The 57671-nt window shown below is 37.2% G+C and carries 44 protein-coding genes and 1 CRISPR repeat array (1 of these 45 running past the window's edge); of the genes, 42 read left to right on the top strand and 2 right to left on the bottom strand.

The features are described from left to right. The 30 genes from B3209_RS00700 to B3209_RS00555 all read left to right on the top strand — a co-directional run. Positions 1-533, top strand: the 3' portion of a protein-coding gene (locus B3209_RS00700; RefSeq protein WP_296689370.1) for a DUF4194 domain-containing protein. It extends 118 nt beyond the left edge of the window; only the last 533 of its 651 coding nucleotides appear in the window; the start codon falls outside the window, past its left edge; the stop codon is at positions 531-533. Then, the gene (locus B3209_RS00695) at positions 490-3738 is read left to right on the top strand and encodes an ATP-binding protein (RefSeq protein ID WP_296689369.1); all 3249 of its coding nucleotides are present in this window, start codon (positions 490-492) and stop codon (positions 3736-3738) included. Before B3209_RS00700 ends, B3209_RS00695 begins: the two co-directional genes overlap by 44 nt. After that, the gene (locus tag B3209_RS00690; protein WP_296689367.1) at positions 3728-4909 is read left to right on the top strand and encodes a Wadjet anti-phage system protein JetD domain-containing protein; all 1182 of its coding nucleotides are present in this window, start codon (positions 3728-3730) and stop codon (positions 4907-4909) included. The genes B3209_RS00695 and B3209_RS00690 overlap by 11 nt, the downstream gene beginning before the upstream one ends. A 104-nt stretch (positions 4910-5013) precedes the next feature. Further along, complete coding sequence (locus B3209_RS00685; protein WP_296689365.1) at positions 5014-5691, top strand: DUF3990 domain-containing protein; 678 nt, start codon at positions 5014-5016, stop codon at positions 5689-5691. Further along, positions 5672-6304: a helix-turn-helix domain-containing protein gene (locus B3209_RS00680; protein ID WP_296689363.1), complete on the top strand. Its 633-nt coding sequence runs from the start codon at positions 5672-5674 to the stop codon at positions 6302-6304. The genes B3209_RS00685 and B3209_RS00680 overlap by 20 nt, the downstream gene beginning before the upstream one ends. Before the next feature lie 268 nt (positions 6305-6572). Beyond that, positions 6573-8354: a type I restriction-modification system subunit M gene (locus B3209_RS00675; RefSeq protein WP_296689361.1), complete on the top strand. Its 1782-nt coding sequence runs from the start codon at positions 6573-6575 to the stop codon at positions 8352-8354. Next, positions 8355-8792, top strand: a complete 438-nt coding sequence (locus B3209_RS00670; protein ID WP_296689360.1) for a DUF4869 domain-containing protein — start codon at positions 8355-8357, stop codon at positions 8790-8792. It begins immediately after the preceding gene. Further along, complete coding sequence (locus B3209_RS00665; RefSeq protein WP_296689357.1) at positions 8789-9775, top strand: hypothetical protein; 987 nt, start codon at positions 8789-8791, stop codon at positions 9773-9775. Before B3209_RS00670 ends, B3209_RS00665 begins: the two co-directional genes overlap by 4 nt. Before the next feature lie 43 nt (positions 9776-9818). Beyond that, the gene (locus tag B3209_RS00660) at positions 9819-10211 is read left to right on the top strand and encodes a virulence RhuM family protein (protein WP_296689356.1); all 393 of its coding nucleotides are present in this window, start codon (positions 9819-9821) and stop codon (positions 10209-10211) included. A 13-nt stretch (positions 10212-10224) separates the two neighbouring features. Next, a complete protein-coding gene (locus B3209_RS00655) occupies positions 10225-11625 on the top strand; it encodes an RNA-binding domain-containing protein (RefSeq protein ID WP_296689354.1) in 1401 nt (466 codons plus the stop codon). Positions 11626-11671: 46 nt separating this feature from the next. Further along, positions 11672-12961 carry a restriction endonuclease subunit S gene (locus B3209_RS00650; RefSeq protein WP_296689352.1) on the top strand — a complete coding sequence of 430 codons (1290 nt, stop codon included), beginning with the start codon at positions 11672-11674 and terminating at the stop codon, positions 12959-12961. A gap of 112 nt (positions 12962-13073) precedes the next feature. Further along, positions 13074-14321, top strand: coding sequence for an AAA family ATPase (locus B3209_RS00645; protein WP_296664345.1), 1248 nt, complete (start codon positions 13074-13076; stop codon positions 14319-14321). A 55-nt stretch (positions 14322-14376) separates the two neighbouring features. Next, positions 14377-14940, top strand: coding sequence for an RloB family protein (locus B3209_RS00640; protein WP_296664346.1), 564 nt, complete (start codon positions 14377-14379; stop codon positions 14938-14940). Positions 14941-14948: 8 nt separating this feature from the next. Then, complete coding sequence (locus B3209_RS00635; RefSeq protein WP_296664347.1) at positions 14949-18035, top strand: type I restriction endonuclease subunit R; 3087 nt, start codon at positions 14949-14951, stop codon at positions 18033-18035. Between the two features lie 74 nt (positions 18036-18109). Further along, entirely contained in the window at positions 18110-18361 is a 252-nt protein-coding gene (locus B3209_RS00630; protein WP_296664348.1) for a DUF2442 domain-containing protein, read from the top strand. Positions 18362-18491: 130 nt separating this feature from the next. Continuing rightward, positions 18492-19433, top strand: coding sequence for a hypothetical protein (locus B3209_RS00625; protein ID WP_296664349.1), 942 nt, complete (start codon positions 18492-18494; stop codon positions 19431-19433). A 330-nt stretch (positions 19434-19763) separates the two neighbouring features. After that, complete coding sequence (locus tag B3209_RS00620; protein ID WP_296689351.1) at positions 19764-20384, top strand: TM1812 family CRISPR-associated protein; 621 nt, start codon at positions 19764-19766, stop codon at positions 20382-20384. 9 nt (positions 20385-20393) lie between these two features. Then, positions 20394-21290 carry a hypothetical protein gene (locus tag B3209_RS00615; RefSeq protein WP_296689349.1) on the top strand — a complete coding sequence of 299 codons (897 nt, stop codon included), beginning with the start codon at positions 20394-20396 and terminating at the stop codon, positions 21288-21290. A gap of 70 nt (positions 21291-21360) precedes the next feature. Next, positions 21361-23472, top strand: coding sequence for an AAA family ATPase (locus B3209_RS00610; RefSeq protein ID WP_296689347.1), 2112 nt, complete (start codon positions 21361-21363; stop codon positions 23470-23472). A gap of 10 nt (positions 23473-23482) precedes the next feature. Continuing rightward, positions 23483-23776, top strand: coding sequence for a hypothetical protein (locus tag B3209_RS00605; RefSeq protein WP_296689346.1), 294 nt, complete (start codon positions 23483-23485; stop codon positions 23774-23776). Positions 23777-23778: 2 nt separating this feature from the next. Continuing rightward, the gene (locus tag B3209_RS00600; RefSeq protein ID WP_296689343.1) at positions 23779-25857 is read left to right on the top strand and encodes a VWA domain-containing protein; all 2079 of its coding nucleotides are present in this window, start codon (positions 23779-23781) and stop codon (positions 25855-25857) included. Between the two features lie 113 nt (positions 25858-25970). After that, the gene (locus B3209_RS00595) at positions 25971-26903 is read left to right on the top strand and encodes a hypothetical protein (protein ID WP_296689340.1); all 933 of its coding nucleotides are present in this window, start codon (positions 25971-25973) and stop codon (positions 26901-26903) included. 286 nt (positions 26904-27189) lie between these two features. Beyond that, the gene (locus B3209_RS00590; protein WP_296689336.1) at positions 27190-28191 is read left to right on the top strand and encodes a helix-turn-helix transcriptional regulator; all 1002 of its coding nucleotides are present in this window, start codon (positions 27190-27192) and stop codon (positions 28189-28191) included. A gap of 144 nt (positions 28192-28335) precedes the next feature. Beyond that, on the top strand, positions 28336-29394 hold the full coding sequence (locus B3209_RS00585; RefSeq protein ID WP_296689332.1) for a DNA methyltransferase: 1059 nt from the start codon (positions 28336-28338) through the stop codon (positions 29392-29394). A gap of 27 nt (positions 29395-29421) precedes the next feature. Beyond that, positions 29422-32175 (top strand): N-6 DNA methylase, encoded by a 2754-nt coding sequence (locus tag B3209_RS00580; RefSeq protein WP_296689327.1) that lies wholly within the window; start codon positions 29422-29424, stop codon positions 32173-32175. A gap of 201 nt (positions 32176-32376) precedes the next feature. Continuing rightward, on the top strand, positions 32377-34647 hold the full coding sequence (locus B3209_RS00575; protein WP_296689325.1) for an AAA family ATPase: 2271 nt from the start codon (positions 32377-32379) through the stop codon (positions 34645-34647). Between the two features lie 82 nt (positions 34648-34729). Further along, positions 34730-35737: a virulence RhuM family protein gene (locus B3209_RS00570; protein ID WP_296689323.1), complete on the top strand. Its 1008-nt coding sequence runs from the start codon at positions 34730-34732 to the stop codon at positions 35735-35737. A gap of 127 nt (positions 35738-35864) precedes the next feature. Next, a complete protein-coding gene (locus B3209_RS00565) occupies positions 35865-36944 on the top strand; it encodes a metallophosphoesterase family protein (RefSeq protein ID WP_296689320.1) in 1080 nt (359 codons plus the stop codon). A gap of 2 nt (positions 36945-36946) precedes the next feature. Beyond that, positions 36947-39559 carry an ATP-binding protein gene (locus tag B3209_RS00560; protein ID WP_296689317.1) on the top strand — a complete coding sequence of 871 codons (2613 nt, stop codon included), beginning with the start codon at positions 36947-36949 and terminating at the stop codon, positions 39557-39559. A gap of 5 nt (positions 39560-39564) precedes the next feature. Continuing rightward, on the top strand, positions 39565-40440 hold the full coding sequence (locus B3209_RS00555; protein WP_296689315.1) for an SPL family radical SAM protein: 876 nt from the start codon (positions 39565-39567) through the stop codon (positions 40438-40440). Here the strand turns inward: B3209_RS00555 and B3209_RS00550 are convergent. Further along, a complete protein-coding gene (locus tag B3209_RS00550; RefSeq protein ID WP_296689313.1) occupies positions 40437-41753 on the bottom strand; it encodes an MATE family Na+-driven efflux transporter in 1317 nt (438 codons plus the stop codon). The two genes, B3209_RS00555 and B3209_RS00550, sit on opposite strands and share 4 nt — an antisense overlap. Before the next feature lie 233 nt (positions 41754-41986). Next, complete coding sequence (locus B3209_RS00545; protein WP_296689310.1) at positions 41987-42439, bottom strand: phosphotransferase; 453 nt, start codon at positions 42437-42439, stop codon at positions 41987-41989. A 400-nt stretch (positions 42440-42839) separates the two neighbouring features. On the opposite strand from B3209_RS00545, the gene B3209_RS00540 reads away from it, so the two are divergent. From B3209_RS00540 to cas2, 12 genes are all read left to right on the top strand, one after another. After that, positions 42840-43334 (top strand): HD domain-containing protein, encoded by a 495-nt coding sequence (locus tag B3209_RS00540; protein ID WP_296689307.1) that lies wholly within the window; start codon positions 42840-42842, stop codon positions 43332-43334. A 124-nt stretch (positions 43335-43458) separates the two neighbouring features. Beyond that, complete coding sequence (locus tag B3209_RS00535; protein WP_296662201.1) at positions 43459-44157, top strand: hypothetical protein; 699 nt, start codon at positions 43459-43461, stop codon at positions 44155-44157. A 275-nt stretch (positions 44158-44432) separates the two neighbouring features. Continuing rightward, entirely contained in the window at positions 44433-45512 is a 1080-nt protein-coding gene (locus tag B3209_RS00530; protein ID WP_296689305.1) for a BMP family lipoprotein, read from the top strand. Between the two features lie 265 nt (positions 45513-45777). Next, the gene (locus B3209_RS00525; RefSeq protein ID WP_296689303.1) at positions 45778-47298 is read left to right on the top strand and encodes an ABC transporter ATP-binding protein; all 1521 of its coding nucleotides are present in this window, start codon (positions 45778-45780) and stop codon (positions 47296-47298) included. After that, the gene (locus B3209_RS00520; RefSeq protein ID WP_296689301.1) at positions 47295-48434 is read left to right on the top strand and encodes an ABC transporter permease; all 1140 of its coding nucleotides are present in this window, start codon (positions 47295-47297) and stop codon (positions 48432-48434) included. The genes B3209_RS00525 and B3209_RS00520 overlap by 4 nt, the downstream gene beginning before the upstream one ends. Further along, entirely contained in the window at positions 48431-49363 is a 933-nt protein-coding gene (locus B3209_RS00515) for an ABC transporter permease (RefSeq protein WP_296662074.1), read from the top strand. Before B3209_RS00520 ends, B3209_RS00515 begins: the two co-directional genes overlap by 4 nt. A 20-nt stretch (positions 49364-49383) precedes the next feature. Beyond that, positions 49384-50274: an aldose 1-epimerase family protein gene (locus B3209_RS00510; RefSeq protein ID WP_296662075.1), complete on the top strand. Its 891-nt coding sequence runs from the start codon at positions 49384-49386 to the stop codon at positions 50272-50274. Between the two features lie 107 nt (positions 50275-50381). Continuing rightward, positions 50382-54305, top strand: coding sequence for a type V CRISPR-associated protein Cas12a/Cpf1 (cas12a, locus tag B3209_RS00505; RefSeq protein WP_296662076.1), 3924 nt, complete (start codon positions 50382-50384; stop codon positions 54303-54305). Between the two features lie 14 nt (positions 54306-54319). Further along, the gene (locus B3209_RS00500; RefSeq protein ID WP_296662077.1) at positions 54320-55351 is read left to right on the top strand and encodes a virulence RhuM family protein; all 1032 of its coding nucleotides are present in this window, start codon (positions 54320-54322) and stop codon (positions 55349-55351) included. 6 nt (positions 55352-55357) lie between these two features. Beyond that, positions 55358-55939 carry a type V CRISPR-associated protein Cas4 gene (cas4, locus tag B3209_RS00495; RefSeq protein ID WP_296662078.1) on the top strand — a complete coding sequence of 194 codons (582 nt, stop codon included), beginning with the start codon at positions 55358-55360 and terminating at the stop codon, positions 55937-55939. A gap of 12 nt (positions 55940-55951) precedes the next feature. Continuing rightward, the gene (gene cas1 / locus B3209_RS00490; RefSeq protein ID WP_296662079.1) at positions 55952-56926 is read left to right on the top strand and encodes a type V CRISPR-associated endonuclease Cas1; all 975 of its coding nucleotides are present in this window, start codon (positions 55952-55954) and stop codon (positions 56924-56926) included. Positions 56927-56944: 18 nt separating this feature from the next. Then, complete coding sequence (gene cas2, locus B3209_RS00485) at positions 56945-57220, top strand: CRISPR-associated endonuclease Cas2 (protein WP_296662080.1); 276 nt, start codon at positions 56945-56947, stop codon at positions 57218-57220. 117 nt (positions 57221-57337) lie between these two features. After that, a CRISPR array of direct repeats spans positions 57338-57623; the repeat unit is 36 nt; unit sequence GTTTAAGACAAATACAAAATTTCTACTGTTGTAGAT. Between the last annotated feature and the right edge of the window lie 48 nt (positions 57624-57671).

The following is a 57671-nucleotide window of genomic DNA, read 5'->3' as shown; positions in this document are numbered from 1 at the left end:
AGGATTACATTTATATAAAAGACAATAAAGAGCAGTTCAGGATTGTTTTTGATTTGTTTGGCTACGACCTTCGGATTGATGAAGATATTGGGCTTATTTCAATTTCAAACCGGAATGGAACTGGGCGGCTTCAGTTTACAAAATTTGAAAGTATTATGTTTTTGATTCTAAAACTTTTATATCTGGAAAAAAGAAATGACCTTTCAACAAACGGAGACAATGTAACTGTAACAATTCAAGAAATCCGCGACAAATACAATCTGCTGAAAGTTAAAAATAAACAGAAACTTGACAAAGGCTCAGAAAGACAGATTATTGCTCTTTTTAAACGCTACAACATCATCAGAAATCTGACTTCTGATATAAGTCAAGGTGAAACTCGGATAGAAATTTATCCTTCGATTATGATTGCTATTCCAAACGAGGGAATTACGCATTTGTATGAAAGTGTAAAAGAACGGCTGGCGGAATATGAAGTAGGAGATGAAAATGCAGATGATGCAGAAGACTTTGCAGACGAAGAAGCTGAATAGAGTTCGGCTTTTAAACTGGATGTATTTTGGCTATGAAACATTTCCTATAAATCAGGGCTCGGTCTTAATCAGCGGAGAAAATGCCGCCGGAAAATCTACTGTTCTTGATGCGATTCAGATGGTGCTTACAGGAAATTCTTCAAAGTTCAATAAAGCTGCCAATGAAAATTCAGACCGTGACTTAAAAAGTTATGTCCGCTGCAAAATCAATACAACAGAAAAAACTTTTCTGCGCGAAGGAAATGTGATAAGCAATATTGCTTTGGAATTTTACGAGGAAAAAGAAAACCGCTGGTTTATAATTGGAGTTCACATAACTTCTGGAAATGAAAATGAATCGCCTAGCAAAAGGTGGTACATAGAAAACGGAAAACTGGATGATTTTTCTTTTTTAACAGAAGAAAACAAACCTGCGATGGCTGAAGAATTCCGCAAAAATGGAGAAAAAGTCCGTTATATAAAAACTGTTTCTGAATATAAAGAAAATCTCAGGCACAGGCTTGGAAATCTTGAGGATAAGTTTTTTGAGGTTCTGCTAAAGGCATTGGCATTCCGTCCTGTTGATAACGTAAAGGATTTTATCAACAAATATGTTCTTTCAGAAAAAAATATTGATGTCCAGTCGCTCCGTGAAAGCATTGATACTTTGAATGAATTTGAGCAGACATTAAAAAAGGCTAAGAGGGAACGTGATTCTCTTGAAGAAATTTTTGCCCGGTACACGGAGATAGAAGAAAATGAGCACAATAAAAAAGTAAACGATATGCTCCTGAAAATTATTGACAGGGATTTTCTTGAAAAGAAAAAAGAAGATGGCTTAAGCCAGATTCGCATTGATACGCAAAAACTAAAAAACAAGGCTTCAGAAAAAGAAAATATTGAAAAGCAACTTAAAGAAATAAATGCTAAGCTGGTTCAACTGCGACAGACTTTTGAAGATACTGATTATCATAAACTAACAGAAAAATTGCAGAATTCAATTAATAAACTGTCAGAAGAAAAATTAGATGAAGAAAATCGGAAACAGCAGCTTACAGACTATTTAAGATTTTTAAACAATTATCTGAATATGTTCATAAAAATAAAAGATATTCCTGTAAGCGCGGATGAAGTGAAAAATATCGGGCTTGCCGGCGATGAAAATCAAAAAGCAGAAACTGTTGAAGAACTGGAAGTTTTTGTCAAAAAAGAAATTGAAGGCATCCGTGAAAATAAATATCTTGCAAAAACTGAACGTGAAACAATTTCCCAGAAAATCGCTGTGCTTGAAAAAGAAATAGAAGCTTTGGAGTCTAAAACAATTCAATTTTCGGAAGAAACAGAACGCTTAAGAGCTTGCATACAAAAAGAATTTGAAGAGAAAGGAATTGACTCGCCTGTTTACATTTTTGCAGAACTCTTGTCTATTACAGATAAGCAGTGGACTAATGCTATTGAAGGTTACTTGAATACGCAGCGTTTCTATCTGATTGTAGAGCCTGAATATTACAATCTTGCGCTGGAAATTTATAACGCAAATAAGAAAAGCTACAATCAGGGAATAATAAACTTTAGAAAACTGCCGGAAGTTGAGCCAGATTCAAATTCTTTGGCTATGCTTGTGCAAACTGAAAACCGTTTTGCAAGATGCTATGCAGATTATATTTTAGGAAATGTCATCTGTTGTGAAAGACTTGAAGAACTTGAAAATTATCCTTCGGCAATCACAAAAGACTGCATGGTTTATAAAAATTATGTTTCACGCAAAATAGATCCTAAGATTTATTCAAAGCCATATATTGGAAAAGACGCAATTGAAGTTCAGTTAAGAAATGCAAAATCGCAGAGAAAAGAGTTGCTTGAAAAACTTCCTGCTTTGCGAGAAAAGCTTAATGTTTTTAATCAGATTGAAAATTCTTATGACCATGTAAATTTTGATATGCTTAAAAATTACATGGATGCGCCAAATAAACTGGAATCTGTAACTATCCGGCTGAAAAAAGAAAAGGAAGAATTTGATAAAATCTCAAAAAATCCGGATATTATTGAACTTCAAAATCAGATTACAGAATATGAAAAAATTGAAACAAATTTATCAGCTGAAAAAGACAAATTAACTGGCGATGAAAGAAGTTTGCAGGATAAAATCAGCACTGCGGAAAATACTTTGCATGAAATAGACGCGCAGCTTGAAAACAAAAAGAAAGAGCTTTCGGGTTTGCAGGATTATCAGGCGGCGACATATAGCGAGGCTTTTGAAAAGTATCAGGGGCTAACAAAAAAGGATGATTTGCCGGCAATAAAAGAAAATTACACAAGGCAGAAATCAGTTTATGATAACCGTGCCAGCCGGCTTCTTAATGGCGAAAAGAATTTTATCGGTCTTTATCAGATGCAGAGCAAATACAATTCGGATTTCAGCAAGGATTTTATTTCTGGGCTTGAAGGCTTTGAGCAGTTCAAAAATCAGTTTGATAAATTAAATGGCTATCAGATTGTCTATTATGAGGAGTCAATCCGTTCTGCCCGCGATAAATGCGAAGATATTTTTAGAAATGAATTCCTTTCAAAAATGAAGGAATCAATTGAAAGCGCAAAATATGAATTTGATAATCTTAAAAAGGCACTTAAAGATATTAAGTACGGCGAAGATACATACAGATTTATTCTTACGCCGAATTCTCAAAAAAGAAATCTTTATAACATGATTATGTCTGATGATAATTTTGGAAGCGAAAATCTTTTTACCGGAAATTTTGAGAGCCAATATAGGGAAGAGATTGAAGAACTTTTTACAAAAATCAAGGCGGGCGATTCCAGCGACCAAGCTGTCCGTGAATATACCGATTACAGAACTTATCTTGATTATGATATTGAAATCACCAAGAAAAATGGAACTGTTCAAAAACTTTCTGCAAAGGCAAAAAGCAACAGCGGCGGAGAATCCCAGGTTCCTTTTTACGTAATTATGGCGGCTTCTCTTAATAATATTTACAAGAATAATAATTGCGTCCGTCTGCTTTTACTGGATGAAGCATTCAACAATATGGATGAGCAGCGGATTTCAAGTGTGATGAAATTTTTCAATCAGCTTCAGTTCCAGACAATTCTAGTTGCGCCTTCGCCAAAGATTCAAGACATTGAAGAAAATGTAGATTCAGTTCTGACCGTTATGCGCGAAGATACCATAAGTTTTGTAGAGGATTTCAGATATTATGGCGACTAAAATTGAATCAAAAATTCTGAACGCCTTGCTTGATTCTTATGAAAAAAGCAAGACTTTTATCGGAAAAAACAAAAATCAGCAGACATTTAAAATTTCTGTTGCTAGGCTTTTTCCAAAATACGACGATGATTCCGACTTCGCCTTTTATAAAGAAATCAACACAAATCTTGAGTCGCTAAAAAGAAAAGAGCTTATATCATATAAAGCAGAAAGAAGCGGAAAAATAAAAACTGTTTTTTTGGAGCAGAATTCAATTCTGGAAAGTTACAAGTACATAAACAGAATTCCAAAAGCTGATACAAATAGTTTGCTGCTTAAGCTTTGGGCAGAATATGAAAAAAATGATGAAATCTATGTTCCGCTTCTAAAATATATTCACGAGCAAAAAAGTCATCTTAAGGAAAATAAGAACATTCAGTTTTTTGATGGAGAACTCTCTGAATATAAAGATATTCTTTTGGCTGCAAAGGCAATTCTTGAGAACCAGAATGAAATATTTATCCGTGAATTTTCTGTAAAACTTTTTAATAATTCCAAAAGGCTTGAATCAATTGAATCATCTGTGCGTTCTCTTCTATATAATTATGGAGAATATGATGACAAAGAAACCGTTTTGGAAGAACACAATATTATAAAAACCCCGACTTACGTAATGTTAAAAGGAAAAGGAATTTTAAATCTTGGACAGAAAATTGATTTGGAAAAAATCAGCGGAGACATAGGACTTTCAACCCAAAGTCTGCGGGCTCTGCTTTCCGTGGAGCTGAGAGGCGCTTCTGTAATCACAATTGAAAATCTAACGAGTTTTCACAAATATCAGCCGAATAATGAACTCGTGATTTATCTTGGCGGATTTCATAATTCTGTAAAAAGAGATTTTATAAAGCTAGTTTATAAATGCAATCCTAAAGCAAAATTTAAACATTTTGGCGACATAGATGCCGGCGGATTTTATATTCTTGAGCATCTTAAAAATAAAACAGAAATTGATTTTGAGCCTTTTAATATGAACATTGAAACCCTTGAAAAAAACAAAGCTCATTGGATAACACTTACAGCGAATGACAAAAAACGGCTTTGCAATTTGGCAGAAAAATTTCCAGATTACAAAAAAACTGCTGACTATATGCTTGAAAACAACTGCAAACTCGAACAGGAAGGGGAAGCGTAAGTATAAGATTTGTGAGTTTGTTTTTTGAAAGTTGCTGAAAAAAAACAATTCATAGACTATAAACTTTTCTTGAAAAACTACTCCTATAAGAGTATCATATAACAATGAAAAAGAAGATTTATCATGGTTCAAATAAAATTATAGAAAAACCCATTTTTGGCTTTGGAAAGGCAATAAACGACTACGGATTAGGATTTTATTGCACGGAAGAGCTTGATATGGCTAAGGAATGGGGCGTTTCAAAAAATTCAAACGGATATGCAAATATTTATGAGCTTGAAACCGGCGGATTGACTGTCTTGGACTTGAATTCTGAAAAATATACAATTCTTCATTGGCTTGCAATTCTTCTTGAAAACAGAATTTTTGATATTGGCTCGGCTCTTGCACAGGAGGCAAAAAATTATCTCCTGAAAAATTTTTCTGTTCCTTACAAGGATTACGATATTGTTACTGGCTACAGGGCAGATGACAGCTATTTTTCATTTGCGCAGGATTTTATAAACGGAGCAATCTCTGTCCGCCAGCTTGGAAACGCCATGAAACTGGGAAAGCTAGGCATTCAAGTTGTCCTGAAAAGCAAAAAATCCTTTGACACAATAAGATTTATTGGAGCTGAAACTGCCGATTATTCAGAATGGTTCGCAAAAAAAGAATTGCGGGATACAAGCGCGCGACGTGAATATTTTGATGTTGAGCGGAACAAAAGGCAGCGCGGAGACTTGTATATTGTCCAGATTCTTGACGAGGAGATAAAAGCCGATGATTCACGCCTACGATAAAACCTATCTTTCAAAGGCTCAGGGCAATCTTGGCTCAATGCTCGATTTTGCTGTCTACGACTTGAAAGAGAAGTTAAGCGGATTTTATAAAAAGTTTCTTTTGTCTGAAATTTCAGCCAGATTTGAAAGAGGCGAGTCATCTGTGATTGCAGGAAAATCCGGTGTTGAGCTTGCTCTTGAAATTGCCGGTGATTTTTCGCTTGCAAAAAAATACCGTCCGGCCGCGAACAAAAGTTCTGAATACTGGGCTGGCTGGGCGTTGGCATATTTTCAATGGCAGACAAATTTGACATTCAAGAAAATAGATTCTCTGATACCGATAGAAGAGATTCTTGGAATGTACAGCCCGTATCATGAGATGGATATTTCTCATTTCTGCGGAAAAATGGCAGAGCTTTATAATTCAAGGAAGCAGAGCACGAATCTAAAATTGCAGAGGCAAACGGCGGAATTTTCGCAGAAAGAACTTTCAGAAATTTCTGGTGTGCCGCTGCGCACAATTCAGCAGTACGAGCAGGGCCAGAAGAATATAAATTCAGCAAAGGCAGAAACCGTGCTGAAGCTTGCAAAAGCCCTTGAATGTTCCGCAGAAGATTTGATGGAAATAGACTGATAAATCAAGCTGGTTTTTCCGCTTAAAATCCCATTAAAAATAAAGTAACTAAGTTGCCCGAATAAAGTAACTATATTTCAAAATATAGTTACTTTATTTTAAAATATAGTGACTATATTTGCCTAACATAGTGGGAATATTTTTACAGATTTCCCCCTGCCTATGGCCGCATTAAAATTGTTCAGCTGGCTTTGTTTTACAGGCTAAAATCGTGCTATAATAAAAATCTAAACACATTAAAAGAAAACAGAGATTCTGGAGTAATAAATTGACAAGCGATCAGATGATAAATAAAGTCGGCGGCAATATTCAGGAAAAAGCTGCCTTGATTTGGAACGTTGCGAACACACTGGTCGGACTTTACAAGCCTCATGAGTACGGACTGGTTATTCTGCCCATGTGCATCATAAAAAGATTCCATGACTGCCTTTTGCCGACCCATAAGAAAGTTCTTGAGACTTATGAAAAAATAAAGGCCCTTGAAGTAAAGGACGGATTCCTTTCAAAGGCTTCAGGCTACCAGTTTTATAACACAAGCAAGTTTACTTTTGAAACTCTTGTAGCTGACCCGCTCAACATTGCAGACAACTTTGAGGATTATATCAACGGATTTTCGGACAATGTAAAGGATATTCTGCACAGGATGAAATTTGAAGACCAGATAAAGACGATGAAGGAAGGCAAGGTTCTTTATCAGGTTATAAGCGATTTTAATTCAGCGAAAGCCGATATGTCTCCTGAAAAAATCAGCGCGATTGACATGGGCTATATTTTTGAAAATCTTGTCCAGAGGTTTTCAGAAAGCTATGACGAGGAAGCCGGAGCGCATTTTACCAGCCGCGACATCATTTACACCATGTGCGACCTTCTTGTTAGCGGAGACAAGAACGCCTTTGGCTCTGACGGAATAAGCAAGACCGTCTACGACATGACCATGGGAACAAGCCAGATGCTTACCTGCATGGAAGAGCGTCTAAGGCAGTTCGACAAGGATGCTGTGGTAACAAGCTTCGGGCAGGAATTCAATCCGTTTACATTCGGAATTGCAAAGGCAGACATGCTCATACGCGGAGGAGACCCGGACAATATGCAGTTCGGAGACACCTTGAACGACGATAAATTTTCCGGCTACACATTCGACTACATTATAAGCAATCCGCCTTTTGGAATCGACTGGAAAAAAGAAGCTTCTGACATTGAAAAGGAAAGCAAGCTTGGAGAAAAAGGCAGGTTTGGCGCGGGGCTTCCTCCAAAAAGCGACGGCCAGCTTCTGTTCATGCTGAACGGTGTTGCAAAGCTAAAGGAAACCGGGCGCATGGCAATCATTCAGAACGGCTCAAGCCTTTTCAGCGGAGATGCGGGAAGCGGGCAAAGCGAAATCCGCCGCTACTTAATAGAAAACGACTGGCTTGATGCGATTATTCAGCTTCCGAACGACTCGTTTTATAACACAGGAATCGCGACATACATATGGATTGTTACAAAAAACAAGGATGAAAAGCGGCTCGGAAAAGTCCAGCTGATAGACGCTTCAAGCTGCTACGAAAGCCGCCGCAAGAATATCGGCAACAAGCGCGTTGACTTGACGGCAGCCTGCCGCAACATGATTTTAAGGGCCTACGATGAATATTCTGACAAAGGCTATGAGGAAAAAACAGAAAACGGAAATTCAATCATCTGCAAGTCAAAAGTCTTGGACAGCGTTGACTTGGGCTATAACAAAATCACCGTGGAAAGCCCACTTTTAGATGAGAACGGGGAACTCGTAAAGGACAAAAAAGGCAAGGCCCAGGCGGACAGCAACAAGCGCGACTACGAAAATGTTCCGCTTGACGAGGACATAGACAAATATTTTGAGCGCGAAGTTCTTCCATATAACAAAGCCGCCTGGATAGACAAATCAAAGACAAAAGTCGGCTACGAGATTCCATTTACAAGAACATTCTATGTCTACAAGCAGCTTGAAAAAGCGGACGAAATTGCAAGCCGCATAGAGCGGCACGAAAAGTCGTTGATGGAAAAGCTTCGCAAACTGTTCGGGGAGGAGTAAATGCTGAACATAATATTCGGGAAAATCGACAATGTGATTTTTAACACTAGTGTTTTCTTTAAGAATTCTTATGAAGAAAGCTGGCTTTTGGAAAAAGAAACTCAGCAGATGATTCTTGATATTGACAAGTCAAAGGTTCTTGGAAACGGAGCGATTGAAAGTCCTGTGCTGGGAATCATTCCGCCGACTTCGCTTTCTGGCGGACTAAAAACTCTGATTTTGATTTCTCATATTTCAGATAAAATTTTCAATGCTTCAAACTGCGGCAACAACTGCGCCTCATGGCTTTTGAAAATCGGAAATGAAAAAGATGTTACTGTAAATCTTCGGCATTTGATGGATTTTGGCGACGGCAGTTTTGAGCTCAATGTTGTTAACAAAAATAAAGTTGTCCATTCAATGGATGAGCTTTTGGAAATTGCAGGAGATTTGTTATGAAAGGCAAATATTTTATTTCAATTTCCAACAGCAAAGTAAAGTATGAGTTTTCAATAAAACGAAACATCACGGTCATTCAAGGAGACAGCGCGACAGGAAAGACAACTCTTGTGGATATGATCCGCGAGTTCGAGCAGAACGGAGCAGACTCTGGTATTAATCTTTCATCTAAAAAAAAGTGCCGCGTTCTTGAAGGAAACAGCTGGGAAGAAAATCTTTCATTGATGAATGACAGCATTATTTTTATTGATGAGGGGAACCGATTTGTTGAAAGCGCGGATTTTGCCAAGGCCGTAAAAAACAGCGGCAATTATTATGTAATTGTTACAAGAGAAGGTCTTGATAATCTTCCTTATAGTATTGAAGAAATTTATGGAATCCATATATCCGGAAAATATGCGGATTTAAAACAGGTTTATCACGAGTTTTATAGAATCTATGGAAATAATAATTTTAATGATTGCAGAATTGAAAAAATCATAACAGAAGATTCAAATTCTGGCTTTGACTTTTTTAATGCGGTCTGCGGCGGAAAAATTATTTGCGAATCTGCAAACGGAAAATCCAACATATTCAAAAAACTTTTGCAGGCAAAGAATGAAGCAGTTTTAGCAATAGCGGACGGAGCCGCATTTGGCTCGCAGATGAATCTTGTAGGCGAACTTTTGAATAAACGAGAAAACCTTTTTCTTTTTGCTCCGGAAAGTTTTGAGTGGCTTATTCTCCAGTCTGATATTTTAAATGACAATGAAGTAAAAAAGATTTTGGAAAATCCAGAAAACTATATTGAAAGCAAGGATTATTTCAGCTGGGAGCAGTATTTTACAAAACTTCTTATGGAAAAGACAAGCAACACCTTTTTGAATTATTCAAAGAAAAAGATAAATCCGAATTACCTGACGGAAAATGTAAAAAGAAAGATTTTAACGTCTGATGCTTTGAAAATTATTTGGGAATCAATGACTGGAAAAAATAGGAATTAAGAAATATAGATGACTATTTAAGGGATAAAAAAACTAGGTATTTATGGAAAAAGAGATTGCGATTTTTAAGACAGACAAAGAAACGATAAATGTGGAAGTTATTTTTGAGGATGAAACTGTCTGGCTTACTCAGGAGCAGATGGCCGGTATGTTTGAAAAGGCGAAGTCCACAATAAACGAGCATATAAAGCACATTTTTGAGGAAGGCGAGCTTGATAGAGCAGTGGCTGTTCGGAATTTCCGAATGACCACAAGACACGGAGCGATTGAGGGAAAAACACAAACTCATGATGTTCTTTATTACAACCTAGATGTGATAATTTCCGTTGGCTACCGTGTAAAATCCCTGCGGGGCACGCAGTTTAGGCAATGGGCTACAAAAAGGCTGAACGAGTATATATTTGACAAGCAAATAGAGAACGCTGGAAAAAAGTAAGAGGGGAATAAAAGTGAAAAATGCCTTGCACGAATTACTTGATGAGCTTCGTTCTTTTGATACAGAACGTGAATGGTTTGAATTTAAAGAAAACTGGTTTGACCAAACGCAGTTGGGACAATATATTTCTGCTCTCTCGAATAGTGCCGCTATAGAAGGGCGAAAAAACGCTTATTTTGTCTGGGGAATTCACAATGATACACATTCTGTTACTGGAACAACATTTAACAGTAATATGGATATAAAAAATGAGCCGTTGAAGCACTTTTTAGCCCGTCAGATTACTCCCGATTTAAATTTCACTTTTAACGAAACTGTTTATGAAGGAAAGAAAGTCGTTGTGCTTACTATTCCAGCGGCAAAAACTGTTCCTACAAGCTTTGATAATGAAAGATACATAAGAATTGGTTCTAGCAAGGAAAGCCTTAGAAAATATCCGGAAAAAGAATCCTATTTATTCGAAGTGCTCCGGCATGGATTTCCGACAATAGAAAATACACCGTCAAAATATCAGGACTTAACTTTTGAAAAACTCTTCATTTATTATGGAGCAAAAGGAATAAAACTTAATGCCGAGACTTTTAAAAAAAATCTGAATCTTCTGACAGAAGATGGAAAATACAATATTCTAGCACAATTACTTTCCGATAACTCGCAGATTCCTTTTAGGGTCGCAATTTTTTCGGGAAAAACAAAGGCAGATAAAATGTATTCCATTAGGGAATTTGGGTATCAGTGCATTCTGTATACTTTGGAAGAAGTGCTTCGCTATGGAGATGTTCTTAATATTATTCAGGCTGATGAAAAAGAGCGGATTGTAGAAAGAAAAGAAGTTCCGCTTTTTGAAAATGATGCGTTCAGGGAAGCTGTTATAAATGCTTTTGTTCATAATAAATGGGTAACAGAAAATGAGCCGATGATTACAGTTTTTTCTGACAGAATTGAAATTCTTTCAAGAGGTGTTCTGCCTCCGGAGCAGACAATTGAAGGCTTTTTCAGAGGAGAATCAATTCCTGTAAACAGAAAATTGTCAGAAATCTTTTTGCAGCTGCATATCAGTGAAAAAACAGGCCGTGGCGTTCCAAAAATTATCAGCATATACGGCAAAGATGTTTATGAATTTCATGAAAATTCAATTCTTGTAAAAATTCCTTTTAACTGGATTAATGATATGGGTGATAAAGTGGGTGATAAAGTGGGTGATAAAGTGGGTGATAAACTGAATAACACACAGCTGAAGGTCTTGTCAGAAATCAGGAATAATCCAAGTGTTACAAAGCCTGAGCTTGAAAAAATAGTAGGAGTTGGAAAAACCACTATAGACAATGCAATTTCTGCCTTAAAAAAGAAAGGCATGATAAGCAGGGCGGGCTCAAACAAGAACGGATATTGGAACGTAATGGCAGAAGACTGATTTTCAAAAAGAATGATTTGGATTCAGTAAAAAACAGGATAAAGCAATGAAAGACAGCGGAATAGATTGGATTGGAAAAATCCCGGATGAGTGGACGACAAGGCAAATTAGATATTTGTTTGAAATTCGAGATGAGCGAAATTATAAACCTCTTTCTGAAGTAAATCTAATTTCAGTTTATACAGATAAAGGCGTTTTGCAGCATAACGATATTGAACAGACCACAGGAAATAAAGCACAAAATGCCGATGGATATAAGCATGTTTATAAAAACGATTTAGTTGTAAATATAATTCTATGCTGGATGGGTGCTTTGGGAATATCTGATTTTGATGGAGTAACAAGCCCTGCTTATGATGTTTATTCTCCTAAAAACTTAGATTTAATCTTTCCGAAATATTATCATTATTTATTCAGAACTCCACAATTTAATGGAAAATGTTATACAGAAGGTCGTGGAATTATGCAGATGCGGTGGAGAACTTATTCTTCAGAATTTAAGTCTATAAAAGTACCTTTTCCTCCGCTTTCCGAGCAGACAAAAATCGCAGGCTTTCTTGACAAAAAATGCTCGGAAATTGACTCGATAATCGAGGAGTCAAAAAAGTCGATAGAAGAGTACAAGGCATGGAAGCAGTCCGTTATTTTTGAGGCGGTTACCGGGAAAAACTTAAGCTGCAAAAAGAAAAACAGCGGAATTGAATGGCTCGGCGAGATTCCGGAAAATTTTACTATTACAAGAATAAAACATATTGCAACTTTAGCAGGAAGAATTGGTTGGCAAGGTTTGACTTCACAAGAGTACTCCGATGAGGGCTGTTATTTAATCACAGGTATAAATTTTAGCAATGGAGAAATCAATTGGGAATCATGTGTGCGTGTCCCATATTCCAGATGGGAAGAAGCCGCTCAAATTCAAGTTAATAATGGAGATTTGCTAATTACAAAAGATGGAACAGTCGGAAAAGTTGCAATTGTAAACAATATGCCTGATAAAACTTCTTTAAATAGTGGAGTTTTATTAATTCGACAGAATAAAAAAGTATGTTCAACTCGTTTTTTATTTTGGATTTTGCAGTCTAATATTTTTTGGAAATGGTTTAATTATATAAATGCTGGAAATAGTACAATTATTCATTTGTATCAACATGATTTTTCAAATTTTAGTTTTCCAAATCCAAGTATAAAAATTCAAAATGAAATTTCTAATTATTTAGATAAAAAATGCGCCCAAATCGATTCCCTTATTTCAGAAAAACAGTCGCTCATAAAAGACCTTGCCGAATACAAGAAATCCCTGATATTTGAAGCCGTAACCGGAAAAAGGAGAGTGTAAAATAGAATTACTATCACTGTTTATTGTTAAAAGTAATTGAATTTTTGCGTAAATTTTGCAAAAATGGTGTTAATTTTTGCTTTTTCTGGCGATAATACAGAAGAGGTTTGTTATGATTATTGATTTTTCCATTGCAAATACATATTCAATCAGTGAGAAGCAAACGGTTAGTTTTCAGCCTTCCGGTTATGACGAGGCGGATTCTCTTCACTATATTGAAGTTGGGGGAACAAAGTTATTGAAAATGGCCTGTGTTTACGGGGCGAATGCCGCAGGCAAGTCAAATATTGCGCTTGCGCTAAGATTTTATCTTAACTTTATGATTTATTCTTTCTACAGCAGCAGGCCGAATTCAGAGATTCCTTTAATTCCTTTCCTTTTTACAGATGAGCAGATGGACTCTATTTGCGGAGAATTTGATTTGAATTTCTTTGTGTTGAGCAGCGAGGAAAGCCGGTATGTGAAATACAGCTACCGCTTGAAAATGAACCGTAAAAAAATTGTAGAGGAGTCATTAAGCTATTATCCTAAGAAACTTCCTAGGCTTATATTTAACCGCACAGAGAATAATATCGAATGGGGAAGCTCCGTAAAGGGCGCTAAAAAGTCTGTTGAAGATATTGTTATGCCGAACTGCACTGTCATTTCTGCCAGCTCTAAAACAAATCTTACAGTAATCAAGGATGTGTTCACTTATATTGCAGCTAGGTTTAAAGATTATATCGGAATTTTCCCGGACGGAATTTCTCAAGATATTTTAAAAAGACTTGATGAAGACGATTCGTTCAACAAAAAGGCTGTCGGTTTTTTGTCGTATTCAGATTTCGGCTCAATTTCCAATATTAAGGTTGAAACTGCAAAAAAAGAAAGTGTTAATCCAAATGATGATACTGCGGAAAAAAATGTAACTCGCCGCGCGACAGTTTTTCATCAATATAATGGCAGAAATTATCCTTTGCCTTTGGGCTTTGAGTCTTCCGGCACAATCAGACTGCTTGAACTTATAAAACCGCTCGTAGACTCTTGTGCAACTAGCATGGCAATAATCGACGAATTGGAATCTTCATTGCATCAGGATTTAGTTGAAGCCTTCTTGCGGTTATTTCTTGAATTGTCAAAAGACTCACAGCTGTTGTTCACAACCCACAATCAGGAACTGCTTGACTCTGGCTTGTTGCTGGATGATGAAGTCTGGTTTTGCGGCAAGACTGAAAAAGGAAACAGTGTTTATGATTCCATATCTGATTATTCAGGATTAAGGAAAGAAACTTCCAGAAAAAAACTGTATCAGGCTGGAAAATTTGGGGCCTTGCCTAATATTGATATTCAAAAGTTAAAGGATTTGTTCAATGGGCAGTAATATCAAATACAGAGCCAGAAAAAATAAGCCTGCTCAGAAGACAATGCTGCTGGTAGTGGAAGGCACAACAGAAAAGATATATTTTGAGCGTTTAAAAGGTTTTGAAAGATATTCTTCCTTGAAAATTCGGCCCGATCTTCCAAAGCATAGCAATTTAAGAACTTTATTGGATTATGCCAAAGAAGAGCAGAAATCAGGAGCTTATGATTATGTCTGGCTTGTTTTTGACAGGGATGTTCTGCTAACGCAAAAACTTCCGAAAGCGACATTGGACTTGATTAACAATCCTGACAAATTAAAGGGGCAGGGAATTGAAGTTGCAGATTCCATGCCTTGTTTTGAAGCATGGTTTTTATTGCATTATGTCCTGCCAAAACAGAATTATAAGAATCAAGATGTTTTAATAAAAGAGCTATGCAAATATATTTCTGGATATTGCAAGAAACAAGAATGGCTTGAAAAAAATGATATATATAAGCTCTTGAAGAATAATTTAAATGTTGCGTTAGAGAATGCAAAGCTATTGCGGGTTAGAAATCAAGATTCATATTCTGGTGATTATACTATGTGCAATGTGGATTTGCTTATTGATGAAATACAGAATTTGGGTAAAAAATAGGTTTAATTATGCCGGACACAGAAAAACAGTTTGAAGCAGACATTGAAAAATACTTAATCTCACAGGAAGGCGGCTGGACAAAATGCATTGATGCCGGCTACAGGGCCGGAAATGCCGACGGCTACGCGCTTGATATTGCGACCTTGATTGGATTCGTTAAGGATACTCAGCCAAAAGCCTGGGCGCGCTTTGAAAAAATGAATCCTGACAGCACGGAGCATAAGTTTTACCAGAGCTTTGAGGACGCGGTCAATAATGACGGAATGGTTTCTGTTCTGCGGCACGGATTCAAGCATTTGGGAATTGAATTCAAGGTGTGCTATTTTAAGCCGGAAAATGCGCTGAACCAGACTGCGCTTGAGCATTATAAGCAGAATGTGTGCCATTGTGTGCGCCAGTGGCATTATTCCACAGAAAACAATAACTCTGTTGACCTTATGCTTGCCGTGAACGGAATTCCGCTTGTTGCGGCCGAGCTTAAGAATCAGCTTACGGGGCAGAGCACGGACAATGCGAAAATCCAATGGATTAACGACCGCGACGCAAAAGAAAGCTGCTTCAAGTTCAATCACCGCGTTCTGGTTTTCTTCTGCGTTGATTTGTACAATGCCTTTATGGCGACAAAAAAGCCTGCAAAGGAAGACGATTTTCTGCCGTTCAATCAAGGCTCAAACGGAGCAGGAACTGACGGCGGCGCGGGAAATCCGCAGACTTTAGACGGCGACTATGTAACTTCATATATATGGAAAGAAGTTTTTCAGAAAGACAAGCTGCTGGAGCTTTTCCAGAAGTTCATTCATTTTGACAGGCACGAGGAAACTTTTATAAACGGCAATGGCAAAGAGGAAACTAAGCTTGTAAAAAGAATTATATTTCCGCGCTATCATCAGCTGGACGTTGTGCGTAAGATTATCGCCGATGCAAAGGAAAACGGCAGCGGAAAAAACTATCTGATTGAGCACAGCGCAGGCTCTGGAAAGAGCAACAGCATTGCCTGGATAGCTTACCGTCTTGCCTCTCTTTTTGATGACAATGACAGGCCGATGTTCAATTCTGTAATAATCATCACAGACCGCAAGGTTTTGGACCAGCAGCTTCAGGAAACTGTTTCCGGCTTTGACCACACGCTTGGAAGCGTAATCGCTATTGATGACAAGACCGAGGTGGACGGCGAGCGGAAATCGAAAGCCCTTAGAAATGCAATCAACGACGGAAAGCGCATAATAATCACAACCTTGCAGAAGTTTCCTGTTATCTACGAGCAGGTGGAAGGAACGGAAGGCAAAAAGTTCGCTGTTATTGTTGACGAGGCTCATTCAAGCCAGACTGGCGACAGCGCAAAGAAGCTTAAAATCGCGCTTGCAGACAAAACCGATGCTCTTAAGGAGTGGGAGGCAATAGAAGCGGAGGCTGAGGAAAAGTCAGATGACAGAGAGGACGAGCTTATAAGGGAAATGGCTTCCCATGGAAACCACAAGAATTTAAGTTTCTTTGCCTTTACCGCCACTCCAAAAAACAAGACGCTTGAAATGTTCGGCCAGAAGCAGACAGACGGAAGCTACAGGCCGTTCCATATCTATTCAATGAGGCAGGCCATAGAAGAAGGCTTTATCATGAATGTCCTTGAAAACTATACGACATATAAAAACTGCTACAAGATTATTCAGGAATCTCCGGATGATCCGCAGGTCTTTGCGTCAAAGAGCGCAAAACTTATCAGGCGTTATGAAGAGCTGCATCCGCATAACCTGCAGCAGAAAGCGCAGATTATTGTTGAAACCTATATGGACAGGACTCGAAACGCGATCAACGGACGCGGAAAAATGATGGTTGTTACCGCAAGCCGCCTTGCTGCCGTCCGCTATTTTCATGAGATAAAACGCTACATAGAAAATGAGGCAAAAAAAGACGAGGCGTATAAGAACCTTGAAATTTTCATAGCGTTTTCAGGAAGCCTGAAAGACCCGGAAGACCCTGCCGAAACGGAATACAAAGAAAGCTCGATGAACAAAGACCATAACGGAAATTCTGTTTCAGAAGCGCAGACAAAGCAGGTTTTCCATAACGAAGGAAACATTCTTATTGTAGCGGAAAAATATCAGACAGGATTCAGCGAAAGCTATCTTCATACGATGATTGTTGACAAGAAGCTCCGCGATGTAAAGGCTGTGCAGACTCTTAGCCGCCTGAACCGGACTTGCGACGGAAAGGAAGACACTTTTGTTCTGGACTTTGTTAATACAAAAGAGCAGATTCTTGAGGCGTTCCAGCCGTATTATCAGACAACAGAATTAAAGGAGGAGCTGAATAAAAACCTGATTTACAAGACGCAGAAAATGCTGCGCAGCTACAAGATTTACAATGATGAAGATATTAAAAACGTTACAGACATCTATTTAAAAGAAAAAAAGAATCCTTCACGGCAGGCAATGATTACAAACGCCTTGAAGCCTGTTGTTGACGGCTACAACGGCCTTAACCAGGAGCAGCGTTACCAGTTCAGAAAACTGCTTCGCTCGTTTGTAAAATGGTACAACTTTATTGCCCAGATAATCCGTATGTTCTCCAAAGACCTGCACCGCGAGTATCTGTTCTGCAAGTATCTTGAAAAACTTGTTCCGCAGGACAAGGAGACAATGATTGATATTACGAGCAAGATTAAGCTTGAATATTATAAGCTTGAAAAGACATTTGAAGGCGCTGTTGAGCTGAAGAAAGAGAACGGCGTTATTGAGCCGCAGCGGATAAAAAACAGTGTGGGCGAAAAGGAAAAGAAAACTCCGCTTTCAGAAGTCATAAAAAAGATAAACGAGGAATTTGGAGCAAAATTTACAGAGCGCGACCGCGTTATTTTTGAGGATGTCTACAACACAATGAGGCAGGACAAGAAACTGATGCAGTCGGCGCGCTCAAACGGCCGTCAGATGTTTGAGAACAATATAATGCCCAAGTCGTTTGATGACACTCTCCAAAATTCATACATGGAAAATATGGAAGCGTATCAGTCCTGGTTCGAGGACAAGCAGAAATACGAGTTTATGAAAAAGATGATGGCTGAGGCCTTGTACAAGGCGTTTATAAAAACAGCAAATTAGTTGCTTTCCCCCTGGGAACTTGCAAAGAACAAGGAAAACTTGGTGAAAATTCTTCCTCTGCAATAGGATCTTTTATGAATTCTGTTTGGACTGTAAAAAATGTAAAACCTCTAAATGGATATAGATTGCTTCTCACGTTTGAGCAAGGCGTAAAAAAGATTTTCGACATGAAGCCTTATTTGGAATACCCGATGTACAAACCTCTTGCGGATGTTTCGTTGTTTAATTCTGTTTGTACTAATGGTCAGACTGCTGTCTGGAATGATGACATAGATATTGCGCCAGAAACACTGTACGAAAATGGAGTTCTATATATAGAAAACTGAATTTCCCCTGCAAATCCGCTAAAAATATGTTATAATTTTCTTTGAGAATGAAATTCTTAAATTGAAAGTATGCAAAGCAATGTCTGGAGAAATTATTGAACCTGATGATTAATAGCGTAGGAGAAAAATAATGAGATTTGCTGTTTACGGTTTCTTTTTTGAACAGGCATTTTCTTTCAATGGTTTTAATTTTGAACCTAAAAAATATCATTTGCCATTTTGGGACGAAGTGAAAGTTTCAAAAGATAAGTATCATTATAATCTTACAGGCTATATTGAAACAAATGAAACTGATGCAAATGAATTCATTTTTTATATGCAGCCTGTATTAACGTTTGTGCAGCAGCAAGATGTAATTATTAAGCTGATAAAAGATGAAAACTGTATAAGTGATTCGTATGAAGCTGATTTTGAACGACGAGGTGCAAGTGCCCCTTTTTCAATGTATTTTGATATTCAGAAAGAAATTGTAGAGAAACTTTATTTAAAGCTTATAGATAAAAATGACTTGTGTAATATGAAAAAAGGTTCTGTTTTTGACACTGAACATAATTCAGAATTTAGAAGTTTGGTTTACAAAGTTACAGAACCATTTCATATGCGCAGACCGTGTATAGAAATAACATATTTTTTATGTTTTTCTGGACTAGAAGCTTTTTGCAAGCAGTTTTTGAAATCATATTATCCTAATATAAAGATTGAAAAAGAAGCAGGCAGAAATATTGCGCAAATGCTTGAAAAACTAAATATAAACTATATCCAATTATATACTGCTGATATGAATTATAATTTGAAGAAAAAAGAATTTTCAAAAGAAGATTTTTTAAGATTATCGTTGTCAACATATTCAAATTTGAGAAATAAATTGTTCCATGAGAATTTGTTTGTTGCGGAAACTGAATCATCAAATATCAAGGATAATAATAAATATCCGAAATCTGAAGTCCGAATTACAGATTATGAATATTATCTGCGAAGGCTGTGCAATGCGGTTATTCTAAAATATATAGGCCTTCAAAATACAAAATTAGACTGTTCAAAGTGGCATACAAGATTTCCATTGATAAAGTAAAGAAATCCGCTGAAAATCAGAAAAGAGATTGAGTCAACGGCTTTTTCAAAAGTCAATGTTGTTACAGAAAGTTCTTTGGAATCTTCCTCTGAAGAAACTGACGAAAATGAAGTTTCCGCATAGAACATCATTCTAGTTTTTGCCGTCGGCGGAAGTTGCTGTTTGCAAGCTGCTTCTGCTGGCGGTGATTTTTTTTACTAAGGACATGCTATAATTTATCAGATAGGCGATAATGGCAGAAAATAAAATATTCAAAAAAATAACCCAAAAATATCAACTGTTCATCTTTTCGCACCTTATTATTAATAATGCTTATAGGAGCAAAGCGATATGAAAAAGATTATTTTTTGTGATATTCCGATGAAAAAACAGTTGGATTCTATGGTTTATGCCGGTTCTGGCAATGCAAACATTTCGTATTCAAAACCTGTCATTTTTCCAATCAATGCAGTTCTTGCAGAAAATCTTAAAAAAAATGATGAGGTGAAGGTTGTTCTTCTTCGTACTTTAGATAAGGCTGGAAACAGCGGAAAAAACAGCAGCCTGTTTATGAAGGAATTTGATTCCATCAATTCAAAAATAGGCGCAGAAATCACTTACGAAACGCTTGATTCAGAATTCAAAGAAACTAAAGATAACCACGAGGCAAGATTGAAAGCAATTTTAGATAAAGTTGAAGAAAATTCTCAACTTTATGCTGATATAACTTTCGGACCAAAGCCTTTGCCGATGATTCTTATGTGCGTTCTTTCATTTGCGGAAAAATTCCTTGATTGTGATGTTAAAAGCGTGGTTTATGGAAAAGTGAACTTCGATGAAAACAATAAGGCAAGTTTTCCAGAACTGTATGATGTAACTTCATTGTATTACTTAAATAATCTTACAAATTCAATGGTTGCGGCCGATGGACAAGAGGCAAGAAAAAATCTGGACGAATTCTTTTCTCTGTAAGGATGTGCAATGATTGATTTGCAGACCAAGAAAAAGAAAGAAGAATTGATTTTGTCCTTATTTGAAGAAATTGTTCAAGTTAAAGATAAGTCGTCTTTGGAATATAAAAAACTGTTTCAGAAAATCTATACGCCGATTTGGGAATGGACTCTCATTTGTTTTAATAAAGAGGATGTGCAGAATTCAGGCGTTGAAATCTTTCATTGCATAAAGAGAACACTTTTAAAATACGAAAACAATTCCAATACTTCATACATCGGATATTTGTATTCTTGTATCGAGAATGAGCTCCGGCATAGCAGGAAAAGTGACGAATTTGATAAATTTCGAATGTGCTCAAAAGATGAATATAACAGAGCAGTCCGGCTCATAGATGCGGCTAAAAAAATCGGGAAAAATCCCGGAAATAAAAGTGTTCAGATTTGGCTTTCCAAGCAATCAGGATTAACTTTAAATGAAGTAAAAGATTTGGTTTTCAAATATTATCAATCACAAATTATAGACGATCAGATAAAAGATAATGAAAGTGCTGAAGAAATGTCGATTTTTGAAACAGTTTATGTCCGCAATAATTATTTGACACCCGAAGAAAGTCTTTTTAAGACGGAATACTTGCTTGAAGATTTGAAAAAAATTGAAGAAGCGTTTGAAAAGTGTCAGAAACGCCAAAAACTATATTTATCGTCATTTATTACGCTGAAAGTTTTGCAGGTTCTGGAACGGAACTTTTTAATAAGCCAAATTGGTGAGTTGTTAAAAGAAAGGAATTTTACTGATTTGGAACTGCTGAAAACTTTTTCTTCCCTGTCAAAAATGCCTACACAAGGAGAACTTGCCGCTAAATTTGGAAAAGATGAAGGCTATATAAGCAATAGAATTTCAGAATTTTTCAAAAAGATTGAATAAAAATATCAACTTGATAAATAATTGTAACTAATATATACAAATAAATAATATATCCAAAACGGAGGATTTTATGGCAGTGGCAAAAACACATGACAGAATTCAGAAACTTATTGAATTGATTGGAAACGGATTATATGAAAAAGATGAAGCTATAAGGCTTGGTCTGTTGACTGCGTTATCTGGCGAAAGTATGTTCATGCTTGGTGCTCCCGGATGCGCAAAGAGCATGGTTACCCGCCGCATAAAAGAAGCTTTTGCCGCAGAAGGTGAAGAAAAAGTCAAATATTTTGAAACCTTGCTCAATCAGTTTACAACTCCAGAAGAAGTATTCGGGAACATTTCGTTAAAGGCATTGAACGGGGAGCTTCCAGAAACTAATGGAAAAGAGGAATACCGAAGGCTGACAGAAGGAATGCTCCCGGAAGCTGGTATTGCATTTCTTGATGAAATCTGGAAAGCAAGTCCTGCTATTTTGAACACATTGCTTACAATTATCAATGAGCGCAAATTCCATAATGGAAGCAAGGTTATGAATGTGCCTCTAAAAGGTCTTTTTGCGGCTTCAAATGAACTTCCTGCAAAAAACAAAGGTCTTGAAGCTTTGTACGACCGCTTTATTTTCAGAATTCTTGTAGATTTTATTCATGATGAAAACGGCTTTTTTGAAATGATTTCTCAACCGGCTGCAGATGACTTCACTGTGTCAGAAGATGATAAAAAAATTCTTGTTACAAGCAAGGAATTAAAAGAATGGGCAAAAGAAATTGACAAAGTAACGTTGTCGGAAGTCTCTAAAAATGTTATTTCTGCAATCCGCAAGGAAATGATTCTTCAAAATGAAAAAATGACAGAAGAAGACAAAAAGAAGGGCGAAGAATTTGAAGTCGGCGACCGCCGCTGGAAGAAAATTGCCCATATTCTAAAAACATCAGCTTTTCTTAATGACAGAGACGAAGTTGATTTAATGGACTGTTCTCTTATTGAAAACTGTATTTGGGGAACAGAAAAGCAGCAGAAACTTGCAAGGGGAATTGTTGAAAAATGCATAAAAGAAAACGGAATTTCTTGCGATTCTGCCATTGAAGATATTGAAGAACAGATTGAAGAGTTTAAGGAAAAAATTAATGATGAGTGGTGTGAATTGTCGCCAAAAGTATATCAAATGTCTGATGGTGAAAAAGCTTATAAAATTATAAATCCTGAAGAAATTTATTTTGCTGACCATAGAGTTAGTCCTGCTTATATATCAGAAAATTTTAAATGGTCAGGATATACTGATAGAAAAGGTATGCTTTACGATTCTAATGGGAATAAACTTGGTCCAAATTCTAATTTCTCATTTAAAATGATAGAAATAAACGAAGATGAAGTTAAATGGATAGATTGGTACAGATCTGACCGTGAGTTCTCTTTTAAAATTGAAATGAGCAAGAGCGATATTTTGAAGAACTTTTCAGAAATCGCTCATTACACTTTGCAAAAGAACTTTACGGATGAAAATTATACTCCGATTTTCGATGCTATTAATGAAGAAATAAATTTGCTAAAAGAACAAAAAGAAAGAGATGAAATTCCATTCAAAGCGAATCTTTTTGCAGACCAAAGTTATAATGAAAGTATCACATCAAAAATTGACGATTCAATAAAAGCTCTTCAAGATGCGCAAATTGAACTTGATAAGCAGAAAAACCGCTATTTTGATTCTGAGCTTGACCCGGAATTGGCTGTTGGCGATGTAGTTCTTGATGACGGAAACATTTATTCAGCCGCGGAAATTGAAGAACTTTCCGAAGAGCAAAAAGAAAAAGTGATTGGTGTGGTTTGTATTGCAGATGAAAAAAATTATGTAATTGGAACAAAACAGTATTCTTGTGAATGGACAAAAATAAGCGATTGCTGCTCAAAATATAGCAAATCCCTGCCTGAAAAATATAAGAAAAACTGGCTTGTTCCAAAAATAGAAATTCTTTCAAAGATTTGGGAAAACAGAGATGCAATTAACAAATCCTTAGAAGCTGTAAATGCTGATTTACTTGAAGAAAGAGAATACTGGTCATATTCAGAAAACGAAGATAAATCCGCTGCCAGGTATTTTCTTTTTACAAAAGATGGGCATGAGGATCACACAACAAAAGATCACGATTATGCAGTTCGCCTAATCCGTGAATGGCGAAACTTTTAGATGATTTTATATGGATAAGCAAACAAAATCACAGGACAGTTTTTCTGTCCTGCAGTTGAAGTTTCCAAATGGTATTCCAAATATTGGAGAACTTACAGAGGAACAAAAAGCCTGGCTCCAGCTGACGTTTCAAAAAATAACAGACATTAAAGGCTTGCAACTGGCTGGGAATCTTCAAAAAATTCATAACCGGTTAGTTCATGCGGAAGAAGATTTATCAGACAAGGAACTTCAGAAAATGGCTTCATTTATTTTTGAAAATATAGAAAAAATAAAAAGGCTTTCGACAAAACAGGATTCGTAAAAATGAAGAAAAAAAACAAGCAGTCAAGAAAATATTCTCATAAAGCTTTAAAACCAATTTTGGAGTTAAAACAAAAATACCCTGATGGAATAAACGACATTAAAAGTTTGTCGGAAGAACAAAGTGCCTGGATTCAGATGAAAGTTCAGCAGTTCAGGGAATGTATTAAGAAAGTTGATTTTCTCTGCAAACCTGTATGGTGGGAATCAATGCGTCTTACCAGAAATAAAATTGCACATCAGGAAGAAAATCTGTCGCCGGAAGAGTTGTTGTCGGTAATTTCAACTGTTTCAAAAAATCTTGAAAAAATAGAGCATGACCTAAATCAAAATATAAAAAGGTATAAGCAGGAGTCAAAGTCAAAACGTAAGTTTGAAAATTTGTCCTCTATTGAGTTTGGCTCAACAGAGGACAAAAAGCAGCTTGTTGATGCAATGGAAGATTATATCAGTCCATCCGTACCTAAAGATGTTAGAATTGATTTCCCAAAGAATAAATATTCTCTTCTTGCAGAGCAAATTCTAAAAGAAGTTTTGAATAAAAAAGACTGCAAATCTTATGTTTCAACGCATGATGGAATTGCAGAAAACATTCAGACGGATATTCTTGAATGGCTTGAAAAAACGCATAAGTTTCTTAAAAAGGAAGATCCATTTAAGGAGGAGGCAATATTCATCGAAAAACAAAAAAGGCTGTCCGCCGAAGATTTGGCTTTGGATTTGTCAAATGAGAAATCAAAGATTGAATATCATTATAAAAGGCTTTCGTCTATAAGCGAATCAAAAAGAGGCAATATAGAAAAAAGTTCTATAGATTTTGATTTTTACAAAAAAGTTTGTTCAGCCGAAAAAAGAATTGAAACAGAAACAAATGAGAAAGGCGTTCAAATTGAAATTGCAAAATGGAATTCAGAAGAAAAATTGGAAACCATAAAGCGCAATTTTATTTCTGACTTGGAAAAGAATTTAATTGAGCGGAAAAATAAATGGGAATTAGAGCAGATTGAAGCTAAAAGAAAAGAATTCTTGGATTCTTTGTATTCCAAAATTGATAATTTCAGGCGGATTGAATCAGTTTTGGTTCCGTTTATTAAAAATCTTGGCAGACTTTGGGATTTAAGCGAAGGCTATTTTGAAGCAAGCGGATTTGAAGTTCTTGGAACATTTGCGGAGCTGCTTGAAAAGGATGAATCTTTGCAGGAACTTGCGGAACTTTTAGGAAAACAAAGCCGGTCTCAATCCATTTTTGAAAAAGAGATGAGAGAAAAAGTTGTTCTTCACTCGAATTGGCAGCCCAAAAGAGCTTACCGTGGAGAAATCAACGGATTAAAATATTCAAATGATATTTCAGCGGCTCTGCCAAGTGAACTGTCATTAATGAAAAATCCTGCGCTGAAAAAATTGTTCCAGTTGAAATTCGCCCAAAAACAGCTGCTTTCCTATGATTATCAGATTCAAGAAGAGTCAAGTATTGAATCAAAAGAAAATGAAGAAGTTGAAATTGAAAAGAAAGAGAAAAAAGGTCCGATAATAATTTGTGTTGACACAAGCGGCTCAATGAACGGAACTCCGGAAAATATTGCAAAAACAATAACATTTGCGCTCTCAAAAATTGCCATTGAGGAAGACCGTAAATGCTATGTGATTTCGTTTTCAACCGCTATTCAAACTTTGGATTTAACCGATTTTTCAGACAACCCGATAAACAAACTTGCCCAGTTTTTGAAGATGTCGTTTAACGGCGGAACTGATGCTGAACCTGCTTTGAATCAAGGTTTGAAAATGTTATCTGAAAATGAATGGAAAAATGCCGATGTTCTTATGATTTCAGATTTTGTTATGCAGTCTCTTAATAAAGATTTGATTGAGCGAATTGAATCAGAAAAGAAGAAAGATACAGTTTTTTATAGCCTGACAATCGGCAGTTCTGGAAATAAAGGGACAATACAGTGTTTTAATCATAACTGGTTTTACGATATGAATAATCCTCAAGCCGGCAGACATTTAGCTGAACAGTTGAATGAAGTTAGGACACATAATGTTTATGATTGTAAAGAAAAGGGTGAATTAGAGAAATTATAAATTTTAAATTGATTTTCCCACTCCGACACTCCATGTCGCTCTTGCGTTTTATAATGAAGAAAAATAAAGCGAAAGGGCGATTTTTTTTTGCGCCGCAAATTCTGGAGGTTGTTATGTCGGAAAAGCAGATTCTTATCAATTGCGGAAAAAACTGGTTTGAGTTTTCAAAGAGTTGGACGGGGCAGCTCGACTACTGCGGAAAAGTTGAAAATCCGTCGCATCTGAATGTTGAAAATTATCAGAAACTTGCATCAAGCGCATATTTTACGCCGAGCTATTATGTGTTTTTGCAGGACGAGCTGAACTGCACGCCAAGAATTTACGTTTCGCCTGAGACTGACATTTCAGACAAGGACAGTTTCGACTTTCTTCTTCATGCCGGCGCCTTGCTCTGCGCGGTTGAGGCGAAGGATTCTCTTCTTGCAGGCGAGCTTTATCTGCGTCGGAAAAAATCGTTTGACAAATTTGCGCGGCTCACCCAGTTCATAATCGAGCCTGTTTCTTCGGAAATTCTTTTCTCGCTTTTGTTCGGGCGGCTGTATGATATGGAAGAAAACGAGATTCCGCTTGTGCTGGATGCGGCAAAAAAGAAACTCTCTTGCAAATGTGAATCGGAAACTTTGGAGCAGACGTTCGTGCGCTATTTTAAAGAAAATGAAGTTTGCCTTACGCTTCCGGTTGTCGGGATGAACTATCACAGTTGGTCGCCGTATTCTGATTGTCTTGACGGTCTTGCGGAAAATCTAATGGCGGAAGATTTGCTTGGCCAGGCGGAAAAAATCAGAAAGGCAAAGCACGATTTTTATTCTTCGCTTGAAATCGCGGTTCAGGCAGAGCCGTACAATCATGCCGATGAAAATGCGGTTGCGGTTATGGCGGAAAGCATTGACTCAAAAATCGCCGGAAACTCAGGGCTTGAAAAAGCGGGGTATATCCGCGCAACCGCCGCAAAAATAATCCGTTCCGCAAAACCTGAAAAAATGTCTTTCAAGGCGGAGCTTATGCGGATTGGCGGCCGGGATGTCGTTTTAAAAATTGAATTGTAACGGAAAGGGGAGAAATCATGGAAAACACGGTTCTTTGTATATCGGTTTTATTCTTGTTTGCGGCGGAATCTCTGATTGTCTTTTTGCTGAAGCGGAAGGTGAAAGAGATTTTGCAGGAGTAGAAATTTTTTGTGTGAGGGATTGGAAGGGTGAGCGGATTTTGAAAAAATGCGCGAAAACAAACGCTTGCGTTTGGTCGGAGGCGGAAGCCGTAGCCCTGAAAAGCCCGGTCCGCAAACTGTTTTGCGGACACACCCAGAGAAAAACTGTGGTATAATTGTTTATTATGGAAACAAACATGGCTTCTGACAAAAAACGCGACGACATCCGCCGCACTGCACGCATTATTCAGATTGACGAGATGCTCCGCGGAGGGGCTTTTGTGGGAATGGACGAGCTGGTTTTTAAGTTCGGCGTGAACAAGCGGACTGTTGAGCGTGATTTTGAGCGGCTCCGGGACGAAATGAACGCTCCTCTTGAATACGACAAGACTAAAAAAATGTATCATTACACCGATCCGACTTTTTCCGTGCCGAATGTCGTGCTTACGGAAGGCGAGCTTTTTACAGTTTCCACGGTGATGCCGCTTTTGGAGCAGTACAAGAACACGCCGCTGGAACGCTCGTTCAAGAACATCATGGCAAAAATCGCGTCTTTTCTGCCGGAAACGGTTACTGTTGATTCCTCTTTTTTGAACACGGACATAAGCTTTATTTCCGACCCGCTTCCAAAAATTGACGCTGAGGTTTTCAATCAGATTTTCAAGGCGATAAAGAGCCACTCGGTTGTTTCGTTCGGATACAAAAGCTCCGGGAGCAAGGTTTTTAAGGAAAAGATTTTTGACTGCTATCACGTTGTCTGCCAGAAAGGAAACTGGTATGTGCTTGGCTTTGACCACGGCGCGGCGGATTTTCGGGTATTTGCGCTATCGCGTATAAAGAACATTGTTTCTGCCGGCAAAACTTTTTCCGTTCCGAAAGATTTTGACATTCACAGGCACATCGACTTGAATTTTGGAATCTGGAACAATCCTGAGCCGCCTGAAGAATATGAATTCCTTTTTTCCGCAAAGATGGCGAACTACGTCCTTGAGCGCGAGTGGCACAAAAACCAGCTGGTCGCTCAGCACGAGGACGGTACAGTTCTTCTTAAATTCAGCTCGAATCAAAAACAGATGGTGTTCTCCTGGGCAATGGGCTTCGGCGATTCCGTCACGGTGATAAAACCTGAAAGACTGAGGGAAGAAATCCGCGCGGAATGCGAGAAGATCGCGGGGAAGTATAAATGAGTGAGGAAAGTGACAGATTAAACTTCCCGCTTCAAGTATTTTGATGACAGCTTACAAAGCGTGTCACCTTGATTTTTTGAAAGAAACGACTATACTTCTTTTAATAAGGTTTGCTAACCTTTGCTAATGTTTAAGAGTGTATTTATGAATAATTTCGGACAATATTTGACTGTACAAGATGCTTCTAAAAGGCTTGGTGTTTCTGTTTCAACTTTAAGAAATTGGGATAAAAGTGGAAAGTTGAAATCGCAGCGAAATCCTTATAATGATTATCGTCTTTATAGTTTGGAGGATATAAATTCTATTCTTCAAACATTGCAAACTGGAAGAGAAAAAATAGAGTATTCTTCGGCAGTAGCTAGAAAAAGTATTTCAGAATTTATAAATAAGGTTATTCAAGGCGATTGTCTTGATGTAATGGCTGCTATGCCAGATAAATCTGTTGACATGATTCTTTGCGATTTGCCTTATGGAACAACACAAAACAAATGGGATTCTGTCATAGACTTGAAAAAATTGTGGTCAGAATATAAAAGAATTATAAAAGACAACGGTGTTATAGCTTTGACATCACAAGGAGTTTTTACTGCCCGGTTGATTTTAAGCAATGAAGAATGGTTCAAGTATAAAATTGTCTGGATAAAATCAAAGTCTACAAATTTTCTTAATGCAAAGAAGCAGCCTCTTCGTAAGCATGAAGATATTTGTATCTTCTATAAAAAGCAACCAACTTATAATCCTCAAATGACACAAGGGGAAAGTTACGACAAGGGAATTCGTAAAAATCAGTTTACTGGAAGTTATGGTGATTTTAAACCTTGTCATGTAAAAAGCGACGGTCAACGTTATCCGAATGATGTTGTTTTTTATGAAGAATATAAGATTGATGACTGTGTATATTTTAAAACTGCTGAAAGCGAAGGAACAGTTTATCATCCTACTCAAAAGCCTGTAGAGTTAGGGCGTTATCTGATAAAGACATTTACAAATCCCGGAGATATTGTGCTTGATAATGCTTGTGGAAGTGGAAGTTTTCTTGTTTCTGCCTTGTTGGAAAATCGCAAATTTATCGGAATAGAAAAAAATGAAGAGATTATGCTGCACAAAGTAGAGCCCACAGACTATATAAAAGTTTGCAATGAGCGTATAAAAAGAACTATTGAAAAAATGCAAAGTGAAATGGAATCTGAATCAAAGTTATAAAAAGTCAGTATTTTCTAGGAGCATATTATGGCAGTAACATTAAAAGCAAATGAACGAAGCTGGGCGATTCAAATTATTCAGGAAATATCTGCATACGTAAAAAACAAGCCTGATTTTAAAATAAAAATGGCTGGAGGGGAAACAACAATTAATACTGGAAAACAGAGAATGTTTCCTGATGTATTGCTCTTTGGTGATGAAAACCAGTCTCTTATTTTACAGGGCTGGGAATTGAAAATGCCTGATGTTCCAATTGATGATATTGATTTTGTAACTGATTCATGGAGAAAAGCTGAAAATCTCGGACTTTCAAGCACAGTTATTTGGAATTTTCGTTATGCAGTTTTTTATGTAAAAAACAAAATCACAGGAAAATTTGAAGCAGTAGAAACTTGGGATAATAGTTCCTTGATTTCAGAAAATCGTAATGACGTAATTTTGTATAAATCAAATTGGCTAAAAACATTGTTCAAAGTTGTCGATGAAGTGAATCGCTATTTTTCTTTAGAAAGTTTTAAACCATTACGAGCTGGAGAAGCATTTGTAAATGCAACTTTGGAAGCATTTGTTTTACAAAATAAAAGTGCAACAGCGGAATATTTAAAAGAAAAAGGCAAAGAAAATTCTACATTAGCAAATTTTATTGACTTGTGGTGGGATAGCGCAAGCGGTGAATATATTAAAGATGAAAAAGATGCTTATATAGCTTATTCAAAAGTTATATTGCTTGATTGGATAAATAAAATCACATTTGCTCATATTATTCGTTCTCGTTTTGCTGTAGCAGAAAAAATTACAGAAATAAAAGATGATATTACACCTAAAATTGCCTTATCTATTTTTGAAGAGATAACAGCAAAGTGTGATTTTTTCTCTGTGTTTCATAAAATTGAATATGAAGAGATTTTGCCAAAAATTGTTTGGATTCAATTATTAGAAATAAATTCATTTTTATGTAATACGAAATTTGATTATATTGTGCAGTCAGATATGCAGAGTTTGCTTGAAAGTGCTATTCAAATTTCTCAGCGTATTATTATAGGACAATTTACAACAGATTATAGACTTGCCAATTTTCTTGTAAGAATTGCTGTTAAGAATGCTAATGGAGATTGCCTTGATCCATGTTGCGGGACAGGAACTTTTGCTCGTTCATTTATAGATTATAAATTAGAAAAAGGTGTTTCTATTGATAAAGTTTATAAATCTGTATTTTCTTCTGACAGACAGAGTTTTCCTTTGCAAATTGCTGACTTGGCTACTGTTTCAAAAGAAAGTGTAAATTTGCCGTCTATAGTTTTTCAGAAAAATGTGTTTGACTTGAATATTGGTGATAAGATTCAAATTGTAAATCCTGCTGACGGGAAACTTTTAAATATTGAGATTCCGCAGTTTGATACTATTGTATCTAATTTGCCATTCATTGATTTCTGCCGGCACAATACACATGATAAATCAGATACCATTGCAAAGAGAAAAATTGCTGAAGATGTTTTTGAAAAGACAGCAATTAAAATAAGCGATAGAAGCGATTATTATATGTATATTATTTTTCATCTGTGGAAACTATTAAAAAATAATGGCACTGCTTGTGTTTTGACTTCTAACTCTTGGATGTCAACTGCTGCTGGTGGAAACTTTATAAATTCTTTATCGCAGTTTTTTGTAATTAAAGGCATTATAAAAAGCGGAACTGGCAGATGGTTTAAAAATGCAGAGATAATCACAACCGCTTTTATTCTTGAAAAGAAAAATATTTCCTCGCCCAAAATGACTGAAAGAGTGAACTTTTATTTGTTGAAAGCAAATCTTGAAGAATTGGAAAACAGACAGATATTGAATAAGGCTGTAGGAACTGTTCTGCAAAACAAAGAAATTGATAACGAAATAATGTCACGGCAAGAATATTCTTGGCAGAAATTGGAAGAAATCAGAAAACTTAATTTGTCTTTTAATGTTGGTTTTCATAAAGTAAATTGGCTTGTGAGATTTAAAAGCAATTTAATTCCACTTGGGGCGCTATTTTTTGTATATAGAGGTGCAAAAACAGGTCAGGATGATATTTTTATTTCGCAGTCTCCTGATGTTGTTGATAAAGAGTATGTTTCTTTAATGCTAAAAAATTCAAAAGGCTGTGATACTCTGATTGCAAAGCCAGACAACTATTTTATTACATCATATAAAACTTACAAGGAACTGGAATCTCTTGGGCATACAAAAACAATTCAATATTTCAAGCAGTTTGAAAACAATTTGAATCAGTCCGTTTTGCAGCATGGTGATATTTGGTATAATTTGAAAGAAGCCAAAAAGAAATTTTTGCTTATCACTGGATTGAATCCTGATAAAAGATTGTTTTTTGCTAAATTTACCGAACCAACTTGCATAAATCAGCGTCTTATAGGTTTTTTTCCTAAACTAGAAAATTTGGATATTAATCTTTGCCATGCGCTTTTAAATTCTATTGTCGGAATGTTTTATATTGAGGCAACTGGTTTTGGACGTGGAGCTGGTGCTTTGGATTTGAGCAAGGATAAATTTGCAGATTCTTATATGCTTAATCCAAAGTTATTGTCTAACTCGCAAAAAGAAGAAATTCTAAAAGCTTTTGAACCTTTGTTAAAAAGAAAAATTCTACCTATCGAACAAGAACTGAACCAAGAAGATAGGCAAAACTTTGATTCCATTGTATTAAAAGCCTATGGAATGGATAGTATTCATAATGAAATAAAGGAAAGCCTACTTTCAATGATTAACGTAAGACTTGGAGCAAGAAGATAATAAACTTTATTACTTGGGGAAGTTTTTCTGAAAAATCTCTAGGTATTTGATGCAAATCGTCCTAAAAAACGCATTCGCTCCACAAAAATAGTTTTCGTATTTAATACAATTTAAAAGTCCAATCTGCAATTATATTTAGGTTGAGTTACATAAGATATTTTGAGAAACTTATGGTATAATGATGATGGAGAAAATATAAAATTGATTACAAAAATTATAATCAAAAATATTGCAAGTTATAATTCAAATGGTGTAGAAATTGAAGAATTAACGAAACTTAATTATTTTTTTGGAAATAATGGTTGTGGAAAATCAACAATAGCGAAATATCTAGATTCTCTTCAAAAAAATACTTCTAATATGCTATTTCCTTTTTGTAATGAAGAAAACTTTGATTCAGACAAAGAAGAAATTCTTGTTTTTAATCAAGATTTCATTGAGGATAATTTTAAAAATAAGGATTCTTTAAAAGGTGTTTTTTCCTTAGATGAATCAAATGCAAGAATTGATGGAGAAATTAAAGATAACGAAAAAAAAATAACCGAAAAGGAAAGTAAAAGAAAATCAATAGAAGAAGTTAATGAAACTCTAAATACTGAGAAATCAAAACTTAGGGAAGATTTAGCTAATAAATGTTTTGAAAAAAGAAATGTTTTTAAAACGTTTTCAAAGATAAAACTTGAATATTCAGGAAATAAGAAATCGAATCTGAATAATATTGAAAAAATATTAGAACAAGATGTTGAAACTCAAGATTTAAATGAGATTAACTTGTTATATAAGAAATTATATGAAGAAAATATGATAAATATTGATAACAGTATTGATATTAAATTATATAATAATTTTTTTGAAAAACAAAATAAACTTTCAGATTTATTAGATGAAGTTATTGTCGGAAAAGAAGATGTTCAGATTTCTAAGATGATTAAAGATTATGGATTAAAAACTTGGGTTGCACAGGGAAAGATATTCCTTGAAAAAACAAAGACTGTTTGTCCTTTTTGTCAAAAGAAAACAATAGATGATGATTTTATTTCTCAATTGAATTCTATTTTTGATGAATCATATAAACAGAAGTTGATAGAATTAGAAAAGGAAAAAGAACTATATGAAAAGTGTTATTCTGAGTTAGAAGAAAACATTCAAATTGTATCTACTCAATATAATAATGAAAATATAACTTCAACTCTACAAATGACATTGAAGAAATTTTATGATATAAACTTGAACATTGTAAAAGAAAAAATCAATTCTCCAAATGAACGAAAGACTTTTCCAGAAATACCAAACTTATTTATAGAAAATATAAACTCTATTAATACTGCAATTGAACAGAATAATTTACTTGTAAATTCTATTGATGAGCAAAAAGAAAACTTAAAAGAAAGTATGTGGAAATATCTTGCTTATGAATGTAAAGAAGATATAGAAAAGTATAATGAAAAAAGTGCAGAGATGCAAAAGTTAATTTCTGAAAACTTATATGAAATTAATAAGTTGAAAATAGAAATTGACAATCTTATAATTGCTAATACAGAGTTACAAACTAAGACTGTAAATACAAAAGAAGCAATTGATAATATCAATCAAATTCTTAAAAACTCAGGTTTTATAGGTTTTCAAATATTAGAAAAAAACAGAGAAAATAATATTTCCCAATATTATCTTTCTCGTACAGCTGAAATATCAGAAAAAAATATTTTTACTTCTTTGAGTGAAGGAGAAAAGAATTTTATTTCATTCTTATATTTTTATCAACTCTGTCTAGAAACTACAGATATTCAAAAAAAGTCAACAAAAAAGAAAATAATTGTGATTGATGATCCTGTTTCAAGTATGGACAGTCAGGTTTTATTCATTGTTTCGATATTAGTTAATAGATTGATAACATACAAAGGTAAAACAAAATCAGAAAAAGATGAATTTCTTAATCCAAATATTAGTCAAGTTTTTATTTTTACGCATAACTATTACTTTTATAAAGAGATCGCGATGAAAAAAAGACCACTTTGTAAATTACAATCACATTATCGTATTTCAAAAAATTGTGAAAATATTACAAATATACAGAAGTGTGATTATAAAGAACAAGACGATTATTCTTTGATGTGGCAAACTGTTAGATATGTTAAGGAGAATACTCCAAAAGATAGTAATTCTCAAAACATATTAATTGCAAATTTGTTTAGACGAATATTAGAAACCTATGCAAATTTTATTGGTCTTGGTAATGATGCTTGGGCAACAGTCTTGTGTGATGAAAATAAAGATAGTGTTGAACATTATTTAAAATGTGCTTTTATTTCAATGATAAATGATGAAAGTCATAAAGTTTCTCCATTGGATAATATGTATTTTGAAAAGATTCATAATGAAAAAATAGAAAAATTGTTTGAAATATTTGAATCAATATTTTCAGTTATTGGACCAGAACATTATGCGAAGATGATGGTTAGTAATGATAAATAATATGTATTTTTCGTTATAGATTGTACTTGTCACGAAATTGTTTAAGAATGAACTGGAGTGATTGAGGAGCAATAAACAAATCATGCAAAATGAACTTATAATTTACAAGACAGACGACGGAAAAGCCGATGTCAGGCTCTATTCAAAGGACGGCGTTGTCTGGATGAACCAGCAGCAGATGGCTTTGCTTTTTGACACCTCCAAGCCAAATATCAGTATGCATATAGCTAATGTCTTACAGGAAAAGGAGTTAGACGAAAAATCAGTTGTTAAGGATTACTTAACAACTGCCTCGGACGGCAAGAATTACAATGTTACTTATTACGCGCTTCCTATGGTGATTGCGGTTGGTTTTCGTGTGAGAAGTGTCCGTGGAACTCAGTTCCGCCGCTGGGCAAACGAGAATCTTTCTGAATATCTTACAAAGGGATTTATCCTTGATGATGAGAGACTGAAAAATCCTGACGGCAGGCCTGATTATTTTGATGAGCTCCTTGAGCGAATTCGGGACATCCGCGCGAGCGAAAAGCGTTTCTATCAGAAGCTCCGAGATTTGTTTTCTCTTTGTTCAGATTATGACGCGACTGATAAAGCCACCCAGATGTTTTTTGCTGAAATCCAGAACAAGCTGATTTTTGCTGTCACAAAAATGACTGCGCCTGAGCTGATTCTAAGCCGGGCCGACAGCTCAAAGCCAAATATGAACCTTACAAGCTGGAAGGGAAAAATCGTCCGCAAGCAGGATATTTATGCAAACAAGAATTATCTTACGCATGATGAGCTGGATTCGCTTAACCGTATTGTGACAATCTTTTTGGAAAGTGCGGAATTGATTGTAAAAATGCGAAAAGATTTGACAATGCAATTTTGGAAAGAAAATGCGGACAAAATTATTACCGGTCATTATCTGCCGCTTTTGCATGATAAAGGCTCTATAAACAGAAAACTGGCAGACAAAAAAGTCGAGGAGATTTATCTGGAGTTTGACAGGCGACGAAAAAATTTTGAGGCAAAAGAGGCTGACAGGCAGGACGAAGAAGAGATGAAAATGCTGGATGAAGCCGAAAAATTATTAAAAAACAGAAAATAGGCATTCGCAAGCTAATAACGAAGTATGAGTGAGAGTTAGAAATCTGGAAAATCTATAAAATCCGTTTATTTCATGCTATAATTGCAAAATAAAAAGAAAGTTTCAAAATTCAGGAGTCTATCAACTGATGAAAATTATACATTGTGCTGACATTCACGCTGATTCTAAAATGGGAACACATTTTTCAAAGGAGAATGCGGAACTCCGGCGGAATGAGATTGTCGATTCTTTTGCGAAAATGGTTGAGTTTGCAAGGGAAAACGGCGTAAAAGCGATAATTATTGCCGGCGACCTGTTTGACACAAAGGAAAACCAGCAGAAAAAAATAAAGCAGCGGATTTTTTATATCATTGAGCAGAATCCTGGAATTGATTTTTTGTATCTTCGGGGAAACCATGATGAGGATGTTGATTTTTTTGAAGAAAAACTGGTTCCGAATTTAAAGCGTTTTTCAAAATCAAAATGGCAAAAATATTCGTATGAAAATGTTGATATTTACGGCCGCGAATTTTCCTCGTCAATTCCGTTGGCGGCTTACAGCGAGCTGAATCCTGATTCTGCCCGCGTGAATATCGTTGTCTTGCATGGACAGATTGCCGAGTACAAGCCAAAGAATGACGCTCCGGAAATTTCCTTGCCAAAACTGACGAATAAAAACATTGACTACATTGCTTTGGGGCACATCCACGATTTTAAGATTGAAAAACTTGATAACCGCTGTTCCTGGTGCTATTCGGGCTGTCTTGAAGGGCGCGGCTTTGACGAGTGTGGAAAAAAGGGATTTGTTCTTCTGGATATTGAATATAATAAAGTTGAGGCAAAATTTGTTCCGATTTCAAAAAGAATTGTTCATGAAATTCCTGTGAAACTTTCTGGAGTTCTGGATTTTTCAGATATTATGCAAAAAATAACGGATTCTCTTGCTGGAATTTCTTCCAAAGATATTGTTCAGGTTGATTTGACAGGCGAGCTTTCTGAGGAAACTGAAATTGAGCCAGAATCTTATCAGTCTGTTTTTGCTTCGGATTATTTTTATTTGCGTGTAAAAGACAAAACTGAAACAAAAATCGATTTCACGAAATATGAAAAAGATGTTTCGCTAAAAGGTGAATTTATCCGTCTTGTAAAAAATCAGCAGAATCTTTCTGAAGAGCAAAAAATCAAAATAATTATGACCGGCATAAAAGCGTTGGCGGGGAGATTATAGTAATGGAAATCGTAAAAATTCACATAAATAATTTTGGAAAATTCCACAATGTTGATATAGATTTGAAAAAAGGCGTAAATTCTTTTGTCTATGAAAACGGCTGGGGAAAAACGACTCTTTCAGTTTTTATAAAAGCAATGTTTTACGGAATGGAACACACAGCCTCAAAAGACGTTGAAAAAAATGAAAAGCTGAAATATTTTCCGTGGCAGGGCGGAGTTTACGGCGGAAGCATGATATTTTGCCACAACGGCAAAGAATATTTAGTGAACAGAACTTTTGGCTCAAAAAAAAATGAGGATACATTTGAGCTGCGTGATTTAAAAACGAATAAACCTTCCTATGATTTTTCGGAAGATTTGGGAACTGAAATTTTTGGAATCAACCGGGATTCTTATGCGCGGAGCGTTTTTGTAACGTTGAAAGATTCTCCGGTCGGCTCGGCGGACATTACCGCAAAGCTGAACAATCTTGTTGAAAGCGGTGATATTTCTAATTTTGAGGAAGCGGCGGCAATTCTTGAAAAAAAATCGAAGGAACTGCAAGGAAGAAACAAGGGAACAGGCGAGATTCCGGCTATCCAGCAAAAAATTGACGCAAATAGAAATTATATAGAAGAAATTGATTCAAAATTGAAAGAAAACGCAGCTTATGAAGAAAAAGTTTCTGGGATTCAAAAAGAAATTCTTGAGCTGAAAAAACAGCAGGAATCTGTTGCGGAGCAAATTTCTATTTGGGCAAAATTTGAAGGCAAAACAAGATACGAGCAGCTGAAAAATGACCTAAAGAAATCCGAAAATGAAAAGAAATCTCTCTGCGATTTTTTTAACGGCCAAATTCCAACGGAAGAAACTGTAAAAAAAATCGATTCAATTTCAAACAATTATACAACGATTGAGTCGAACATAAAAAATCAGTCTGCAAGCCAAACTGAAAAGGATTTCTACGAAACCTTGAAAAATTATTTTGCCGGCGATATTCCTTCAAAGTCTCAGATTGAGGAATGTCTAAAAACTGACAATGAATACAAAAATTTTAAGCAGTCTGAAAGCGCAAAAAAACTTACGGAGCCGGAATATTCGGAATTTAGTTCTTTGAGCCAAAAATACAAAAATTCAGATGTTTCAAAGGAAAAAATCGACGGCTGTATTTCTGACATTGCAAAAATTCAGCAGGAAAAAAATCAAATAAACGAGCTAAAGAATGAGCTTTTTGAAAAAGAAAATGCGTTGAACACGCTTTTGCAGCAAAAACAGAAAAATCCGAAAAAAATTGTGTTTGCAACACTTGGATTTTTTGGCTTGGCGGCTGGAATTTTTGGATTTGTCTTGAACAACATAATTCTTGGGCTTTCTGGAGTTGTGGTTTTTATTCTTTTTATGATTCTGGCGATTGTTATAAAAGGAAAAAGACAGGATTTTTCGGAAATTGAACAGAAAATTTCTAGCCTTAAAAAAGAAATTGCAGAGAAACAGAGCCACGCGGAAAATCTGGAGGTATCGTACAAAAATTTCATCAAGAAATATTCTGAAAACGACTCTTCGGAAATTGGCGCGCTTACAAAAATCAGCACGGAATTCAGCGATTATTCAAGGCTTTTGCAAAAAGAAAACGAATACAAAAATTGGCTGAACTCGCAGAAAATCACGCCGGAAGAATATGAGACAAACATCCGGGCTTTTACAAAACGCTACTGCAAGACGGAAAATATTTCTTCTGTGCCTGCGGATATTCAGATTTTGAACGAAAAACTTGCGAAACTTGATGAGCTTAAAAAGAAAATCAACGCCGATTCTAAAAATTTAAGAATTCAAAGCGAAGAAAAAAGCAAACTTGAAGCGATTCTTTCTCAATACAAGACTGAAAAAACTTTGAGCTATGCAAATCAGGTTCTTGAGATTCACGGAAAACTTACGGAAATAAAAAACGTTGAGAGTCGGATTCTTTCCGAAAAAAAGAAAATTGAGGAGTTTGAAAACGACCCGAACAACAAAATTGAGTCTTTTGAAAATCTTACAAAGCCGGAAAAACCGGTTGACGTCCTGCAGAATGAACTTTCAGCTGTGTCTGAAGAAATTTCTTCTAAAAACAAGATTCTGTCAGACTATCAGAAAATAATCAGCGATAATCTTGCCGATACCGAAAAAAAAGGCGACGTTGAAACTGAAATCGAGCGGCTTACGCTTGAAAAACGCGAAAAATCCGCCGAATACGAAATTTTTTCAAAAACTCTGGAACTGCTCCAAAAAGCCAAGGAAAATCTTGACGCGAATTACAGCGACCCGATGAAAAAAGGATTTGAAAAATACGTAAAAATGCTCGGCTCTTCTGTAAACCTGATTATAAACACAGATTTGGAAGTTTTGCTTGATGACAACGGCAAGACGCACAAAAGCAATTTCCTTAGCGACGGCTACAAGGACATGGTGAATTTTTGCTCCCGTATGGCGCTTGTGGACGCTCTTTTTGAAAATATCAAGCCACCAGTCATTTTAGATGATCCGTTTGTAAATCTTGATGACGAGAAAGTTCCGAACGCTTTGCAGCTTGTAAAAAAAATTGCAAAAGAAAACCAGGTGATTTATTTTGCGTGCCATAAAAGCAGGGCTGTGTAGCTGATATGCATTTTACAGAGGCAAAAGGAATTCTTTCGGCGCGCAACGGAATGAATATTTACCGTGGCTGCACGCACGGCTGCATTTACTGCGACTCGCGCAGCCGCTGCTACCAGATGAGCCACGGTTTTGAGGACATCGAGGTAAAGCGGAATGCGGCTGAGCTTATGGAGCAGAAGCTTTCCTCCAAGCGCAAAAAGTGCATGATCGGAACAGGCGCGATGTGCGACCCTTATATGCACTGCGAGGCGGAACTCTCCCTTATGCGCCGCTGCCTTGAAGTCATCAATAGGCACGGATTCGGAATTGCCGTCCAGACAAAAAGCGACCTGATTCTGCGAGACATGAGTTTAATAGAAGAAATCAACGCAAAGTCAAAAGCCGTTGTCCAGATGACGCTTACAACCGCGGACGAAAATTTGTGCCGGACAATCGAGCCTGCGGTCTGCACAACGGCCGGGCGCGCGAAAGTTCTTGGCGAATGCAAGAAACGCAGAATTCCGACAGTCGTGTGGCTTTCGCCTTTTCTTCCTTTTATAAACGACACCGAGCAGAATGTCCGCCGCCTCCTTGAAATCTGCGTTCAGGAAAAGGTACTCGGAATAATCTGCTTTGGAATCGGACTTACGCTGCGCGAAGGAAACCGAGAATATTTCTACAGCAAGCTGGATGAGCATTTTCCCGGACTGAAAGAAAAATACATCCGCACTTACGGAAACGCCTACGAAGTTACAAGCCCGGAAAACGGCCGCCTGATGAAAATCATCACAAGCGAATGTCAGAAATCCGGAATCGAGTGGCGGCCGGAAAAAGTCTTTGAGTACATGAACGCTTTTCCGCAAGAAAAACCGGAAGCCACGCAGGAAATGTTTGAGTTTTAAATCTTAATGCGAACCTCTAGTTTTTTCAGCAAATGTGCATAAAGTATCGCCGATGGAATAAAGTCAAGAGACATTCCGATTCCGAACATCAGGCAGATTCCTATCAAAGATGGAACAAAAATTCCTGCGCAGTACAAAATGAACATAATTCCATAATAAACCACATCAATGCAGACGGACTGAATCAGCATATAATTTGTTTTTCCAAGTCCGTAAAAAGTTGCGTCAAAAATGCAAGTGTTGAAAATAAAAGTTATGTAAAATCCAGTTTCAATTAAAGCAATCCTAAAAACGGTCTCATATTCGGCAACGTTCATCACGAATTTTAAAAACGGCTTCCAAAGCGAAATCGAAAAAATCCAAGTTAAGGCGAAAACACAAGAAAGACAAATGTAGCCAAAAGTTTTTGAGCTGATGTTTTCTTGGTCTTCAGCAATTTCTTTTTTTACAACATCGGCAAGCGAAAGAGCGGGCAGCAAAAGCCAGTTCCAGATAAAATTGTTCGCAATCCAATAATTTCCCTGCTCCGAAACAACGTTCACCATTCTAACTACCATCATCATAAACGCAAAATTCCGCAAAAATGATTCGGTTCCTGAAAATTTTCCAACGGAAAACCATTCTTTGAGCCAAGAAAAATCCAACTGCGTTTTTTTGAAGATTTGAAATCCATCTTTTGAAAGCAGAAAAAACGAAACTGCTAAAATGCAAACGTTCACGATTATGTTTGAAACTGCAATTCCGTTTACGCCAAGATTTATGGAAACTGGCAGTGTGCTTACAAGAAACGTGTCCAAAATTATTGAAAGAACCGCTTGAATTCCAAGAAGAATATAGATGAAGAAATCTTTTTTCAGCGTTATAAAAACGAGAAACAAAAATCGCCACAAAGTTGAAAATAATGCGGCAACGGTTTCAAGACGAATATAGCGCGCAGTTTCATCGATAAGATTTTTGTTCTGCGCCATAAATTTTACAAGCGGCTTTGCAAAAATAAAAATCAAAATTGACAATATGGCATAGATAAAAGCCGTTGTAAGAATTCCAGTGCGGATTTTGTTTTCAAGTTCATTGTGATTGTTCAAGGATTTTCCGAGCAAGAAAAAAAGCGGAAGAATCAGCGCTTCCTGAACAACTTCGTAGAAAAGGTTTACCCAGGAAAGCTGGCTTGCAATGCTTATTCCCCATTCGTTTGGCAAGTTCCCGAGAAAATAAATTCGTACAGTTTGATAAACAGAGGGAAAAAGCATAGTCGCAAAAATTGCGAAAAACAATCTGTAGTTTACTGATTTTAGTGCTTTTAAGAATTTCATCCGATTTCTCCTATAAGTTTTATTCGGTTCTCTTGAACCCATAATTTTGAAAACTCAACCCAATTTTTTGTGCGAACGTATTGAAAATTTTGTGGCGACATTTGCGAAATAACTTTTTCCATTCGCCAAATCAGTTTGTCTGCAAAATTTGCAAGAGTTTTTTTGTCGGCATTATAAGCGGAAAGCGCGGTTTTCATCTGTCCAAGAATGTTGATTTCTGAACGGCGGTGACTTCATATATTTATCCAAAGCCACAGAATGTAAGTTAAATCTTCCCAGCGTTCTCCGGGAGCGGCACTGTCCCAATCGATGATTCCAACCGGCCGATTATTTTGAAAAACTGTATTGCACGGAGACAAGTCATTATGGCAGACAACTTTTTTTGAATTTGTAAAATCCAACGAAATGTCGTGAAATTGCCGAACCATTTTCATAAAATCGCAAAGTTGAACAAGATTTGTTTCTCCGATTTCTTTGGGAACAAAGCCATTTATATAGAAGAATCGATCTCGACCTTGCTCATCCCGACCTAAATATCTTTGCGAAAAAGGATAATTTTGTTTTTCAAGAAATTGCAAGAAGCTGCTTGCAAAGTCGCTTTCATTTTTGTGTGGACGGCGAACTTCATTTCCGATTTTTACCACACCAATAGTTGAACGGCCACCGGTCAAGATTTCTTCTTGCATGTGAATATTATAACATGGATTTTGTGGAAAAGTTGATTCAATTTTTTAGAAAATGCTGTCAACAACTTTTTAGAAAAATTCTTGACAACCGATATTTGGTTTATTATATTTTTCTGTTAGTTACATAATGTAACTTAAAATGTGAGATTTTGCTGACACAAAACTTGTTTATTTAACGTGTGCGCTCTCGCGCACGACCTAACGCTATCACGTTAGGCTATGGAGCACTGGCGAAGGCTGTTTTGACAGCCGAAACCAAAGACCGCAGCCGTGCGATTTGCACGGCGAGGACTTAGAGCGTGAGCGAAGTGCGGAACAGCCGACCCGAACGCAGTGAGGGGAACGCCTGAAAAAAAAGATACTAAAGAAAGTTCAGTATGACATAAGGAGCAAAAACACAATGAACCTGACCAAACTTCTAAAATCAATTTTTGAGTACGACCCGGACGGACCTAATATTCATCACCTGATGGCGGTGCATGGCTACAGCCGGCTTATCGCGCAGATGGAAAACGTGGACGAGCATACGCTTTTTATAACGGAAGTCGCGGCGTATCTTCACGACATCGGCGTAAAGGCGAGCAAGGAAAAATATGGAAACAGCCAGCCTCAGCATCAGGAGACGGAAGGTCCTGCAATTGCGAAAAAACTTCTTGAGCCGCTTTCTCTTCCTGCAGCCGATGTTGAGCGGATTTGCTTTATAATCGGCCATCACCACACGTACAAGGCGATTGACGGACTTGACTTTCAGATCCTTGTTGAGGCGGACTTTATCGTGAACGTTATGGAAGGCTACTGCAAGCGCGAGTCTGTTCCGGCGATGAAGGCGAACGTGTTCAAGACCGCAAGCGGAAAATATCTTCTGAAGCAGATGTTTGAAAAGTCGGCACGATAAATAAAATTAACGGCTGCACTTTGTTCTGTCATGTAGAAAAAATAAAAAATTCTGCTGCGACATTATATGTCGGTTTGATGTTGTATGATTCTAGGAAATATAATTCGGTTTTTACGGAGTTTTTATGGGTGATAGAATCGGAAGCGAAAAAGAAGTTATTCTGGTTTACGGAAATGATTTAAGAAATTGCGGAGACTCGGAATTTTATAAATATCTGCGTAAAAATTATAGAAATGTTTCCACAAAAGGCATTTTCAGTTCCTGTCCCTGGGTTTACATTAATCTGAAGGAGAAGACGTTTTTTTCAGGAATTCCGGGAATAAAAATAACGGAAGTTTTTCACGGGCATGCCGTAACAGTCGATGAGTTTTTTACGATTGAAAAGATTTATGAGGAATTAAAAGGCAAATTCTGCAGAAACAGGAAAGTCAAGGATATTTATTCAAAATACAAAGGAAAGGATGTGTTTGTTTTCAACAAGGAAAGATTTGACTGTGATGAAGGCGCGGAGGTTGCGTGCCAGCTGATAAAAGAGCGGGAATTGCATGAACAGCTTGAAAAAGAAAAAGTTTTCTGTTTTATAGAACTAGACAAAGAAAAAATATTGCAAAGAGAATTTATTTTGCTGAAATCAGAAGAGACCCAATGCTTGCTTCCCTCATCTGGAATTTACGACGGAATGCTGCAGCAGCAAAGTATTCCTGGCGATGAGTATTGCAAATGTAAAGTGGAGTTTACCGATACGGAAATAATCATACGAACTGACGGATATACAAACGGCCCTGATTATCTTGAGAATTTAAAGATTTACAGGCATAATTAAGCAAGTTTTGGAAAAGTGGCTATGATATAAATATCACGAGCTGTAGAAAATGATTTATTATGGAAGAAAATTCTCAAGAATTTTGCTCGCTTATTAAAGACGAGGAGGAGAGGATTTCCGGGAATTTCGGCGTCTTGTAGTTTTTCCTGTTTGTTATTTCCAGCTGAAAATGCGCTTTAGCAAAATCCTGTCCGCTGTTTTTTCTTGACATGAACCTTTGTGAATTATACTATTTACCAAGAAACTTGCAGTGCATTTTTTTTTATGGAGGAAAAATGAAAAAGATTCTTACAGTTGCGGTCAGTGTTCTGCTTATCGCCACATCAGCGTTTGCCGCCGGAAAAAAGAAGGATTCAAAGAAGTCGAATCTCAGGGTCGGAATGGTTACGGACTCAGGAACAATCGACGACAAGTCTTTCAATCAGGGAACTTGGGAAGGAATTTTGCGCGCCCAGAAGGACATGGGAATAAAGACAAAGTACCTCAAGCCTGCCGGAACAACAGAGGCGGATTATCTCAAGGAAATCGGAAACCTTGCGGATGCCGGCTATCAGATGATTATCTGTCCGGGATTCAAATTCGAGACGGCCGTTTATGCTGCTCAGAAAAAATATCCGAACGTTCTTTTTGTCATTCTTGACGGAAAGCCTCACACGGCGGACTACAGCACTTTCGAGACTGCGAAGAACACTGTCGCCGTCTCTTGGCTTGAGCAGGAGTCAGGATTTGTCGCAGGAGTTGCAGCTGCGGTTCAGATTAAGGAAGGAAAATTTGGATTCATCGGCGGAATGGAAATTCCTGCGGTTCAGAAATTCAACTGGGGATGGCAGCAGGGAATCGCCTATGCGAACGCCAACTACGGAACAAAGATTTCAATTGATGCGGAGAACGTCGTCTATCAGGGAACATTCTCTGACGTTGCTGCAGGACAGCAGCTTGCGGCCTCAATGTACGACAAGGGCGTTAAGGTTGTGTTCGCGGCTGCAGGCGGTGTAGGAGTCGGAGTCATCAACGAGGCAAAGACACGCCGCTCGACAGGAAAGGATGTGTGGATGGTCGGAGTTGACGTTGACCAGTACAATGATGGAATCTACGCCAAGGGAAAAAGCGCGGTTCTCACTTCCGCACAGAAATTCCTTGACCGCGCGTCCTACGATATGATTGAGGCCCAGCTTGCAGGAAAATTCCCGGGCGGACAGGAGCTTGAGCTTTCTGCGGTGAACGACGGAATCGGAATTCCTGTTAAGAATCCTAACCTTTCCGCGGACGCGCAGAAAAAGGCTGACGAGGTTCTTGCCCTCATAAAATCAGGCGAAATCAAAGTCGCGGCTTCAGGTGACGGACTCATAAAATAAAATCAGAATTTCATCTTGAAATTAGCCTTCGGCGTAAAAACCGGAGGCTTATTTTTTTATTGAGATTTGCTGTTGCATATTTGATAATTGTCATGGGGCTGTCCCAAAAGTATCTTTTTTGTCATTTTCGGGCTTGACCCGGAAATCTGTTATGCAAGATACTCCGGTCAAGCCGGAGTATGACATAGATGCAAGTTTGGGGCTTATTTTTTTTACACGGAATCCGTATGCTGTGATATAATTTCATGTTGAGATTGGAGTAAAAATGGGCGCAGACAACTACGTGATTGAGATGCTCAATATCAGGAAGGAGTTTCCGGGTATTGTTGCAAACGATGATATTACGCTTAGGGTGCGGGACGGAGAGGTCCATGCCATTCTAGGCGAGAATGGGGCCGGAAAATCCACGCTGATGAGCATCCTGTTCGGGCTTTATCATGCGGACAGGGGAACTATAAAAATCCGCGGAAAGGAAGTTTCCATAAAAAATCCGAATGACGCGGCTCGTCTTGGAATTGGAATGGTTCACCAGCATTTTCAGCTTGTGGCTAATTTTACGGTTACGGAGAACATCATTCTCGGAAAGGAAGGCGGATTTGTTCTGCACAGAAAGGAAGCTTCGGCAAGAATAAAAGCGCTGAGCGAGAAGTACGGACTGAACATTGATCCTGACATGAAGATTGAGGACATTTCCGTGGGAATGCAGCAGCGTGTCGAGATTCTGAAAATGCTTTACTGCGACGCTGACATCCTGATTTTTGACGAGCCGACGGCGGTTCTGACTCCGCAGGAAATTGACGACCTCATGCGGATTATCAGGAATCTTGTGAAGGAAGGAAAGTCCGTCATAATAATCACGCACAAGCTGAACGAGATAAAGGCAGTCGCTGACCGCTGCACGATTATCCGCCGTGGAAAACTGATTGACGTTGTGGATGTCGCCTCAACTGATGCCGCTCTTATGGCTGCGAAAATGGTCGGACGTCCTGTGAATTTCAAGGTTGAAAAGTGCGCTCCAAAAATCGGGCGGTCTGTGCTTGAAGTGAAGAATCTCTGCGTGATGAATACAAAGAAAGTTCCGGGCGTTAAGAATTTCAGCCTTGCGGTTCATGAGGGCGAGATTGTCGGGCTTGCGGGCGTTGACGGAAACGGGCAGACTGAGCTTGTCGAGGCGATCTGCGGACTTGTTCCTGTGGAAAGTGGCTCTGTCATTATTGACGGAACGGATGCGACAAATCTGACTGTGCGCAAAAGAAACGGGCTGGGGCTTGGCCATATTCCTGAGGACAGAATCAAGCGCGGACTTATAGCCTCAATGCGGATTGCCGAGAACATGGTGGTGAAGTCGTATTACAGGAAGCCTTTCAGCAGAAACGGAATCCTTAATTTTCCGGAAATCAATTCGTATTCGGCGGACGTTGTTCAGAAATTCGATGTTAGGTCCGGCGAGGGAATAAATTCTCCTGCGGGAAAACTTTCAGGCGGAAACCAGCAGAAGATGATTGTCGGCCGCGAGATTTCCATGAATCCGAAGCTTCTGATTGCCGTTCAGCCTACGCGCGGTCTTGATGTTGGCGCGATTGAATATATCCACAAACAGATTGTGGCGCACCGGGACAAGGGGAACGCAGTGCTTCTTGTTTCTCTTGAGCTTGACGAGATTTTCAACCTGTCGGACAGAATCGCCGTCATTTCAGGCGGAGAACTGATGGATATTGTTGACACTTCTTCGATCGATGAGCATTCTGTGGGACTTATGATGGCTGGCGTGAGGAAAAGCAAATGATGATTAAAAAAATATTTTCTGCAAAAAAAACAGAGGAGAGAAAGAGCGAACCGTTCCTGATTGCGCTGAGCGCGGTTGTGCTCGGACTTGCCGCGGGCGGACTTCTCATGCTTTTTATAGGGGAAAATCCGTTTGAGGCTTATGCCTATATTTTCAAGGGCGCGCTGATGAACCGCGAGAGAATCGGAAACACTTTTGCCACCGCCACTCCGCTTATGTTCACCGGGCTTTCGTTTGCGTTCGCATACAAGGCAGGGCTTTTCAACATAGGAGCTTCCGGTCAGATGCTGGTGGGCGGACTTTTTGCCACGGTTGTAGGCCATTTTGTCTTTCTTCCGCGTCCGCTTTATCTTGCCGTGCTTGTCATTTCCGCGGCTGCAGGAGGTGCCTTGTGGGGCGCGCTCGTCGGTTTCCTTAAGGCGAAATTCAATGTGCACGAGGTTGTCTCATCAATCATGCTGAACTGGACGGCGTACTGGAGCATTTACTATTTTGTTCCGGCATATTTAAAAGGTCCTTCGCTTGAGACTGAAAGCTCCTCTCTTGCCGTTACGCAGTCGCTTAGAAGTCCATGGCTTTCCGCAGTTTTTTCAGGCTCGGAATACATCAACCTGGGAATAATTTTTGCCGTCGCCTCGGTCTTTCTTGTGCGCTGGTGCCTGAACAGGACCACGTTGGGCTATGAGCTTAAGGCTGTGGGAGCGAACAGATTCTGCGCGGAATATGCCGGAATCAACGTGAACCGGAGCATCGTGCTTTCCATGGCGATTTCAGGCGGACTTTCGGGGCTGGCCGGTCTTTCGTATTATGCAGGTTACGCATTGAACATGCAGATTGGCGTGATGCCTGCCCAGGGATTTGACGGAATCGCGGTTTCCCTGCTCGGAGCTTCAACACCGGTGGGCGTTCTGTTCGCATCCCTTTTCTTCGGAATCCTTCAGTCTGGAAAAGGATTCATGAACGCGCTCACCGATGTTCCGCCTGAAATCGCGGACACGATTATTTCTGTAATAATCTACTTTACCGCGACGAGCGTTATGTTTGAGAAGCTTTGGAACAGGCTTTTCCATTCGCTTCACGAAAAGAAGCTTGCGAGAGTTTCTGGAAATTCAAATCAATCGGGAGATGAAAAATGAATTTGCTTTATCAGGTTTTTCCTTACGTAATCGCATACACGATGCCCATGCTCATAACTTCTTTGGGCGGACTTTACAGCGAGCGTTCCGGCGTCACAAACCTCGGACTTGAGGGGCTGATGCTTTCAGGGTATTTTGGAAGCGCGTTCACAATCAGGCTACTTGAGAATTCCGCGGGACACACGCAGGTCATAATAATCGGACTTGCCGCAGGAGCTTTGTTCGGAATTGTTTTTGCGCTGCTCCATGCATTCGCCTCGATAACGCTCAAGGCGGATCAGGTCATTTCAGGAACAGCAGTCAACATGCTTGCCGCCGCAATCACGATTTACATCGCGCGTCAGGTTACGGGCAGCGGAAACATTCCGATTATGATGGGAATAATTCCTGTGGACTACGCAGGACTTTCAGGAATTCCGTTTTTCGGCAAACTGATTTTCTCGCGCGTATACTGGTCAACCTGGCTCGTGCTCGGAGTTTGGGGATTCTCGTTCTGGTTGCTTTACAAGACTTCATTCGGACTGCGCCTCCGTGCCTGCGGTGAGCATCCTTCTGCTGTCGCGAGTGCGGGAGTGAACGTGCATTTTATGCGCTATGTCGCGGTTCTTGTGAGCGGCGCCTTGTCCGGTCTTGGCGGAGCTGTCATGCTTGTAACTTATTCGGGCGAATTTAACGGAAGCGTAGCAGGACTTGGATTCCTTTCGATTGCCGCGCTGATTTTCGGACAGTGGAAGCCTCTTGGAATTCTCGGAGCGACATTCTTCTTCGGATTCTTCACCACGCTTGCGAATGTCTCACAGGTCATTCCAGCCCTTGCAGTGATTCCGACAGTAATCTTCAAGGTGTTCCCTTACGCAGTGACACTTGTCGCGCTCATCTTCTCGTCAAAGAAAATGACCGCCCCCGCCGCGAACGGAATTCCGTATTGAAGATGATGGAGAGAATTGAAATGATTGTAACATTGAAAAATGAAAGATTTGAACTTGATGTGAATACTTGCGGAGCCGAAATCAATAGATTTATCCGCCGTGAAACTGGGCATGATATTATTTGGCGCGGAGATTCTTCCGTTTGGAAATTTCATGCGCCGATTCTTTTTCCTCACTGCGGAAAGATAAAAGATGCATTTGTTCTTATTGACGGAAAATCATTTCCGCTGAAAAGCAACGGATTTGCAAGAGACCTTGACCATAAATTGATTTCGCACACAGAAGATTCTGCGGTTTTTGAACTTTCCGAAAATGAATACACGCTGAAACTTTTTCCGTACAAGTTTATTCTTCGCGTTGAATACAAACTGAAAAATGACGGCGTTGTTTTTAGGTCAACTGTTACGAACACAGATTCAGTTCCGTTTAAATTCAGTCTCGGAAGCCACAGCGCATTTGTGATTGACAACGTGAACGACTTTCAAATTGAGTTTGAAAAAAAAGAGCCTCTTGTGCAGGTTGCCTGCTATAAAAATGGTTTTCTTGCTTCTACTTCAAAAGGCGATTGTCCGGTTAAAAAACTTTATAGTGAAAAAAATCCGGGGATAATTCCAGTTGGCATATCTGGCTTTGGGAATGGACATCTTTTTACGGATATAAAATCAGACTGGGCTGGACTTAGGAATACTCGGACCGGCGAACTGATTCGTGTGAACACAAAAGACTATCCTTACGTGATGATTTGGCAGAACCCAGGCGCTCCTGAGTTTGTCTGCATAGAACCTTGGTTCGGACTTCCTGATGCCGACAGTACAGATCATCTGTGGGAACATAAACCTGGACTCGAAATTCTTGAACCGAAAAAAACTTTTATCTCTGACCAAAGCATAACTGTTGACTTGTTGAACTGAAACGGTAATAAGAAATTATATATAACGAAATATATTTTCATTGCGACATTGTATGTCGTTTTTATGGTTTATAATAAAATAGTTTTTTTATTTCAGGAGAAGTATTTATGAAAACAGTTGAACAGTTTTGCGGTCAAAAGAATGGATATTCAAGATCAATAACATTAAGAAACAGATTGATTCCGGTTGGAAAAACTGAAGAAAATTTGCAGAAGGCAAATATGCTTGAAGCAGATTTTAACCGTGCAAAGGCATATTCTGAAGTAAAAAATCTTATTGATGACTTTCACCGTTCTTTTATCGAAGATGTCCTTTCTAATACAAAACTAGGTTGGAAAAATCTTTATGATGTGTTTGATTTATGTCAATTGGAAAAAGATAAAATAAAAAAGGAGAAGCAAAAGAAAGATTTGCAAAGTATTCAGGCTGCAATGCGGAAAGCGATTGTCAAAAAGTTTAAAGATGATGAGCGTTTTTCTAAGTTGTTCAAAAAAGAGCTTCTTTCAGATTTGCTTCCATCGATTATAAAAAATGATGAAAGCGGAACAATTACAGATAAAAATGAAGCACTCAAAGTTTTTAAAGGATTCTCAACCTATTTTTCTGGTTTTCATCAGAACCGTGAAAATCTTTACAGCGATGAAGCAAAAGCGACTGCAATCAGTAACAGAATCGTAAATGAAAACTTCCCGAAATTTCATGCGAATGTAAAAGTATTTGAATATCTTCAAAAGAATTTTCCAGAAATTATTTCAGATACAGAAGAATCTTTGAAAGCATTCCTTAATGGAAAAAAGTTATCAGAAATCTTCAATCCAGAAAAATTTAATGCAGTTCTTTGCCAAAGCGGAATCGATTTTTATAATACTGTAATCGGAGGAATTTCTGATGAAAATGGAAAGCAAAAAATTCAAGGTTTGAATGAAAAAATCAATCTTGCAAGCCAGCAGCTTCCGCCAGAGGAAAAATCTAAACTCAAAAAGAAAATGACTGTTCTTTACAAGCAAATTTTAAGCGATAAAAAAACGGCTTCATTTATTCCTATTGGATTTGAAAAAAGCGAGGAAGTTTATAAAAGTATAAAGCAGCTTAAAGAAGAATATTTTGACAAAGCTTATAAATTAATAGAAAGAACTTTTTCTGCTCCTGATTATGACTTGTCTGAAATTTTTGTTCCGGCAAAAGAACTTACAGCATTTTCACTTGCGATTTTTGGAAACTGGTCAATTTTGAATGACGGGCTTTTTCTGCTTGAAAAGGATAATTCAAAAAAGGAACTCACAGAAAAACAGGTTGAAAATCTTCACAAAGAAATTTCCAAAAAAGATTATTCATTAGCGGATTTGCAAAAGGCTTATGAACGCTGGGCAAACGAAAACGGAGTTCCGGCTGATAAAACAGTAAAGTCATATTTTTCACTCTCCGAGCTTCGTGCAAATGAGAAAACAAAGGAAAAAGAACCGGTTGATATTGTTGAAAAAATAAAAATTACTTATGAAAAAATTGATTTTGAGAATATTGAAAATCTTCAGGCAGAAAAAGAAGCTGCAACTCCAATAAAAAATTTTTTGGATGAAGTTCAGTGCCTTTTTCATCATTTAAAACTTGTAGATTATCGCGGCGAAGAGCAAAAAGATTCTGCATTTTATTCAAAACTTGATGAGATTTTAATTCCTCTTTCTGAAATTATTTCGCTTTATAATAAAGTCCGAAACTTTGTTACAAAAAAGCCGGGTGAAGTAAAGAAGATTAAGCTGAATTTTGAATGTCCTACGTTGGCGAATGGTTGGGATTTAAATAAAGAATCCTCTAATGATGCGATAATTCTTCGTAAGAACGGAAAATATTTTCTTGGAATTTTTAATCCAGAAGATAAACCCAAATTTTCGAATGATTCAATCTGTAAAAATCAACAAGAATCTCATTATGAAAAAATGATTTATAAACTTTTGCCCGGACCAAATAAAATGCTTCCAAAAGTTTTCTTTTCTACAAAAGGACAGGAAACTTTTTTGCCTCCAAAAGATTTGCTTTTAGGATATGAGCAGGGAAAACATAAAAAGGGAGAGTCTTTCGATAAATCTTTTATGCACAAACTGATTGACTGGTTCAAATATGCAATTAATCAGCATGAAGATTGGAAAAATTTTAATTTCAAATTTTCTCCAACAGAAAGTTATGAGGACATGAGTGGATTTTATAAGGAAGTTGAGCTTCAAGGATATAAAATCACTTTCCAAAATATTTCTGAAAACTACATCGATTCGCTTATTGATTCCGGGAAACTTTATCTTTTCCAAATTTACAATAAAGATTTTGCAGAAAAAGCGGACGGCAAAAAAAATCTTCATACGCTTTATTGGGAAAATCTTTTTAGTCCTGAAAATCTCAAGGACATCTGCCTAAAACTAAACGGCGATGCGGAACTTTTTTATCGCCCTGCAAGTGAAAATCTTAAAGTTATAAAGCATGAAAAAGATTCAATTCTTGTAAACCGAACTACAACTGACGGAGAAACAATCCGCGATGAAACCTATCAGGAAATTTATAAATTCAAAAATCCTGCAAAACAGAAAAAAGGTTTTAAACTTTCCAATGAAGCAAAATCGCTTTTAGATTCTGGAAAAGTTGTGTTTAAAAAGGCTAGGTTCGAAATCACAAAAGATAAGCATTTCTTGCAGAACACATATCTTTTTCATTGCCCGATTACAATGAATTTTAAAGCCCCAGAAATTACCGGCAAAAAATTTAATGAAAGAGTTTTGGAATATCTTCGCAACAATCCTGATGTAAAAATTATTGGTCTTGACCGTGGCGAGCGTCATCTGATTTATCTTTCACTTATAAATCAAAATGGGGAAATTGAACTGCAAAAAACTTTGAACATTGTTGAACAAATTCGAGGAGACAAAGAAAATCCAGTTTCTGTAAATTATCAGGAAAAACTTGTTCAAAAAGAAGGCGACCGGAACAAAGCGCGTAAAAATTGGCAGACAATCGGAAATATTAAGGAACTGAAGGAAGGTTATCTTTCTAATATTGTTCATGAAATTGCAAAGCTTATGGTTGAGCAAAACGCAATTGTTGTGATGGAAGATTTGAACTTTGGTTTTAAGCGCGGCCGTTTTGCAGTTGAACGTCAGGTTTATCAGAAGTTTGAAAATATGCTGATTGAAAAGCTGAATTATTTTGCATTCAAAGACAGACCTGCAACAGAACCAGGCGGAATTTTGAACGCTTATCAATTGACGGATAAATCTGCAAATATCAGTGATGTCGGAAAACAATGCGGCTGGATTTTCTATATTCCGGCAAGCTATACTTCAAAAATCGATCCAAAAACCGGTTTTGCAAATCTGTTTAATACGAAAGGTCTGACAAATGTTGAAAAGAAAAAAGAAGTTTTCAGCAAGTTTGATTCGATTCGTTACGACTCAAAAGAAAACTGTTTTGTATTCAGTGTGAATTATTCAAAATTGGGTGACAATGCAGACTTTAAGAAAAACTGGGAAATTTATACTCACGGTGAGCGAATAGTTTACAGCAGAAAAGAAAACAAAACATTCTCTGTAAATCCTACTGAAAATCTGGAAAAAGCTTTTGACGGGCAGTTTGCACAATCTGGCATAAATTGGAAAAACAAAGAAAATCTTATTGATTTAATAGAAAATATTTCCGCTGAAAAATCCAATGCAAAATTTTTTGATGAACTTTTGCGTTCCTTTACAACAACTCTTCAAATGCGAAATTCAGTTCCAAATACAGAAGAAGATTATTTGATTTCTCCAGTGAAAGCTGCGGACGGAACATTTTTTGACAGCCGTAATGAAATTGCAAAAGGAAAAGATTCCGGCGGAAAATGGATTTCAAAATTCCCAGTCGATGCCGATGCAAACGGAGCTTATCACATTGCATTAAAAGGCTTGTATCTTTTACAGAACAATTTTAACTTGAACCCAAAAGGTTACATAGAAAATATTTCCAATGCCGACTGGTTCAAGTTTGTCCAGAAAAAAGAATATCTGAAATAAGGATATAAGAAACTATGCAGCAAAAAAATAAACGAATTACAATTAGAAGTTCCGCCGCTGAATATCTTACATTCATTGCAGCGACCGGCGATGACAAAAATACTGTGGAAGTTCGCTACGAAGATGAAAACATCTGGATTACCCAAAAAATGCTTGCGACTTTATATGAAGTTGATGTCCGCACAATTAACTATCATATTTTGAAAATTTTCGAGGATTCAGAGCTTTCTGAAGATTCAGTTATCCGAAATTTTAGGATAACTGCCACTGACGGTAAAGCATACAACACAAAGCATTACAATCTTCAAATGATAATTGCAGTTGGTTTTAAAGTTAATTCTGACCGTGCCATTCAATTCCGCAAGTGGGTCAATGCGATTGCCAAAGATTATACGATAAAAGGCTGGGTAATGGATTCCGAAAGGATGAAAAATGACGGCTCGATTCTTACAAAAAAATATTTTGAAGAGTTGCTGTCAGAAATTCGTGAAATCAGAATATCCGAACGTAAGTTCTATCAAAAAATTACTGACATATACGCAACAAGCCTTGATTACGATAAAACTTCCAAAACCACAAAGGATTTTTTTGCAAATGTACAGAATAAACTGCATTGGGCAATACACAAACATACTGCTGCAGAACTTATTATGGAGCGTGCAAATTCTGAAAAACCAAACATGGGACTGACAGACTGGAGAAAAGCACCAGATGGCAAAATTGAAAAAACTGATGTGAGCATTGCGAAGAATTATCTTAATAAGAATGAACTTGAACAATTGGAACGCATTGTAACTATGTATTTGGATTATGCGGAACTGCAAGCGAAGCGGAATATTCCAATGACAATGAATGACTGGTCTGTTCGCCTAAATAAATTTCTTGACTTCAATGAATACGAAATTTTGCAGGACAATGGTCATGTAACAGCGGAGATTGCCAAATCGTTTGCTGAAACCGAATGGGAAAAATATCGTGTGATTCAAGATAAAATCTATAAAAGTGATTTTGATTTATTTTTGGAAGAAACAAAGAAGCTAAAATAAATTTCTATGGAACTTTACCTGAAAATCACATATCTGAACGATTTTATTTTTTGTCCGCTTTCGATTTATTATCATCAACTTTACGGCGATTTGGCAGAGCGGCTTTATTATGATAATGCCCAGTTGGACGGAAAAGCAGCTCATTCTGCAATTGATGAAAAGCGTTATTCAACGCACAAAAATGTTTTGCAGGGAATTGACGTTTATTCTGATGAATACAAGCTTTGCGGAAAAATTGATATTTTTGACAATGAGAAAGGACTGCTCACAGAACGGAAAAAGCATATTGAAACAATTTATGACGGTTATGTTTTTCAGCTTTATGCGCAGTGCCTTTGTCTTAGAGAAATGGGCTACAATGTGAAGTCAATCCGTTTTTATTCTATCGATGACAATAAAGTTTATCCGCAAAAGCTTCCGGAAGAAAATCTTGAAATGCTTGAAAAATTCAAGCTGACAAATCAAGAAATGCATTTTTTTAATGTTGATTCTTACGAACCAAAAAATCCAGACAAATGCCGCCGTTGCATTTATAACGATTTCTGCGACAGACAACTGGCGCCAAAAGCATACCGCGGCGGAAATTAGAAGGAAGTAAAAATGATGAGTACACGTGATTTTGAATATAAGCAAATGGCTTTTGTGTTTACAAATAACGGTGAGAAAATCAGTTTTAAAAATGATAACCTTTTAATCACCGATGAAAACGGAAAAACAAAACATCAATCAACCTGCTACAGGCTTTTTATGTTGTTTATTTGCGGCGACTACTGCATTACAACAGGGCTTTTGGACAGAGCAAACAAATTCGGATTTAACATTGTTCTTATGTCACCAAATCTTCGCATTACAAAAATTATTCCGTCAAAGGCTGAAGGAAATGTGCTTTTGCGCAGGAAGCAATATGAATACAACAGAACCGACATTGCCGCTCATGTAATCTCAAATAAAATCCACAACCAGAATGCAATTCTTAAAAAGAAGCGGAACAAAACTAACGATGAAAAAGAGGTGATTCAAAAATTAAAGCAGTTTGAAAAAGATGTCTTAAAGCCAAATTTGTCTGTTCAGGAAATAATGGGAATTGAAGGGATAGGTGCAAAGTTATATTTTCAGTCACTTTTTAAAAGTTACAATTGGACAGCTCGCCGTCCTCGTGTAAAGCATGATATTACAAATACTCTTATGGACATCGGTTACACAATTTTATTCAATATTGTTAATGCGCTTTTGGAAATGTACGGATTTGATGTTTATGTCGGAATTTTGCATACTCAATTTTTTCATCGAAAGTCACTTGTTTGTGATTTGGAAGAGCCGTTTCGCCCAATTGTCGATCAAGCTATTTTAAAGGCAATGAACCTCGGTCAGGTTTCTGAAAAGGATTTTTGGAAAAATCAAAATCAATATATTCTTCCCTGGAAGAATTCAAAAAAATATGTTGGTTTGATTCTGGATGCAATTATTGAATACAAAAATGAAATTTTTATTTATCTACAAAGTTATTACCGCGCCTTTATGCGAAACAAAAATACAGAAGATTTTCCATTTTTTGATATGGAAGATTCAATCTAAAAAAACACAGGAGAAGATATGCTTCTAATCAGTTATGACATAAGCAATGACAAAGTCCGGACAAAGTTTTCTAAATATCTTTCAAAATTTGGATTTAGATTGCAGTATTCTGTTTTTGAAATAAACAACAGCGAAACAGTCTTAAAAAATATTGAAAATGAAATTCAAAATGTGTATATGAAGGCTTTCACAGAAGAAGATTCTGTGATAATATTTGATATGTCAGCTACATGTAAAAAAATGTGTTACGGATATGCCAAAAATGAAAAGGCAGACTTTTTCGTGATTGCATAAAATTGCAAACCCAAGGTCTTACTGGAGATTTTTAGCATGAAAACTCTTAAATATGCTTATTTTGATGTAACAAATGCAAAATACCGCAAAAAACTGTACTGTTGTACAAAAGTTAGGGTTTAAGACAAATACAAAATTTCTACTGTTGTAGATTATTCTTTACCCAACCCAACAAGATTGTTTAAGACAAATACAAAATTTCTACTGTTGTAGATTGAATGCCTTATTTCAGCATTCTCTTGTTTAAGACAAATACAAAATTTCTACTGTTGTAGATGTTACGAGAAAATTTATTCATGCTAAGTTTAAGACAAATACAAAATTTCTACTGTTGTAGATCTATGCCTTTACATTTGTCTTAAAAGATGTTTAAGACAAATACAAAATTTCTACTGTTGTAGATACGCAAGTCTGAATCAAAGTAAAGATAGTTTAAGACAAATACAAAATT

The organism is Treponema sp. UBA6852, from assembly GCA_002449305.1.
Classification (GTDB): domain Bacteria; phylum Spirochaetota; class Spirochaetia; order Treponematales; family Treponemataceae; genus Treponema_D.
The sequence above is the reverse complement of the archived record's forward strand: the minus strand, read 5'-3'. Positions and strand labels throughout refer to the sequence as shown.

Excerpts from the sequence above, each read along its gene's own strand:
- B3209_RS00660 (WP_296689356.1), top strand. The coding sequence starts at position 9,819 with ATGGAAAAAGAGATTGCGATTTTTAAGACAGACAAAGAAACGATAAAT.
- B3209_RS00560 (WP_296689317.1), top strand. The coding sequence starts at position 36,947 with ATGGAAATCGTAAAAATTCACATAAATAATTTTGGAAAATTCCACAAT.
- B3209_RS00570 (WP_296689323.1), top strand. The coding sequence starts at position 34,730 with ATGCAAAATGAACTTATAATTTACAAGACAGACGACGGAAAAGCCGAT.
- B3209_RS00585 (WP_296689332.1), top strand. The coding sequence starts at position 28,336 with ATGAATAATTTCGGACAATATTTGACTGTACAAGATGCTTCTAAAAGG.
- B3209_RS00550 (WP_296689313.1), bottom strand. The coding sequence starts at position 41,753 with ATGAAATTCTTAAAAGCACTAAAATCAGTAAACTACAGATTGTTTTTC.
- B3209_RS00545 (WP_296689310.1), bottom strand. The coding sequence starts at position 42,439 with ATGCAAGAAGAAATCTTGACCGGTGGCCGTTCAACTATTGGTGTGGTA.
- B3209_RS00500 (WP_296662077.1), top strand. The coding sequence starts at position 54,320 with ATGCAGCAAAAAAATAAACGAATTACAATTAGAAGTTCCGCCGCTGAA.
- B3209_RS00645 (WP_296664345.1), top strand. The coding sequence starts at position 13,074 with ATGATTATTGATTTTTCCATTGCAAATACATATTCAATCAGTGAGAAG.
- B3209_RS00695 (WP_296689369.1), top strand. The coding sequence starts at position 490 with ATGCAGATGATGCAGAAGACTTTGCAGACGAAGAAGCTGAATAGAGTT.
- B3209_RS00630 (WP_296664348.1), top strand. The coding sequence starts at position 18,110 with ATGAATTCTGTTTGGACTGTAAAAAATGTAAAACCTCTAAATGGATAT.
- B3209_RS00625 (WP_296664349.1), top strand. The coding sequence starts at position 18,492 with ATGAGATTTGCTGTTTACGGTTTCTTTTTTGAACAGGCATTTTCTTTC.
- B3209_RS00520 (WP_296689301.1), top strand. The coding sequence starts at position 47,295 with ATGATGATTAAAAAAATATTTTCTGCAAAAAAAACAGAGGAGAGAAAG.
- B3209_RS00615 (WP_296689349.1), top strand. The coding sequence starts at position 20,394 with ATGATTGATTTGCAGACCAAGAAAAAGAAAGAAGAATTGATTTTGTCC.
- B3209_RS00555 (WP_296689315.1), top strand. The coding sequence starts at position 39,565 with ATGCATTTTACAGAGGCAAAAGGAATTCTTTCGGCGCGCAACGGAATG.
- B3209_RS00665 (WP_296689357.1), top strand. The coding sequence starts at position 8,789 with ATGAAAGGCAAATATTTTATTTCAATTTCCAACAGCAAAGTAAAGTAT.
- cas4 (WP_296662078.1), top strand. The coding sequence starts at position 55,358 with ATGGAACTTTACCTGAAAATCACATATCTGAACGATTTTATTTTTTGT.
- B3209_RS00540 (WP_296689307.1), top strand. The coding sequence starts at position 42,840 with ATGAACCTGACCAAACTTCTAAAATCAATTTTTGAGTACGACCCGGAC.
- cas2 (WP_296662080.1), top strand. The coding sequence starts at position 56,945 with ATGCTTCTAATCAGTTATGACATAAGCAATGACAAAGTCCGGACAAAG.
- B3209_RS00685 (WP_296689365.1), top strand. The coding sequence starts at position 5,014 with ATGAAAAAGAAGATTTATCATGGTTCAAATAAAATTATAGAAAAACCC.
- B3209_RS00580 (WP_296689327.1), top strand. The coding sequence starts at position 29,422 with ATGGCAGTAACATTAAAAGCAAATGAACGAAGCTGGGCGATTCAAATT.
- B3209_RS00670 (WP_296689360.1), top strand. The coding sequence starts at position 8,355 with ATGCTGAACATAATATTCGGGAAAATCGACAATGTGATTTTTAACACT.
- B3209_RS00650 (WP_296689352.1), top strand. The coding sequence starts at position 11,672 with ATGAAAGACAGCGGAATAGATTGGATTGGAAAAATCCCGGATGAGTGG.
- B3209_RS00600 (WP_296689343.1), top strand. The coding sequence starts at position 23,779 with ATGAAGAAAAAAAACAAGCAGTCAAGAAAATATTCTCATAAAGCTTTA.
- cas12a (WP_296662076.1), top strand. The coding sequence starts at position 50,382 with ATGAAAACAGTTGAACAGTTTTGCGGTCAAAAGAATGGATATTCAAGA.
- B3209_RS00535 (WP_296662201.1), top strand. The coding sequence starts at position 43,459 with ATGGGTGATAGAATCGGAAGCGAAAAAGAAGTTATTCTGGTTTACGGA.
- B3209_RS00515 (WP_296662074.1), top strand. The coding sequence starts at position 48,431 with ATGAATTTGCTTTATCAGGTTTTTCCTTACGTAATCGCATACACGATG.
- B3209_RS00620 (WP_296689351.1), top strand. The coding sequence starts at position 19,764 with ATGAAAAAGATTATTTTTTGTGATATTCCGATGAAAAAACAGTTGGAT.
- B3209_RS00565 (WP_296689320.1), top strand. The coding sequence starts at position 35,865 with ATGAAAATTATACATTGTGCTGACATTCACGCTGATTCTAAAATGGGA.
- cas1 (WP_296662079.1), top strand. The coding sequence starts at position 55,952 with ATGATGAGTACACGTGATTTTGAATATAAGCAAATGGCTTTTGTGTTT.
- B3209_RS00525 (WP_296689303.1), top strand. The coding sequence starts at position 45,778 with ATGGGCGCAGACAACTACGTGATTGAGATGCTCAATATCAGGAAGGAG.
- B3209_RS00680 (WP_296689363.1), top strand. The coding sequence starts at position 5,672 with ATGATTCACGCCTACGATAAAACCTATCTTTCAAAGGCTCAGGGCAAT.
- B3209_RS00635 (WP_296664347.1), top strand. The coding sequence starts at position 14,949 with ATGCCGGACACAGAAAAACAGTTTGAAGCAGACATTGAAAAATACTTA.
- B3209_RS00530 (WP_296689305.1), top strand. The coding sequence starts at position 44,433 with ATGAAAAAGATTCTTACAGTTGCGGTCAGTGTTCTGCTTATCGCCACA.
- B3209_RS00510 (WP_296662075.1), top strand. The coding sequence starts at position 49,384 with ATGATTGTAACATTGAAAAATGAAAGATTTGAACTTGATGTGAATACT.
- B3209_RS00610 (WP_296689347.1), top strand. The coding sequence starts at position 21,361 with ATGGCAGTGGCAAAAACACATGACAGAATTCAGAAACTTATTGAATTG.
- B3209_RS00605 (WP_296689346.1), top strand. The coding sequence starts at position 23,483 with ATGGATAAGCAAACAAAATCACAGGACAGTTTTTCTGTCCTGCAGTTG.
- B3209_RS00690 (WP_296689367.1), top strand. The coding sequence starts at position 3,728 with ATGGCGACTAAAATTGAATCAAAAATTCTGAACGCCTTGCTTGATTCT.
- B3209_RS00590 (WP_296689336.1), top strand. The coding sequence starts at position 27,190 with ATGGAAACAAACATGGCTTCTGACAAAAAACGCGACGACATCCGCCGC.
- B3209_RS00595 (WP_296689340.1), top strand. The coding sequence starts at position 25,971 with ATGTCGGAAAAGCAGATTCTTATCAATTGCGGAAAAAACTGGTTTGAG.